At 58.4% G+C, this 57,671-nt stretch carries 39 protein-coding genes and 1 tRNA gene (1 of these 40 cut by a window edge); 24 read left to right on the top strand and 16 right to left on the bottom strand.

All coding sequences use genetic code 11. From position 1 onward, the window contains the following. The 5 genes from M9Q49_RS10635 to M9Q49_RS10650 all read left to right on the top strand — a co-directional run. On the top strand, positions 1 to 3,955 hold the end of the coding sequence (locus M9Q49_RS10635) for an autotransporter-associated beta strand repeat-containing protein (protein ID WP_254508721.1). 21,779 nt of this gene lie to the left of the window's left edge; the window shows 3,955 of its 25,734 coding nt (coding positions 21,780–25,734); its start codon lies off the left edge, out of view; the stop codon is at positions 3,953 to 3,955. A 17-nt stretch (positions 3,956 to 3,972) separates the two neighbouring features. Then, a complete protein-coding gene (locus M9Q49_RS10640; RefSeq protein ID WP_254508722.1) occupies positions 3,973 to 4,791 on the top strand; it encodes a 3-ketoacyl-ACP reductase in 819 nt (272 codons plus the stop codon). A gap of 14 nt (positions 4,792 to 4,805) precedes the next feature. Then, complete coding sequence (locus M9Q49_RS10645; protein ID WP_254508723.1) at positions 4,806 to 6,050, top strand: hypothetical protein; 1,245 nt, start codon at positions 4,806 to 4,808, stop codon at positions 6,048 to 6,050. A 259-nt stretch (positions 6,051 to 6,309) separates the two neighbouring features. Then, positions 6,310 to 6,444: a hypothetical protein gene (locus M9Q49_RS35405; protein ID WP_261365044.1), complete on the top strand. Its 135-nt coding sequence runs from the start codon at positions 6,310 to 6,312 to the stop codon at positions 6,442 to 6,444. Between the two features lie 345 nt (positions 6,445 to 6,789). Then, the gene (locus M9Q49_RS10650) at positions 6,790 to 8,187 is read left to right on the top strand and encodes a trypsin-like peptidase domain-containing protein (protein WP_254508724.1); all 1,398 of its coding nucleotides are present in this window, start codon (positions 6,790 to 6,792) and stop codon (positions 8,185 to 8,187) included. Positions 8,188 to 8,204: 17 nt separating this feature from the next. Here the strand turns inward: M9Q49_RS10650 and M9Q49_RS10655 are convergent, their stop codons facing one another. Next, complete coding sequence (locus M9Q49_RS10655; protein ID WP_254508725.1) at positions 8,205 to 9,251, bottom strand: polysaccharide deacetylase family protein; 1,047 nt, start codon at positions 9,249 to 9,251, stop codon at positions 8,205 to 8,207. A gap of 164 nt (positions 9,252 to 9,415) precedes the next feature. Between M9Q49_RS10655 and M9Q49_RS10660 the strand changes: the two genes are divergently transcribed. The 5 genes from M9Q49_RS10660 (at position 9,416) to M9Q49_RS10680 (ending at position 12,779) form a co-directional block, all read left to right on the top strand. Further along, entirely contained in the window at positions 9,416 to 9,733 is a 318-nt protein-coding gene (locus tag M9Q49_RS10660; protein WP_254508726.1) for a hypothetical protein, read from the top strand. Between the two features lie 105 nt (positions 9,734 to 9,838). Further along, positions 9,839 to 10,441, top strand: a complete 603-nt coding sequence (locus M9Q49_RS10665; protein WP_254508727.1) for a hypothetical protein — start codon at positions 9,839 to 9,841, stop codon at positions 10,439 to 10,441. A 28-nt stretch (positions 10,442 to 10,469) separates the two neighbouring features. Then, complete coding sequence (locus M9Q49_RS10670; protein WP_254508728.1) at positions 10,470 to 11,339, top strand: hypothetical protein; 870 nt, start codon at positions 10,470 to 10,472, stop codon at positions 11,337 to 11,339. A 38-nt stretch (positions 11,340 to 11,377) separates the two neighbouring features. Beyond that, positions 11,378 to 12,043: a PspA/IM30 family protein gene (locus M9Q49_RS10675; protein WP_254508729.1), complete on the top strand. Its 666-nt coding sequence runs from the start codon at positions 11,378 to 11,380 to the stop codon at positions 12,041 to 12,043. A gap of 25 nt (positions 12,044 to 12,068) precedes the next feature. Further along, positions 12,069 to 12,779, top strand: coding sequence for a hypothetical protein (locus M9Q49_RS10680; RefSeq protein ID WP_254508730.1), 711 nt, complete (start codon positions 12,069 to 12,071; stop codon positions 12,777 to 12,779). Between the two features lie 118 nt (positions 12,780 to 12,897). Here the strand turns inward: M9Q49_RS10680 and M9Q49_RS10685 are convergent, their stop codons facing one another. Further along, positions 12,898 to 13,620 (bottom strand): SGNH/GDSL hydrolase family protein, encoded by a 723-nt coding sequence (locus tag M9Q49_RS10685; protein ID WP_254508731.1) that lies wholly within the window; start codon positions 13,618 to 13,620, stop codon positions 12,898 to 12,900. Between the two features lie 124 nt (positions 13,621 to 13,744). On the opposite strand from M9Q49_RS10685, the gene M9Q49_RS10690 reads away from it, so the two are divergent. Together M9Q49_RS10690 and M9Q49_RS10695 are read left to right on the top strand one after the other, a co-directional pair. After that, complete coding sequence (locus M9Q49_RS10690; RefSeq protein WP_254508732.1) at positions 13,745 to 14,047, top strand: hypothetical protein; 303 nt, start codon at positions 13,745 to 13,747, stop codon at positions 14,045 to 14,047. A 186-nt stretch (positions 14,048 to 14,233) separates the two neighbouring features. Further along, positions 14,234 to 17,170, top strand: a complete 2,937-nt coding sequence (locus M9Q49_RS10695; RefSeq protein WP_254508733.1) for a hybrid sensor histidine kinase/response regulator — start codon at positions 14,234 to 14,236, stop codon at positions 17,168 to 17,170. Positions 17,171 to 17,204: 34 nt separating this feature from the next. On the opposite strand, the gene M9Q49_RS10700 is transcribed toward M9Q49_RS10695, so the two are convergent. The 10 genes from M9Q49_RS10700 to M9Q49_RS10745 form a co-directional block, all read right to left on the bottom strand. After that, on the bottom strand, positions 17,205 to 17,630 hold the full coding sequence (locus M9Q49_RS10700; protein ID WP_254508734.1) for a chemotaxis protein CheX: 426 nt from the start codon (positions 17,628 to 17,630) through the stop codon (positions 17,205 to 17,207). 27 nt (positions 17,631 to 17,657) lie between these two features. Then, entirely contained in the window at positions 17,658 to 18,482 is an 825-nt protein-coding gene (locus M9Q49_RS10705) for a CheR family methyltransferase (protein WP_254508735.1), read from the bottom strand. Then, on the bottom strand, positions 18,479 to 19,558 hold the full coding sequence (locus tag M9Q49_RS10710) for a protein-glutamate methylesterase/protein-glutamine glutaminase (RefSeq protein ID WP_254508736.1): 1,080 nt from the start codon (positions 19,556 to 19,558) through the stop codon (positions 18,479 to 18,481). The genes M9Q49_RS10705 and M9Q49_RS10710 overlap by 4 nt, the downstream gene beginning before the upstream one ends. A 1-nt stretch (position 19,559) precedes the next feature. Then, entirely contained in the window at positions 19,560 to 19,949 is a 390-nt protein-coding gene (locus M9Q49_RS10715) for a response regulator (protein WP_254508737.1), read from the bottom strand. Positions 19,950 to 20,028: 79 nt separating this feature from the next. Next, entirely contained in the window at positions 20,029 to 21,738 is a 1,710-nt protein-coding gene (locus M9Q49_RS10720; RefSeq protein WP_254508738.1) for a methyl-accepting chemotaxis protein, read from the bottom strand. A gap of 60 nt (positions 21,739 to 21,798) precedes the next feature. Then, entirely contained in the window at positions 21,799 to 22,266 is a 468-nt protein-coding gene (locus M9Q49_RS10725) for a chemotaxis protein CheW (protein WP_254508739.1), read from the bottom strand. A gap of 9 nt (positions 22,267 to 22,275) precedes the next feature. After that, entirely contained in the window at positions 22,276 to 24,897 is a 2,622-nt protein-coding gene (locus tag M9Q49_RS10730; protein ID WP_254508740.1) for a chemotaxis protein CheA, read from the bottom strand. 28 nt (positions 24,898 to 24,925) lie between these two features. After that, on the bottom strand, positions 24,926 to 25,363 hold the full coding sequence (locus tag M9Q49_RS10735; protein ID WP_254508741.1) for a hypothetical protein: 438 nt from the start codon (positions 25,361 to 25,363) through the stop codon (positions 24,926 to 24,928). 151 nt (positions 25,364 to 25,514) lie between these two features. After that, the gene (locus M9Q49_RS35725) at positions 25,515 to 25,724 is read right to left on the bottom strand and encodes an ATP-binding protein (RefSeq protein ID WP_254511835.1); all 210 of its coding nucleotides are present in this window, start codon (positions 25,722 to 25,724) and stop codon (positions 25,515 to 25,517) included. Continuing rightward, positions 25,628 to 28,459 carry a PAS domain-containing protein gene (locus M9Q49_RS10745; RefSeq protein ID WP_254508742.1) on the bottom strand — a complete coding sequence of 944 codons (2,832 nt, stop codon included), beginning with the start codon at positions 28,457 to 28,459 and terminating at the stop codon, positions 25,628 to 25,630. The genes M9Q49_RS35725 and M9Q49_RS10745 overlap by 97 nt, the downstream gene beginning before the upstream one ends. A 272-nt stretch (positions 28,460 to 28,731) precedes the next feature. On the opposite strand from M9Q49_RS10745, the gene M9Q49_RS10750 reads away from it, so the two are divergent. The 8 genes from M9Q49_RS10750 to M9Q49_RS10785 all read left to right on the top strand — a co-directional run bounded on the left by M9Q49_RS10750 (position 28,732) and on the right by M9Q49_RS10785 (position 50,449). Further along, a complete protein-coding gene (locus M9Q49_RS10750; RefSeq protein WP_254508743.1) occupies positions 28,732 to 29,427 on the top strand; it encodes a response regulator transcription factor in 696 nt (231 codons plus the stop codon). A 420-nt stretch (positions 29,428 to 29,847) separates the two neighbouring features. Beyond that, positions 29,848 to 41,634 (top strand): autotransporter-associated beta strand repeat-containing protein, encoded by an 11,787-nt coding sequence (locus tag M9Q49_RS10755; RefSeq protein ID WP_254508744.1) that lies wholly within the window; start codon positions 29,848 to 29,850, stop codon positions 41,632 to 41,634. A gap of 197 nt (positions 41,635 to 41,831) precedes the next feature. Next, positions 41,832 to 44,474: a hypothetical protein gene (locus M9Q49_RS10760; RefSeq protein ID WP_254508745.1), complete on the top strand. Its 2,643-nt coding sequence runs from the start codon at positions 41,832 to 41,834 to the stop codon at positions 44,472 to 44,474. A gap of 85 nt (positions 44,475 to 44,559) precedes the next feature. Further along, the gene (locus M9Q49_RS10765) at positions 44,560 to 46,248 is read left to right on the top strand and encodes a serine/threonine-protein kinase (RefSeq protein WP_254508746.1); all 1,689 of its coding nucleotides are present in this window, start codon (positions 44,560 to 44,562) and stop codon (positions 46,246 to 46,248) included. Between the two features lie 143 nt (positions 46,249 to 46,391). Next, entirely contained in the window at positions 46,392 to 47,537 is a 1,146-nt protein-coding gene (locus M9Q49_RS10770) for a serine/threonine-protein kinase (RefSeq protein WP_254508747.1), read from the top strand. A gap of 18 nt (positions 47,538 to 47,555) precedes the next feature. Further along, a complete protein-coding gene (locus tag M9Q49_RS10775) occupies positions 47,556 to 48,776 on the top strand; it encodes a protein-L-isoaspartate(D-aspartate) O-methyltransferase (protein ID WP_254508748.1) in 1,221 nt (406 codons plus the stop codon). A gap of 205 nt (positions 48,777 to 48,981) precedes the next feature. Then, the gene (locus tag M9Q49_RS10780; RefSeq protein ID WP_254508749.1) at positions 48,982 to 50,085 is read left to right on the top strand and encodes an HD domain-containing protein; all 1,104 of its coding nucleotides are present in this window, start codon (positions 48,982 to 48,984) and stop codon (positions 50,083 to 50,085) included. A gap of 61 nt (positions 50,086 to 50,146) precedes the next feature. Continuing rightward, complete coding sequence (locus tag M9Q49_RS10785) at positions 50,147 to 50,449, top strand: carboxymuconolactone decarboxylase family protein (RefSeq protein WP_254508750.1); 303 nt, start codon at positions 50,147 to 50,149, stop codon at positions 50,447 to 50,449. A 22-nt stretch (positions 50,450 to 50,471) separates the two neighbouring features. Here the strand turns inward: M9Q49_RS10785 and M9Q49_RS10790 are convergent, their stop codons facing one another. Both M9Q49_RS10790 and M9Q49_RS10795 read right to left on the bottom strand, forming a co-directional pair. After that, on the bottom strand, positions 50,472 to 51,605 hold the full coding sequence (locus M9Q49_RS10790) for a hypothetical protein (RefSeq protein WP_254508751.1): 1,134 nt from the start codon (positions 51,603 to 51,605) through the stop codon (positions 50,472 to 50,474). Positions 51,606 to 52,218: 613 nt separating this feature from the next. Next, on the bottom strand, positions 52,219 to 53,142 hold the full coding sequence (locus M9Q49_RS10795) for a hypothetical protein (RefSeq protein WP_254508752.1): 924 nt from the start codon (positions 53,140 to 53,142) through the stop codon (positions 52,219 to 52,221). Between the two features lie 205 nt (positions 53,143 to 53,347). Between M9Q49_RS10795 and M9Q49_RS10800 the strand changes: the two genes are divergently transcribed. The 3 genes from M9Q49_RS10800 (at position 53,348) to M9Q49_RS10810 (ending at position 54,705) form a co-directional block, all read left to right on the top strand. Further along, complete coding sequence (locus M9Q49_RS10800; RefSeq protein WP_254508753.1) at positions 53,348 to 53,776, top strand: hypothetical protein; 429 nt, start codon at positions 53,348 to 53,350, stop codon at positions 53,774 to 53,776. Between the two features lie 344 nt (positions 53,777 to 54,120). After that, positions 54,121 to 54,193 (top strand) — tRNA-Ala (locus M9Q49_RS10805). Between the two features lie 209 nt (positions 54,194 to 54,402). Then, complete coding sequence (locus M9Q49_RS10810) at positions 54,403 to 54,705, top strand: hypothetical protein (RefSeq protein ID WP_254508754.1); 303 nt, start codon at positions 54,403 to 54,405, stop codon at positions 54,703 to 54,705. A gap of 189 nt (positions 54,706 to 54,894) precedes the next feature. Here M9Q49_RS10810 and M9Q49_RS10815 read toward each other — a convergent pair whose 3' ends face one another. Further along, a complete protein-coding gene (locus M9Q49_RS10815) occupies positions 54,895 to 55,509 on the bottom strand; it encodes an HK97 family phage prohead protease (RefSeq protein ID WP_254508755.1) in 615 nt (204 codons plus the stop codon). Then, entirely contained in the window at positions 55,473 to 56,090 is a 618-nt protein-coding gene (locus M9Q49_RS10820; protein ID WP_254508756.1) for a hypothetical protein, read from the bottom strand. The genes M9Q49_RS10815 and M9Q49_RS10820 overlap by 37 nt, the downstream gene beginning before the upstream one ends. Positions 56,091 to 56,603: 513 nt before the next feature. Here M9Q49_RS10820 and M9Q49_RS10825 point away from each other — a divergent pair. Beyond that, complete coding sequence (locus M9Q49_RS10825; protein WP_254508757.1) at positions 56,604 to 57,617, top strand: hypothetical protein; 1,014 nt, start codon at positions 56,604 to 56,606, stop codon at positions 57,615 to 57,617. The last annotated feature ends 54 nt before the right edge of the window (positions 57,618 to 57,671 follow it).

The raw sequence follows: 57,671 nt of genomic DNA on the forward strand, positions 1-57,671 counted from the left end.
GATCGACTCGACACGAGCGGGCACGACGCCAGCCGGCGCCAATATCACGCTGACTGCGACGACGGACTTCATTAGCCTGGGCGATGCGATCAACGCAGGTACTGCCGGCAACGTGACGCTGAGCGCTGTGACGAGCAATATCACCGACACCAACATCAACGGCAGCACGCGAGTTTCCGCCAACGGCCTGACCGCCACAGCAGCCACGGGGATCCTCCTCGAAACGGCCGTGACGACGGCGACGTCGGTTAATGTTACCGGCGCTGGCAATGTCGATCTGCGTGAGCTGGACGCGATCACACTCGCTAATGTGACTGCCGCGAATGGCAATGTCTCGGCTACCGCGGGTGGCGCGGTTGTTCTCGCTACGGTGACGGCTGCGAATGGCAACATCATCGTGAATACAACCGGAGCCGTGACGAATACCGCTGCCGCCGTTGTTTCTGCGAGCGGCAATGGCAGCTTTACTGGCAGCAGCGTCACGCTGGGTAATCAGGCCGGTGATGCGATCAACCTGGGAACGCTGACGTTCAACAGCGCGGGCGCGGTGAACATTGCGGAAGATAGCAGCACGCAACTCGGCGGAACCAGCACGGCGAACAGCCTGGTGCTGACTTCAACTGGGGCAATCAACAACGCGGCCGCTGCGAGCGTCACCGTGACCAACAACGCCAGCTTCAGCAGCCCGAGTTTGAATCTGGGAACTGCCGCTGGCGATCTGGTGAACTTCGGCTCGCTGACGTTTGTGGCCTCGGCAGGGAGCGCGATTGTTCAAGAAAACTCGGCGCTCGATCTGCTCGGCGCCAGCACCGCGACCGGTGCGATCGACCTGACCAGTGTTGATCTCGCTTCCGCCGGGCAGAACATTACGCTGCCGGTGGGCGCTTCGCTGGTTTCGAGTGGCAGCAGCGTCACGCTCAATGCCGGTGATAACGCCACGATTAACGGCAATATCACGAGCGCGCTCAGCACGACAATCAACGTCGACGCGGGCGATGCGGAGAGCAACGGCGTGATTGAACTCGTGACGGGCTCTGGCGGTTTGCTGGTGATCACCGGTGTGATTACGACGCCCGCAGTGGGCAGCGGCGGTGGCGCGTTCATCAACGGCAACGATGATGTGGACACGTTCACGTTTGCCCCGCAGATCACAACCGAGTTCCGCGTCAACGGTTTTGCTCCGGCATCTTCTGATTTGCCAACGAACTTCGACACGCTGGCTCTGGACCTGAGTGGCACGACGAATCCGAATCTGACCGTGCCGGGGACGATCGCTCCGTACAACGGCAGCGGCTCGGGCAGGTTCAACTTCACCAGCGCACATCAGCAGGTGCTCTTCACCAACATTGAAGACACCGCGCCGATCGGCTCGTTCCACTTGACTTACGACAATAGCGTCAATCCCGTCGGCAACCTGTTTGTTGTGCGCGATTCGACGATGACCAAGGTGCAGCTGCGTGACGGCGCGAACAACGGCCCGCTGGTGTACCAAGGCAACCTGTCGACGATTCTGTCGCTGCGAATTCTGGGCAGCGCCGGCAACGACATTGTCACGGTCGACGACATTTACACGTTGCCCGATTTCAGCGGCACAGTGCCGGGTGTGACGAACAACCCGAACATTCCGCTCGCTGGCGAGTTCCTGTTCGATGGCTTGGGTGGCACCGATTCGTTGGTGTTCCATATCGCGGCGACGCCGGCTTCGCAGATTTATGCGATTGGCAATGGCACGGGCACGGCTGGAAACGAAGGTGAAATCCAGAGTGACGCGGCGGGTGTATCGCTCTTGAGTTACTTCCAGAACGTCGAATCGACGCTGCGAACCGGCGGTACCGCCGGCAGCTTGTCGGTGCTCGGTGATCTCAGTGCGAATACGATGAGCGTCGCCCCGAATGGCGCGCTCACGCGAATTGCCGCGGCCGGCGGTTACACGCCGTTCGACTTCAGCGGCAATAACTTCAGTGATATCTCGGTGAGCGGCGGCCTGGGGACCGATGATCTGCAACTGTTCGGCTACGGCACGGGTCAGACCAATCCGCTCGCGACCGCGCTCAACGGCGATGCCAATGCCGACACGCTGCGAGTGCATAGCACCACCGGCAACACGGGCACGGTCACGCTCAATGGTGGCGCGGGCAGCGACACCTTCCTGCTGGCGAACACGCTCAACACGGTGAACGCCATCGTGGGTCAGGTGGTGGTTGACGGCACGGATGGCAATCTCGGCGGCAACACCGACACATTAACCATCATCGACACCGGCGATGTCGGGCCGAACAGTGTCTTTATCAACACTGTGAATCCAGCCGTGACGGCCGACTACCGCATCGAAGGTATCACGACGACCAGCGGCGACGATGTGATCTTCCGCAATGTTGACGTGCTGAATTACACCGGTACGCAGGGGAACGACACGATCGACGCGCGGTTTGAAAATACGGTCCCGCCGCACGATTTGAACATCGTTTCTCTCAGCGGTTGGACCGGCAGCGACCAGTTCCTGCTGTTTACATCGGATCAGCTCGGCGGCACGGGCATTGGCGTAACTCCTTCGGGCATGGCGAGCGGCGTCAACACGATCAATCTGTATGGCGATGCTCCGGGCAATCCGAATGCTGGGGATCTCGCAGACTTCTTCGGTCAAACGCCGCCAGGATTGACCGGCACCGGAAGCAATCAGGTTGGCATGGCCGTGGCCAGCACGGTCCGCATGATTCGGCCGAGTGTGAGCACCGCGATCTCGATCGACGGCGGCGAGCCGAGCGGTCCGGCGTTGCCGCTGGGCGATGGCCCGGGCGACGTTCTCAACTTGGATGTGACTGGCATGCCAACGAGCGGTTCGCTGGTGATCTCGGCGGTCTCGCCAGGATCGTTGAATGCAACGGGCATTCAACCGCTGGCCTGGACGCAAATTGAAGACATCAATCTGGTCAACAACGGCATCCTCACCAACGTGCAAATGGGCGACTTGTTTGCTCGGACCACGGCTGGCAGCGACCTGGTGCAGTTCAGCCTCAACAACACGCCGACCAATCCGAACCAGGTTCGTCTGCGCATCGGCACCGCGATCACCAATCACACGGTTACCGGCAAAACCGTGGTGTATGGCGGCGGCGGCGCCGATACGATCACGCAGGCAAATCTCACCATTCCGGCCGAGTTCTACGGTGAAGATGGCGACGATTATCTCACTGGCGCGATGGCCAACGACTGGCTCGTCGGCGGCACGGGGGCCGATCGGATCAACGGCAGCGGCGGCGACAATGTGATCTGGGGCGACAACTCGGCGACGACGCCTGCCGATCCAACGCCGCAGGACGGCAATGTCGGCGGCAACGATATTTTGAGTGCCCTGGGCGGCAATGACGTGTTTTATGGTGGTGCAGGCGATGACCAGATCACCGCTGGCGCCGGCAACGACTATGTCTCTGGCGGCCAGGGGAACGATATTGTCTCTGGCGACGATGGCGACGATCGGTTGTACGGCGGCACAGGCAACGACACGCTCGGCGGCGGCAATGGCAACGACTTGCTCAGCGGCGAAGCCGGTAACGACACGCTCTTGGGCGGTACGGGTAACGACGTGCTGTTCGGCGGCAACAACAACGACATCATCGACGGCGGCAACGGCAACGACCTGCTCATCACAGGCATGGTCGACAACGAGCACAGCACCTGGACATCGGTAGCCAGCGTCGGTAACTACGGTGCTGCGACCTACACGAATGTCGCTGACAACGACGCAGCTTTGCTGGCTTTGCTCACGCTGTGGGGTAGCTCTAGCAACAACTCGTTGCTCGGCACCATCACGCACGACGGGTTCCGCGACAGCGTGGTGGGAGGTGTGGGAGATGATGATTTCTGCTGGGAAACCGTGGACGTCGCGCCCGGCCTGGCACCGAGCGACTTCAACGCTCTCGGCATGGGCACGGATCAACGCATTCCGCCGACCTAAGTTGGTATAAAGGAGGAATGCCAACTCCTCCTTCCATTTCCAACCCAATATCGAGCGGTACCGCAGGCCGGCCGGTGGCAATCGTCACCGGCGGCAGTCGTGGCATTGGGCGCGGCATTGTCGAACGCCTGGCTGCCGACGGCTGGGCCGTGGCGATTAACTTTCACAGCCGGCGCGATGCTGCCGATGAACTGGCAGCACAGCTGGCCAGCAGCGGCGGCGATTGTTTGGTCGTGCAAGGCGACATCGCCAGTTCGGCCGATCGGCAGCGTGTGGTGGCCGAAACGCTGACTCGCTTTGGTCGAATCGATTTGCTGGTGAACAACGCCGGCATCACTTCGCCGGGTCGTAAGGATCTGCTCGAAGCGACCGAAGAGAGTTGGGATCAGGTGCTAGGCACCAATCTTAAGGGGCCGTTCTTTCTCGCGCAAGCGGCAGCGCGGGAAATGGTTCGACTCGTGGAAGCGGGCACGATCGACCGCGGCACGATCATCAACGTCTCTTCGATTTCGGGTTTTGCGGTCTCGACCAATCGCGGCGACTACTGCATTGCCAAGGCCGCGATGCAGATGATGACCTGGCTGTTTGCCACCCGACTCGCGGATTCGCGAATTCTGGTCTACGAAATTTGCCCCGGCGTTATCGCCAGCGACATGACGGCGCCGGTGCAGGAAAAATACGACAAGCTGATTGCCGATGGCTTGTCGCCGATTCGCCGCTGGGGTCAGCCGGGCGATGTCGCAGCGGCGGTCAGCATGCTCGCCAGCGGTGCGTTGCCGTTCAGCACCGGCGAGCGAATTCATGTCGACGGCGGATTTCACATTCAGCGTTTGTAGAGTGGATGAGTGCGATGCGGTTAGCGCTATTGGGCTGTGATTCCGAGTGGAAGACATTTCTGCGCGATTTGCCGGCGGGGCATGAGGTCGTCGCCGTCTGCGAAGCAGCCGAGCATGAGTTGCCGCTGTGCGCGCTCCTGCCTGCTGTGCAGCGCAGCGAATCCTGGGAATCCTTGCTGATTCGCGACGACATCGATCTGATTTTGGTGGCCAGCCCGCAGCAGTTGCCGGCTCGCGCTGACGGCTTCGATCCGCAGGCCAATCGCGTCGATCAGTTAAAAAAACTCGCGCAGGCGGGACGTTCACTACTGCTTTCCTTTCCCGCGACCGAATTGCTCGATGCCTACGAAATCGAAATGCTGCGGCGCGAGGGCAACGGCTGTCTGGTGCCATGGTTTCCCGGATTGAATCATCCCGCCTGGCAAGAATTGCCGCGATTACCGTCGACGGCGAACGCCAGTGTTGCGCCGTTGCAAATCACGTGGGAGCGGCGCGTCGATCACCGCAGCCGCAATCAAATCCTCGCCGCCCTCGCGCGCGATTTGATTTTGATCGAGCGAACCGTTGGCAAGTTAAAGCGCGTCACCGCCCTCGGCGGGCCCGCCGACAGTCACTCCGCCGATCGCCATTCGCCGCAGGATTGGCATTCATTCACCGTTCAATTGGAAGCCGAAGATCGCTCGCTAGTGCGTTGGTCCCCTGCACGACCGAGCGCGACATTCGCGTGTCGCGCGGTCGTTGAGGAAGGGGCGAATCCTTGGGAGTTGCAAGCGCCGGTCAACACATCCGAGCCGTGGCTGTTGCGCGAGCGCGATTCGAACGAAGACTCCACTGCTGGATCGGGTTGGAGCGACATTGAAGCGACGCTGGCGAATTTCGCCCGGATCCATGCCAGTCCCACTGCCACAGCCAATGCCTGGGTCGACGCCTGCCGCATTTTGGAGATCCGTGCCGCGGTCGAAAAGAGTGTACAACGCTCACGCACCATCGAGCTGTCGCAAGCTGAACAAACCGAGGAATATCAGTTCAAGGGTGTGATGGCATCGACGGGCTGCCTGATGCTGATGCTCGTTCTATTTGCAGTGTTTGTTGTAGCGCTGGTCGAGGGTTTTCAACTGCCGCTGCGAAATTCCGCAGTCTGGCGACTGTGGCCGATCGGGCTGGTCATTTCGCTGGCTATTTTTCTGGGGCTGCAGTTCCTGCAAGCTGTTATTCAGAAACCGCGCAATTCTCAAACCGGACGCGACTTTGCCGGCTAGGCAACCTCTGCGGATTGATTCAACTCTGCGGCCGACAATTGCCGATGCAAGCAAAGGGATTACTGCGCACTTTCTTGGGTCTAGCATGTCGCTCCGCTGGCTAATCATTGCTGCCGTGCTCGCCGTTTCGACGGCTGGGTGCTGCAATCCATGCTGTCAGCCAGCATGCCGAAACTGCGCGCAAGGTTGCGGTCCGGCCATGCAATGTGGACCAGCGCGCTGTGCTCCAGGTTCGCCGTGCGCAGAATTGCGCGGGCACGTGGGCTGGTTTCATTCGCTGTTTCAGCCGCCAAGAGCTGTGGAAATCACGCCGCCACAGCCACGTTTTCATCCGGTTCCCGCGCGGCCTGTGTTCGAAATTCCGCCCGCCGATCCGCTGCCGCAGCAGCCGTAATTTGCCAGCGACGCTGGCAATCGCGTGCCACTGAATCGCTACGGCTTCACTACTCTTCCGATGTGAAGCTGGGACGAGTGTGCGTTGAATGGCAGGCTCCGTGAAGCCATTCGCGTGCCGGGACCGATCACACTTTCGGACAGATGCGATTTGCACATGCCTGGCGCTGTCGTTGTTTTTCGCGACTCGTTTTCGCGGCAACCAACCAGCAGCCGATCGCGTAGTGAAAACGTGTTCGCTCCACGGCCATGTTCTGCCGCCGCGATATCGCGGTTCGTTCCAGAGCTTGCCCACCGGCGTTGATTGACCCGCCCCACGCGCTAGACCCGCAGCGACGAGCCCGCAATGCCCGTATCTCATTCACGCCAGAACCAGCCCGCCACGAGCAGCATCGCTCGCCGCCGCTGGTTGCAAGGTCTCTCCGTTGCCTGCGCCGCCGCTGCTTTTGGCAGTGGTTTGCTCGCGCCTGCCGCAGCCTCGGAAGCTCGCTTCACGCCCATCGTGCGGGCCATCGAAGCGGCTCGCCCCAGCGTCGTCAATATTCACGGCCGCAAAACCGTGCGGGCCGAAAACGCCTCGTTCGGCAGCGAAGGTGGCGTGAAGCAAGTCAACGGCATGGGCACCGGCATCATCTTCGATGCTCGCGGCTACATCATCACCAACTATCACGTGGTTGAGGGTGTCAGCAATATTCAAGTCACGCTGCACAACGACCGCAATGCAGTGGCCAAGCTCGTCGCCCACGATCCCAAGACCGACCTGGCCGTCATCAAGATCGAATCCGACTCGCCTCTCAAGGTGGTGCACTTCGGCACCAGTTGCGACCTGCGAACGGCGGAAGAAGTCGTCGCGATGGGCAACGCCTACGGTTACGAATACACCGTCACTCGCGGCATCGTCAGCGCTCTGCATCGCACGGTGCAAGTCAGCGACGAGCAAAAATATCAAGATTTGATTCAGACCGACGCCAGCATCAACCCGGGTAACTCCGGCGGTCCGCTCTTCAATATCGATGGCGACGTCATCGGCATCAATGTCGCCGTTCGCGTCGGTGCTCAGGGCATCGGCTTTGCGATTCCGATCGACGAAGCTCTGGAAGTTGCCGCGCGACTGATGAGCATCGAACGGCTTGAGCAGCAAAGCCACGGCATTGTCGGCAAGACGAAATGTGATCCCGCCCAGCGAACATTTGTGGTGAGTAGCGTTCGCCGCGAGAGCCCCGGTGAGCGGGCCGAACTGCAAGCCGGCGACATCATCACTGCCATCGGTGGTCGTAAAGTCGAACGGGCCCTTGATGTCGAGCTCGCGCTCCTCGGCCGTCGTCGCACCGAAGATCTCAACGTCGAAGTGATCCGGGCCGGCAGCTCGGTGACAACCAATCTCGTCCTCGCGCCGGCCGCTGGTCGCAGCACTGGCAAGGTTGCGCTCGCCGATCGCGTTTGGGAAAATCTCGGCCTGCGTCTCTCGCCCATGGAAGACCAGGAATTCAAACAACTCAACAGCCGTTATCGCGGCGGCCTGGCCGTGCAAGCGGTTCGGCCCGACAGCCCGGCCTCGGCCCAGGGCATTCGCCGCGGCGATGTGCTCGTCGGCATGCACGTGTGGGAAACGGTCTCGCTTGACAACGTTTCGTACGTGCTCGACCGCGAAGACTCCAGCCGCCAAGAGCCGGTGCTCTTCTACATCCTCCGCGGCAGCGACACGCTCTACGGTCATCTCCGTCTTGCCGAGCGTCCGCGCTAGGCCGTCCGTCGCGAACGCTACTTGTCTTTCGCTTCGCGCAACTCGATCACGCCTCCCCCGGGCAGCGCATCAAATTTGATTGCGCTTTCTTCTACGCGAACGTCACTCGCCTTGTCTCCTTGGCTGACTCGTGCGAGCTTCCACGTCGCTGGCACACGACTGATCAGCGTCAGTGGCAGGTCATAGAACTTCGGATCGGCCTGCGTGGTCAGTTCGAGACGAATCGCCGCTGCATCAGTGCTCAGCACTTTCACGGCAGCCGTGCTACGTTCCGTTTCGTACTGATGCTGCGAAATGTGATCGGTGATCCACAAGTCGCCCTTCTCGCGGCGCTGCTGCAACCCATCGAGCACGTTGAAAAAGATTTCCTGCTTGAGCGGCCAGAAGTCCTGGTAACCCCAATCGGGCTTGATCCGTTCCAAGCCGTGAATGACGAGGTACTCCATTCCCTGGTTTGCGATCGCCTTGTCGGCCAGCTTCAACATCTCTTCCGACGTCTTCCAGTGATACACCGCGCCGTGATCGTTGAACGGCGGACGGTCGATCAGGTTGTGCTTCTTCAGCAGCTCGGCAAGTCCCTCTTTCGATAGATTCCAGGCTCCTTCCTTCACGCCCGGCAGCGCAAAGGAGACGAGGCGATCGGGCTTGCCCGGCGTGATCTTGCGAATGATCCGCGCACACTCGCCGATCTCCCAATCGGCGTCGGCAGCATCCTTCACTCCCTTGTGCGTGAGCGTGTGATTGCCGTAGACCATGCCTTGCTTCCACAGCTTCTCTTCCCATTCCTTGGCGAACTTTTCGTACTCCCCTTTGCCCGGGCAGATATAGAATGTGCCGGTCATCCCGCGCTTCTCGAGCTCGGGCGCCGCCACCTGAAAATGGCTCGGCCAGCTGTCGTCGAACATCAGCAGAAACACTGCCGTGCGATCGTCTTTCCACTTCGCCACGCGCGTGGCGCCCACTTCTGCTTTGTCTTCCGCGTCAGCCGTAGAAAACTGCCCAGCCATGCATAACAAAGCAATGGCGATCACATACAGACAACAGCCACGAGCACGAGTCGGCACTTGTATTCCCCTTGATGATTTTTTGTCGTTCGAGCGCTGCTGGCCGCTCGTTCCGTTCGTCCACTATCATCCGCAGTCAATTGCGGGACAATAAGTGTTCCAGGCATTGCCGGGAGTTAGTTCTTTGACTTGCCCCAACGCGGCCTCCCACGAGGAGTAGGAATTTGTCCGATTTAGAGCGTTATGGCAAGGAGAAGCAACAGTGCGTCGCCGCCCGCAATGAATATTTAGAGCTGGTGCAAAAGCTCGAGATGCAGGTCAAGGCGTTGTTGGTCGTGGATGAAGTCCAGATCACCGACAATCGCATGGTGGGCATGGACTCGCGCTCCGATTCGAAATGCACGATGGAGGCCCGCGAATGGCCCACCATCGACAAGATCATCACTTCCCTTCGCCGGTTCAACGACGCGCGGAAAAAGCAACGCGGCACGTATGAAGCGCTGGAAAAGTCCGTGCGGGCTGGGGCCGAACGTCCCCTTTAGGCGATCGCTGTTTTCCTGACACGATTTGCAATCTGGCCGTTAATCCTTCGCAACAGTCACGGTTGAAGCTCCGGCAATCAACTCATACTTGTTGCGGAGGAACTCATGTTCAGCGCACATTTGCGATCGGGCATCGCGCACGTAGGTTTGGCGTTGCAGACGCCAGAAGAATTTGCGGTGGCTTGGAACGATCAAACGGCCCGCTATCGTTGGTGGGTCTGGGCCTCACTACTCGCCACGGCCATTCTCGGCACGACAACCTACGGCATGACGATGGGTCTGCTCGGCGGCACGCAAGACGTGCTCTACAAAGGGCTGGCCTGCACGCTCGCGGCAGGTTCGGCGTGGGGCATATCGCTCCCCGCTCTCTACATACTGAATAGCCTGTCGGGTTCGCGATTGCCGGCCAGCAGCACGCTGCTCGCCGCGCTCGTGACAACCAGTTGGGGCGGCCTCGCCATGCTGGCCTCGATTCCCATCAATTGGTTTTTCTCGGTCGCTGTTCCGCATCCGACCTTTGTACTCGCGGTCAACCTCGTGGTCTTCGCTGGCGTGGGCGTCGCGATGATGGATGTCTTTCGCCGCGTGATGAGCAGCCTCGAGCCATCGCGGCCTCTCGCGCCGATCTGGTGGCTGCTACTCGTCGGCGTGATCGGCGCTGAACTGTTTTACTTCTTCCAGTTGTTCAACTTCCACACGGTTTCGTAGCGGCATCATGCCGCGGGAGCGCACAGCCATGATGACCGTTGATGAAGGAATCGATTTCGTGAACTACGCCGCCAAAGTCGACGCGGCCGGCGAGATGCCCATCACCGAATACATTGTTGCCGAGGAAGTGCCCGACACGATGCCAATCAATACCAACCTACTGGGCCTGGTCGAACTGATTCTCAAGCGGCCCGATCGTCTGGAACGTGTGATTCGCGAACCGGCCCGCAAAGCCGATTTGTTGCCGCGATTCCTGGCTATTGCACTCACTGGATTTGTCTTCTTCGGCGTCGCGTTGTCGCTGATCTTTACCTCAGCTGGACAATGGCCGAAGCTGACGCCCATTCGCGATCTCGTCGCTGGTGAAACAACAACGGTGATCGCGTTTCAATCGCAAACCGCCGGGCAATCGGCAGCAACGCGCTGGCTCGATGGTTCGGCGCTGCGGCTTATCGCTGCGTATGCGATTGGCCTGGTCGCGGCGAGCGGCATCTGTCTTCCCAGCCTTTATTTCTACGGCCTGTTATCGGGAATTCGCATGTCGATGCTCGACGTGGTGATTCAAACGCTCAAGGCCAAAGCCACAGCAGCCGTCGCGCTGGTCGGCATCTTGCCTATCTATGCCGCGCTCGGCCTGGGCATTTTGATCTTCGACGCGCCGCAACTGGTTCGCGAGGTGATGTTTTGGCTGGGACTCGTGTTGCCATTCATCGCGGGGCTATTTGGCACTTACTCGCTTTATCGCGGCCTGGGCACATTTGCCGATACGCTGCTGCCCGAACGACGCGGTCTGCGAGAGAGCTTCCTGCAGCAACTCGTCCTCTCGTGGTCGGCCTGCTACACAGCCGTCACGCCGATCATGATTCACACGCTGTGGGTCGCGCTGGCGAAGGTTTGATACTTGAAACAACGACTCGAAATCCAAGGAGAACCGTCATGGGCCTGTTCCGTCGCTTAACCGACATCTTGTCAGCCAACGTCAACGAACTACTCGAACAGTACGAAGATCCCGAGCTTCTGCTCAAGCAAGCGATTCGCGAAATGGAAGCCGCCGTCGGCACGGCCCGCGAAAACGCAGTGAAAGTTGTTGCCGAAGAAAAGCTACTCGCGCGGCAACTCTCCGCAGAGGAAGCGGCGGTTGCCCTCTGGCGCGAGCGAGCAACGACCGCGGTCAAACGGGGCGATGACGAAGTGGCACGTAGCGCGCTCGTTCGCAAACGCGAACACGAAGCCGTCAGCACTGCCCTGGCGAAGCAACTCGAAGAAGCGGCAACGCTTGGTCAAACGCTACGGCGGCAAATCGAATCTCTCCGTTTGCGGACGGAAGATGCTCGCCGCAAGTTGGTGTTGCTCACCGCTCGCCAGCAGGCAGCCGTGGCCCGTCAGCGACTGCTCGTCGAATTCAGCGCCGCGCCGATCGGCGAACATGCGTTTCAAAAGTTCGAGCGACTCTGTCGCAAAGTCGAACGAACCGAAGCCGAGACCGAGGCGTTAGCGGAACTCAGCGGCGACCTCGCCAGTCACGACTTCACTGCCGAACAAGATGCGCGTGAAGAGATCGAAGGTGAATTGTCGGTACTCAAGGCCCAATTGAACGCCTGAGGCCGCAGATTGTCGGAGGCATGCCGTGAACCTTCCTACTACCTTGCTGTTTTACTTGCTTATTGGCGTGGCTGTTGCCGTCGCCGTGCATCTGGCCTGGCAAGAGACGGATCGCCGCAACCGCTGGTTCTGCACCTGCACGGCCATTCCATTTTGGCCGTTGTATCTGCCGGTGTTGCTGCAACGGACTTCGAAACCGAACGCAGAAAATCGCGAGGCTGCCGCCGCAGCGCCACCCATCCGCGATGAGTTATCGACCGCCATTCAGCAAGTCCAAGCGGAATTGGAATTAGCTCTGCGCAGTCTCGACGGCTGGTCCGATGCCGCCCTCGCTCGCGAGCAGGGGCGCTTCGTCGAACTGCGCAAAGCCTGGAACGCACAAGCGGATAAAATCCGTGAACTCGACCAACTGCTGCAACAACCGTCCTTCGCCGTGACTGAAAACGAAGAGCTCTTGACGCAACCGGATCTGCCCGCCGCCAACAGCGATCGCGGTCGCCGGGCCAACATCGCCCGCCTGGCCGCCGTCCGTCGCCGTTTGCACGACGACCTGACCAACACGCTGGCTTGGGTGCGCGAACTCGTCACCATGATCCACCTCGCCAAGTACACCGGCGCCCCGGCCTCGCGCGCCGAGGAACTGGTCATGCAAATCGCAACCAGCGTCGAAGGCCTATCGGAAGTCGCGTCCTGGCGTGGAGAGGAGGCGACAGCCACCGACACGAGGGGGTTATAAAAGGTTATACGTCGCGCTATGCTATTTCCTTTAAACCACTGGCGTTAAATCAGTTACGGAAATTTCAAAATGCAATAACCTGTTATAATATGCCATCCCTAGATGGGGGCATTGGAGGCTATTTGCTGGCCCCCTTCTTCTCGATCGCCACCCATAGGGCGTCGGCGATGGCTTGCATTCCTCGGTCGCCAGGATGGGCGGCAACTCCGGCATGCTCGATCTTGCGCTCAGCGCGGGCGTAGTTGGCCTCGTCGGCGCCGAGCTTGCGGTTGTCGACAAAAATGCCGCCGGCATCCTCGCAAACCGACTGCAGAATCTCGTCTTTGGCGGGATTAGCCCAGAACGAACTGCGAACGAAAATCGTCGGGCTGCCGTCCTTTTTTAACTCTTGCAACAAGTCTGCAAACGCGGCTTTGAATTTTGCCTTGGCTTCATCCGTGTTCAGCGCAGCCACGTTTTCACCAATCGCAATGACGATCAAATCGGGCTGCAGACTGAGTTCGTCCTTTAATCCTGCGCGGACATCGTACGTGCTGTACTGACGTTCGAAATCGGCAATGTTTCTGATCTTCACTTCCGGCTGCCCACCGGCCGCCGTGGCGATTTTGCTGGAGAGCAGATGCACAAAGTCCTTTTCCTGAGCAGTGGCTGCCATGCCCCAGTTTCCCTCCCAGCCGATCTTTGGCGCTGGACCATGCAGGGTGATGCTGTTGCCGAGAAACAAAACTTTCCCGACTTTCAACTTGCCGATTTTCAGCTCTTCTCCGCAGCCGACCGAAAGCGAAGACATCACCACCACCGCGGCGAGCAAACCAGAGATCACCTGAGAACGCTGAAGCATCGAAGTCTTCCTAGTCTAAAAGAGCGTTTAACGCAGTTCCGTTCACAACGCCCCATCTTACATCCCGGTTCACGCGCGGCGGATCAAACCAACTACAATGCACTTTTTTCGCTGAAAGCATTTCATGGAAAAGCGGACGCAGATTCGGTTCGTGTACGTGCCTGATCTGAATGCTGAAATTGGTCCGTATGATCCCACCGATCACAATCAATATCTGGTGCGGACAGACTACCTACCTCGCGAAGGCGAGCAAGTGATTCTCTCGGAGGACTCGGAAAATCTCGTCGTCGGAGACGTGTTTCACCGCATCGCAAAGCTGAAAGACGCGGAAGGTTATGCCGTTATTGAAGAGATCATCGTGCTGGTCATGCCGCTCGACGTCTACGAAAGCCTGCCCGACGACGAGGAAGACGAAGATGATGAATAGCCGCGTTCGGATCCTGAAAGTGCCCGTGATTTAACCGCCTACCAGAAGTACAATCGCTGTTCCGGACATGCCGCGCGCTGCCACTCTGCGGTCTGCAATTTCGGTAATTAGGTGAGGAAAGCACCCAGTAATCCCGGGCGTTTCCCCCTAAATATTACAGAGCCGAATGTTTCAGAATGACACGAGATGACGACGGCAACCAAATTGTGGCTAGGATTCGGCGCTCTGTTCGCCATTCTTGCTTTTTCCAGCCTGGCGATTTATCTGCGAGTTCGGTCGATTGAAAAAGAAGTCGCCGAACTTGGAAGTTCGGCCCGTACTCGGGGCATTGCGACGCGGCAATTGAAGTCGCGAACGTTGAGTTTCTACTTAGCGGTTCAAGCCCATCTCCAAGGGCTAAGCCAGAAAGCTGTCGCCGATGCAGAGGAAGATGCAGCCCAACTAGAACGAAGCCTTGACGACTACGAACGGACCGCCGAGACGCCCCTGCAGCGAGAAATGGGGCAGCGATTTGCCACCGAATGGCTGGAATTGAAAAGTCTGGGCGATGAATTGCTGGCGCTAAAAGACCGGCCAGCAACCCCGGAGCAAGTTTCCAGATTTTACGCTTCACGCGTTGAAATCGAGAGGCTCTTAGACAACGAGTTGCAAGCAGACGCCAGTGCCAATTTCACCGCCCATCTGAACGCAGCGCTGCAAGACTCCCGCTCGATCCGAAGCTTCACTATCGTCCTGTTGCTCAGCGGAACGATTGTCGCGCTAGCGAGCAGCGTTGTTGCCAGCCGTAGCATTCTTCGTAACGAGCGTGATCTCGATGAGCAGCGAGAACGTTTACGCACAACGCTGGCCAGCATTGGCGATGCCGTCATCAGTACGGATGTCGACGGCAACGTTGTTTATCTGAATTCAGTCGCTGAGCGATTAACAGGATGGTCGAACCAAGACGCCTTTGGCCGGCCGCTTGAATACGTGTTCAAGATCGTGAATGAGACCACGCGAGAAAAGGTGGAGAATCCCGCAGTTCGCGCGCTTCGCGACGGAGTCATTGTGGGCCTGGCCAACCACACGATTCTAGTGGCCAAACACGGTTCAGAAACGCCCATCGATGACAGTGCTGCTCCCATTCAACGAGCGGACGGAAAAATCGTAGGTTGCGTTCTGGTTTTTCGCGATGTCACCGAGCGCCGCAAGTCTGAAGCGGCCTTGCACGCGGCAAAACTAAGACGCGACATGATGCTGGTCGCTGGTGAAATAGGCACCTGGGAGTTTGACATTGTCGAGAACCTGGTACGCGCCGACCACAATCTGGCGGGAATGTTCGGCGTAACCACCGCGGAGGCGTTGGGAGGCCCGCTGGCTGCTTACACGAAGGCGATTCACCCGGATGACCTTCCCCGAGTGCTGGAGATGATCGGCAGGGCTCTCGACTCTCAGGATAAATTCGAAGCTGAGTATCGGATTCTGAAGAGTAACGGCAACATCATTTCGGTTATCGCGAGAGGCGCCATCGAACGTGATGCCGATGGCAAAGCACTGCGAATGCCTGGAGTGATTGTCGATATCACCAAGCAACGGATGGCAGAAGAAAGGCTGCGGGCGAGTGAGCTACAGCGTCAGCTTGCGTTGGAATCAGGTGAACTTGGAACGTGGAACATCGATCCAGCAAATAGAGCATTGAAATCCGATGAGCGCTTTCGAGTGATTTATTCGGGACGGTCGAACGATCTGACCTACGAGCAGGCCTTTGCTTGTATTCACGACGATGATCGTGAAAAAGTTCGTGAGGCGGTTGCCGCGGCGATAGACATCGATAATCCGGCGCCCTACTCCAGCGAATATCGAGTTGTGCATGTCGACGGCAGCGTGCGCTGGGTTGGCGCCAAGGGACGAGCTAATTTCGGAATAAGGGACGGCCACAAGACGTTGCTGAGTTTCGATGGCGTCGTCGTCGATATTACCAGCGAACGACAAATGGCCGATGAGTTGCGCGAATTGGCCGCGAATCTTTCGGAAGTCGACCGCCGCAAGAACGAGTTCCTGGCGATGTTAGCGCACGAACTTCGCAATCCACTCGCACCGATGCGCAACGCTTTGCAGCTGGTCAAAGTGTCGGATGGTCACCAACTACAGGTCGCAACGGACATGATGGATCGGCAAATCAACCAGATGGTTCGCCTGGTTGATGACCTGCTCGATGTCAGCCGAATCAGCATGGGCAAGATTGAACTGCGCCGCGATCGAGTCTTGCTTGCTCCAATCATTCAGCAAGCAATTGAATCGTGTCGCCCGTTAATCGACAGTGCGAAGCACCAATTGTCTGTTCACCTGCCGACGCAGCCGATCTATCTAAATGCTGACGCGGTGCGTTTGACGCAGGTATTCACCAATATTCTGAGCAATGCCTGCAAGTATACCAACGCGGGAGGAGAGATCGCAGTTTTCGTCACCTTGGGCGAAGCGGAGGTGGCGGTTGCGGTGAAGGACAGCGGTGTTGGAATCTCCGCGGACATGCTGGAACGTGTGTTTCAAATGTTTACGCAGGTCGACGAGTCGTTGGAGAAGTCTCAAGGCGGACTCGGGATCGGACTGTCGCTGGTGAAGACGCTAGTCGAAATGCACGCCGGTTCTGTCATTGGAAAAAGTGAAGGGCCCGGAAAAGGAAGTGAGTTTATCGTTCGACTGCCGATTCTTTCTGGAACATTCGGCTCCAGCGAGAAGGCCGCGCCACCTGCTGCATCTCATGCCAAGGCCTTGCGAATCTTGATTGTCGACGACAACCGTGATGCTGCCTCATCGCTCGCGATGCTGCTGAAGATTACCGGCAATACATTACAACTGGCCCACGATGGTGAAGAGGCGGTTCAAGTAGCCGAGGCCTTTCGTCCTCAGTTGATACTACTCGACATCGGACTTCCCAAAATGAACGGTTACGAAGTGGCCCGCATCATTCGCAAGCAACCGTGGGGACGCGATATCAAGCTCGTCGCGTTAACTGGCTGGGGACAAGAGGAAGACCGCCTGAAGTCAGCGGAGGCGGGATTTGACGTTCATTTGGTAAAGCCAGCTGACTACGAAGTCTTGAAAAAGTTGCTCGCGGAAACGGCCGAAGCGAAAGTAACTTGACCGCCTCGCTATCGTTTTTCTACGGCGTGCGGATTCAATTCGCACCATTCGTAGCAATACAAACTCCCAGGCTCCCTTCGAAACCGCTGAGCGACGCGATTTGCGAGTATTCGCTGCCTGAAGCATTCTGCAAACTGACGACAGGCAGCGAAAGTTGCGATGGGCTGGGGAGCAGGCTCTTGAGATTGCCGCCAATCATGTTCGCGAGTTCGGCAGCGACTTCCAACTCGTCGGCGTCTGTGACCTCGTCTGGCGATAGTTTCAGCATCCGGCAAGCGGCGTTGCGCGCGAGCTCGGCAGAAAATACTAACGCGACGCTGCCGCTCCAGGCGCCGTCGATGCGAATCGTCGCCCACAGGCCGTCACTCGTCACGGTGTTTTCACCGCGCACCAGCTCGATTTCGAGCATGATCTGAAAAACGCCCTGCGCAATCTGGTCAATGATTTCGTCGTCGATCATGGGGTTGTACTGCCTATTTCAACGGAGCTATTTCAATTTGTAAAAGACTTGGTTATCGACCTGCACGCGCACAAACGACGAATCGAGATTCATCGTGGTCTCGGCCGCACCGAGAAACAGCACCGCGTGAGGGGCCATCACCGCGCGGACCTTTTCGAGAATCTGCCGTTTGGTCGCCGGGGAAAAATAAATGAGTACGTTGCGAAGAAACACCACATCCATCGTCGGCAGCGGCGGCCAGTGCTCGATGAAGTTCAGCTTGTTGAACGAGACGAGTTCGCGCAGATTGGACGTTATTTCCCATTGCAGGCCCTTACGCTGGAAATAGCGGGCCAGCAAGTTCGCGGGCAAACCACGGTTCATTTCGATCTGCGAGAAAGCCCCGGCCCTGGCTCGGGCCAATACTTCATCGGCAATGTCAGTTCCGAGAATCTGCACCTTCCCAGCGCACAGATCGGGGAAATTTTCCCGCAGCAGCATCGCTACAGAGTAGGCTTCCTGCCCCGTCGAGCAGGCGGCCGACCAGATGTTGAGCTTGCGGTTAAGCGATAGCTTTTGCAGTGCCGGCAGGATTTGTTGCCGCAGCGCTTCGAACGGATGGATGTCGCGAAAGAAGCTCGTTTCGTTGGTGGTCATCGCTTCCACCAACTGCTGCTGAATCGTTTGATTCGGCTTGGCGCGAAGGTTCGTCACCATCTCGGCTGCCGAGGTAAAACCATTCTTCTTGGCAACTGGGCCCAGGCGGGCTTCGATCAAATAGGCCTTGGCATCGTCGAGTTCAATCGCCGAGCGCTGCCGCACCAACGTGCAGACAAATTGCAAGGCATCGGGTGCTAAACAAGCTGTTGTCATCGTGCTGCTCCTGCTGTCGCGCGAACTACTCGACCGCGAAATGCTGCTTCTTCAAGTGCGCCGCTGATTTCATCCAGCGGCAGCACTTTATTGGCCAGGCCCGCTTCGACCACGGCTCGCGGCATGCCCCACACGACGCATGTATCCTCGTTTTGCGCGAGGACATTGCCACCGTGATCCACAATCTCTCGCGCACCGCGGAGGCCATCTTGCCCCATGCCGGTGAGCACGACTCCCAAGCAATTTCCGCCGTACACTTCCGCTGCCGAGCGGAAGAGCACGTCGACCGCCGGCCGGCAGGAATTCTCCGGCGACTCTTGCTGCGTCACGACGCGCACTTGCGTGCCGACTCGCTGCAGTTGCACGTGATAGTTGCCGGGAGCGATCAACACCAAGCCGGGTTGAACCAGGTCGCCGTTGCGGGCTTCGCGCACTTCCAGCGAACCCTCTTGGTTCAAACGGTTGGCCAGGTGATTGGTAAAGACCGGCGGCATGTGTTGCACAACGACGATCGGAACCGGCAAGTTCTGCGGCAACGAACACAAGACATTGGCGAGCGCCTGCGGACCGCCTGTAGACGAGCCGATCACGATCGCATCGGTCCGTTGTAGACCTTTGCTCGCAGGGCGACAGGTGATCTTCGGCGCAGCCGCCTTGCTTGCCACAGGAGGCGCGCAAAGGGCTTTGATTTTGGGAATCAGCTGATCTTTGACGCTTTGAATGCCAGCCGCAACGCTGCCGACGTTCGCCGGCTTGGTCACGTAGTCGGTCGCACCTCGCGCGAGCGAATCGAGCGTGGCAATGGCCCCGCGCGCCGTGAGCGTGCTGAACATGATGACGGGCAATTTAGGAAAGTTCTTCCGCAGTTCAGGAAGCGTTCCCAACCCGTCCAGGTCTGGCATTTCAATATCGAGCGTCACCAGGTCGGGATTGAGCTGCGGCAGTTTGGCGAGGGCAATCCGCCCGTTCGGCGCAGTGCCGGCAAGCTCAATTTCCGGATCGCTGCTGAGTGCTTCCGTGAGTAGTCGACGAATCACGATGGAGTCGTCGACTACCAATACGCGAATCTTGCGCATGTCAGTTAACCACTCCCAGCAGACGCAGCTTGTCGATCAGGCCGTCCTTCTGAAAGGGTTTCATCAAGTATTCGTCAGCGCCGGCGCTCAAAGCCCGCAGCATCTGATCGGTTTCGATCTCGGTCGTCACCATCAGCATGACGATGCTTTTGAACCTCGCTTCGCCGCGAACTGCCTTGATGAACTCGAGGCCGTTCATTTCCGGCATGTTCCAATCGACGAGAATCACCTGCGGCAATTCGCCTTCCTGTAACCGGTCGAGAGCTTGCCGGCCGTTGCCAGCCTCGACGGTTTCGAACCCGAGTTCTCTGAGGATGTCGCCTTCGATCCGACGGATCGGGCGCGAATCGTCAACCACCATGGCTTTCATCTGCTGCTCACCTTTACGCATATAAAAAACAAGTGCAGAACCGGCCGGGGGGCGGACTTTGCCGGCTCTGCACCTGTTGTGTTCTCGAATTCGGAGTGGCTTAAGCATGCGACGTGCTATGAACCAATTCCGATGTGTTTGCACGCGACTTGCCGTTACGCGACAGGCTCACTTTTTCAGCCGCTTCGGTTCCGCTCGTTTCACCGGCGCCCAACTGTTGCAACTCGGCGGCCATGCGAGCGAGTTCGCTGGCGGCTTGTTGGCAATTGGTTGCACCTTGCGTGGTGTTCTGCGCGGCTTGAGCAACCGAGGTGATGTTCTGCGCGATCTCGGCAGTCCCCTTCGCAGCTTCGGCGACGTTGCGGCTCATTTCGGTGGCCGTGGCAGTTTGCTCTTCGACGGCACTCGCGATGGTGTTCGAAATGTCGTTGATCTGGGCGATCACTTCGCCGATCTTGCGAATCGATTCCACCGCGCCACGGGTGTCGCCCTGAATGGCTTCGATCTTGTGGCTGATATCTTCGGTGGCCTTGGCGGTTTCCTTGGCTAACTCCTTCACTTCATTCGCAACCACAGCAAACCCCTTGCCTGCTTCGCCAGCGCGGGCGGCTTCGATGGTGGCATTGAGGGCGAGCAAGTTCGTTTGCTCGGCAATCGAAGTGATCACCTTGATGACCTTGCCGATTTCGGCGCTGCTGTCGCCGAGCTTCGAGATCGTCGTGTTGGCGGTGGCTGCCGTGGTCACGGCTTGTTGAGCAACGCGGGCCGAGTCGGTGGCGTTCTTGGCGATTTCGCGAATCGCCGCGTTCATCTCTTCCACACCGGTCGAAACGGTCTGCACGTTCTTGCTAACTTGTTCCGAAGCAGCCGAAACCACATTGGCTTGGGCCGAAGTCTCTTCCGCGTTCGACGCCATCTGCGTGCTGACGGCGGTCAGTTCTTCAGCCGAAGAACCGAGCGTGCCGGCGCTCGAGTTGACTTGGTCGAGAATGCGGATCATTTCTTGCCGAGCTTTCACGGCCGCGGTGACTTCCGTGGCGTATTTCACCACTTTCACGAGCTTGCCGTTGGTGTCTGGAATCGGGTTGTACGAAGCTTGAATCCAAACTTCGCGACCACCCTTGCCGAAGCGTTGATATTCGCCGGGCAGGTTTTCGCCGCGGTTCAGGCGAGTCCAGAATTCGCGATATTCGGCCGAGTTCTTCAGCGAGTCAGAAGCAAACAGGCTGTGATGGCGGCCTTTGATTTCTGCGAGCGAGTATCCCATCGTATTGCAAAAGTTGTCGTTGGCATCGACGATCGTTCCATCCATGGTGAACTCGATCACGGCTTGAGCCTTGCCGATGGCAGTCAGTTTGGCGGCCTGATCGGCATTGGCGAGAGCGCTGGCGGTGATGTCGGTCGCAAACTTCACCACCTTGACCAGGCGACCCTGAGCATCGGCGATCGGGTTGTAGGAAGCTTGAATGACGATCAGCTTGCCGCCCTTGCCGACGCGGCGGAACTCGCCGACGAGGCTTTCGCCACGATTCAGCCGAGCCCAGAACTCGCGGTAGTCAGGCGAGTTCTTCAATGTTTCTTCGGCGAACATGCTGTGGTGCCGGCCTTGAATCTCGTCGAGCGAATAGCCGAGCGTTTTGCAGAAGTTTTCATTGGCCGTGATGATCGTCCCGGTCATTTCAAACTCGATCACGGCTTGCGCCTTGCTTATGGCCGAAATCAGGTTGGTGAGTTCGGTCAACTTCGCCGTCGAAGTTGACTTGGTTTTGGTTGTGGTCTTCGTCTTGGCTTTCGACTTAGCGGCAGGCATTTGAGCGATCCTTGAAAAAAGTGGAGCGATTCAGATTGGGCACTATTGAGTACGAGAAAATTAGCGAGCGAAGCGCGAGTCACCGGCGACGCACAGGTCGGATTCCGCCAGAGCTCGGCTGCAATCGAGCACGAGCAGGAGTTGATCGGGCAATTTGTAAGCGCCGGTGATCAGATCGCGCAAACTGGCACTCGCGGTGGCGGGCGGCAATTCGAACGCATCGGAGGTGACCTGGATCACATCACCGATTTCATCCACCAGGAAGCTCACGACTTCATCGCCGTCGCGGACGACGACATTCATCGGGTTCCGCTCCGGCCCGCGCGGCGGCAGGCCGAGTTGCTCCCGCAGGTCGATCGCAGTGACGATCTGGCCGCGTAAGTTGATCAAGCCGCTGATCACCTTGTTGGCGAGCGGCACGCGAGTCATCGCCTGATACCGGATCACTTCTTGCACTTGCTGCACCTCGACGCCGAGCAACAAGCGATCGACGCGGAAGGTGCAATACTGACGGGCGGTTTCGTTCATGGCAGCTTCCTAAATTGAGGTTTGCAGAGAAGGAGTTCGCAGTTGCCGACCTATTTCTTGCATGTCGATGACATCGGTTACGCGCTGCTGAATCACACAAGTGCCGAGCAAGTGCGGCGTCGGCTGTTCGGCGGCATTCGCTTGCTGCGCGACTTCGCAGGTATCGAGAATCCGCCGCACCACGAGGCCGAAGGAATGTCCCTGCTGGTCGTAGACCACTACCTGCAGTTCGTCGGATTGATTCTCCGTCGCAGCCCGGCCCACGATTTCATCAAGCCGCAAGAGCGGCAGAATCTTGCCGCGGTATTGAATCACTTCGCGACCATTGGCCAGTTCGACCAGCGAATTGGAGATTTTTTCAAGCCTTGAAACCATCGAGATCGGCAAGGCAAAGCGGCGGGCATCGCCCACGTCGACAAGCAGTACGGATTGAAAGGACTGGCGGTGGCGTTGCGTTTCGAGGTTCTCTTCTGCCCCAGAGCGAGACCTCAATTCACCACTCAGCCCCGACGCCACCGCCAGACCTTTAACGTCGAGAATCAAAGCGACGCCGCCGTCGCCCATGATCGTCGCACCGGCATATTCGCCGATCTTCTTCAGTTGTTTGCCGAGCGGCTTGACCACGATTTCTTCGGTGTCGTTCACCTTGTCGACGATCAAGCCGAACTGCCGATCGTCGGCTCGCAACACTACGATGTTGTACGCAGCGTCCACTTGCTGCTGACGCGAACGGATCTGATCGCCCGAGACCAAGCCAAGTCGTTCCGAAAGATAAACCAGCGGCAGCAGTTTGCCACGCAACCGGTAGACCGGCGCGCCGTGCATGTATTCAATACTGCGCTGAGCATCGGTCCCCTCGAGTCGCACAAGTTCCAGCAAGTTGATTTGCGGAATGGCGTAGCGATCTCCTTCGGTGGTGACGATGAGTGCCGGAATGATCGCCAGCGTGAGAGGAATCTTGATTTTGACCGTTGTTCCTTCGCCCGGTGCGCTTTGCAATTCGATGATGCCGCCGATGCGCTCGATGTTGGTCTTCACCACATCCATTCCCACGCCGCGGCCTGACACGCTCGTCACTTGCTCCGCAGTGGAAAAACCTGCCGCAAAGATCATTTGCGAAAGTTCGCGATCGCTCATGCGGGCGGTTTGATCGGCAGAGAGCAAGCCGCGCTCGATCGACCGTTTGCGAATCCGCTCCAGGTTCAGCCCCGCGCCGTCGTCCGAAATCTCGATATTGACCTGACCACCTTCATGGTAAGCCCGCAGCACCAGGCGGCCCTCGGTCGGCTTGCCGGCTGCTTGCCGCACACTCGGCGATTCGATGCCATGGTCGACAGAGTTGCGGATTAAGTGGGTGAGTGGATCCTTGATCGCTTCGACAATGGTTTTGTCGAGCTCGGTGTCCTTACCTTCCATTTCGATCCGCACTTCCTTGTGCAATTGTCCGGCCAGATCGCGTACAACGCGGGGAAACTTGGCCCACACATTACCGATTGGCTGCATCCGCGTTTTCATCACGCTTTCTTGCAACTCGGTGGTGATCAAGTTCAGCCGCTGAGCCGTGCTGTGAAAGGTGGCATCTTCCAGTCGACCGGTGTATTGCACGATCTGATTGCGGGCCAGCACAAGTTCGCCGACGCGGGTCATCAACTTATCGAGCAGACCGACGTCGACGCGAATTGTGGTGTCGCTGCCGCTGCTCGACGACTTTTCGCTGACGGGATGTTCTTGTACGGCGGTTTTCGTTTTCTGTTCCGGCTGTTGTTCGCAAACGCTGGCAACCGGCCGTGATGATTCCGCCGCGATCGGCGTCTTCTTCCCTTGCGACAACCGCTCCACAACCGCGGCCACGGCAATAGTCGCTTCGCAGTCGCCATTTTCAACCGCAGTCACAATGTCACGACATTTGTCGACGGCAGACATGAGGGCAGAGATGGCGTCGGTCGACACAGGGTTAGCTTCATCGCGCAGCTGGGTCAGCAACCGTTCGGTCGCTTGAGCAATGCTTTCCAGGTTCCGCAACGAAAGTAAGCCGGCGCCAACGGTGACCGTATGCATCGAGCGAAACAGGATTCGCACAATCTGCGGCGAATCGGGGGCTTGCTCGAGACAAAGGAGTTCCTGGTCCATGCTGTCGAGTTGTTCGCAACATTCGCTCAGGAACTCACGCACCGACGGACTAAGCTCGATTTTGTGAGCGACTGTCGCTTCTACCGGCGCGGGCTGTTGGCTCGCTGCTGCTTGTTGGTGCGGCAGATATTGCTGCAGTTCGGCAACGTAGTCAGTAATGTCGGCTTCATTCGAAGTATCAATGGCCTCAATCAGGCCTTTCATGAAATCCGAAGCACGTAGGATGGATGTTACGAGCTCAGAGCTTGTGGCAATTTCGCGATTTCGCATGTTGTCGAGGACTTCTTCTAGCCCATGCGCCAAAGCGCCGATGCGATCGAGTCCCAGGAAGCCGGCGGAACCCTTGATGGTATGCATCGTGCGAAACACGCCATTGACGAGTTCCACATCCTGCGCGGCGCCGGCAGATTCAATGGCCAGCAACTGCTGTTCGATATTCGCCAGTCCTTCTTGCGACTCGACGACGAACTCGGCGATCAAATCGGAATCAAAGTCGCTCATGGTTTGTCCGCCAAAAGGTATGCGAGGATTAGGAGCAAGCGATTGCGCTGCACTGCGGAGCCGCCTTCGGCTCCTGAGCATTGCGAATGATGCTTGTCAGGATGTGTTGCAAATCGGCGAGGCCCCGTTCGGCCACTCCCTGGTCTTGGATCAGGCACTCGCTCAGCGAACGACGTTGCCAGTAGGCGAGCAGCGTCAACTCAGCGATTTGCGGCAACGTGAGCAGATCCAACTGATTGGCGCAGGCTCCAAAGGTCTCGCCGGTCGAAGCCTGCAGTTGCAAAACCGCCGAGGCTTCGCGAACAGACAGCATCCGACTCGAAAGCGAGACTGCGCCCATCCATTGCGGACCGCGCCACCGTGCTTGCCAGGCCTCTGCCACGGTCGCGGCAGGCAAGCAACCCGATTCGACGAGAAAGTGTTCAAACACCTCGTCGAATTCGCAAACCAGCCCCACGCGTGTCATATTCGCTCTCACTGCCCGCAGCACGAATGAAAAACTTACCCAGACATACATGCCTTACCGAAACGGAAAAGCCAGTGCCTCCCCATGCGGATGGTTCGTAGGTAAATTCCTTAGCTGTGCGCCGCAGCAGCGCGCAAAGTCCACCAAATGCTCAACGCGGCGGTGGTGAGAGTGGCAGCAGAATCGAGAACTGTGTGCCGCCGCCAACAGCGGGTTTGCAGTCGATTTCGCCGCGATGCGCGCGGACGATTGTCGCGCTGATCTTCAATCCCATTCCGAGGCCGTTGGCCTTGGTGGTGAAGAAAGGAGTGAAGAGTTGAGAGACTTCGGCGGGTGAAATTCCCGCCCCGTAGTCACGGATCGAAACGCAGCAATGAGTCGGCGAAATTGCCGCCGCGGTAATCTCCACAAGCCGCCCACTTGAGCGACCGTGGCCTCGAGAGCATTGCGCAGGATATTGATGAACACCTGCTGCAGTTCGATCGTATCGGCAAACAACCACAGCGGGTCTTCCGGCATCGCGACGCGGCATTGAACGCCGGCGTTTCGGTATTCGTGACGCAGCAGTTCCAGCGAAGCGGCCAGAATGTCACGCAGGTCCTGCGTTGAGCGGCGGCTTTCTCGCTTGGTCGCAAAGGCCCGCAAGCGGCGAATGATCTCGCCGCAGCGATTGGCGAGTTCGCCGATCTGACTAAATTTTTCGATCAAATCCGGTTGCGACAGCGCGCCGGCGTTCGCCGCGGCGGCACATCCTTCGGCATACAGGCTGATCGCTGCGAGCGGCTGATTGAGTTCGTGGGCAATGCCCGCGGCCATTTCGCCCATCGTCGCAATCCGTCCCGCATGCGCCGCTTGATTGCGCAGAGACTGAACTTCCTCTTCCGCCTGCACATCCTTGGAGACATCTTCGGTGAAGAACACCAGGCCACCGATGTTTCCTTCCGCGTCGCGCCAGGGCTGAATTTCCCAGCGCAACCAGGTTGCGGTACCGTCAGCGCGTTTGAACATATCACGTTCGCAGCGTTCGACGGCGCCTTGTAAACAACGGTTGTGAATTTCGCGCCAGCGCGGCGTAATTTCAGGAAAGACTTCGTAATGCGAGCGACCGAGCAGATCCTGCCCCTCAAGTCGGTAATCAACGAGCCAGCGCAGGCTGCAAGCGATGTACTTCAAATCGCGATCGAACATCGCGACGCCGGCAGGCGCGTATTTGAGCAATAGTTGCAATCGCTCGCTGCTTTCGCGCAGCCTGGCCTGGGCTTGAGTCTGTTCCGTCATGTCGACAGCCAGACCCGTCATTCCGATCACTTTGCCGTCAATGTCATGAATGGGCTCATAGTGCGAATCAAAAAAGACTCCCTGACCTTCGGCCAAAAAATTGACCGATTCCCCAGACAAGGCACGTTCGATGGCGCGCAAAGATGGCGTCGCCGCAGGATAAACCTCCGCAATCGTCTTGCCGACGAGTTGACCAGGACGCAATCCCACGCGGGCGAGACCGCGCCCCTCTGACGCAGTCACGCAGCCATCGCGATCGAGTGAGAACAAAATGAGCGGCGCCTTGTTGATGATCATCATCAACCGATCGTGCGCAATCTGCCGTTCTTGTTCGGCTTCTCGCCAGTTCGAGATCTCACTAAAGAGAACCGCGAATTGCAGCGGTTGCGTACGATACGCCAACACAATCCATTGCCGCTGCGTCTTCGGATGGACGTATTCGCTGCGCAACGGCTGACCCGTGAGCGCGACCTGTCCGTAGGTTTTGACCCAGAATTCGCGATCATCGCTAGGAAACTCAGAATGCAGCTTGCCGATGACATCGGCGCGGCGCACATTCATCAACGTTTCGAAGGCGGGGTTAACGTCGAGATAGCGGTAATCGATTGGCTCTCCCTGGTCGTTCACGATCAGCTCGTGCAGCGAGAATCCTTCGGTCATCGTTTCGAACAGTTGACGATAATGCTGTTCGCTGGCCTGTAACGCCTCCTGAATCTGCAAACGCTCCCGCATGTGCCGTTTGCGCTCGGTGATGTCGATCGTCGAAGCCATCAGCGATTGCGGTTGGCCATCTTGATCGCGAAGCAAGGTCGCAGAGACAAGCAACACAATCAGGTTGCGATCCTTGCGAACAAAGTTCAACTCGCCGACCCAGGCATCGTTGGCCAGCACGGTCTCCATCACGCGTGCGCCGGCAGCTGGATCCTCACATAAATCTAAGGCAAACATTCCCAACATTTCTGTCGGCGAATCATAGCCCAGCATTTGCTGGAACGATTCATTGACAAAGGTCAGCCGGGCTTGCATGTCGGAGATCACAATGCCGTTGATCGATTGCTCGAGCGCGCGCTGCTTCAGCCGCGAAGCTTGCTCGGCATTTTCACGCTCGGTGACATCCAAGCCCACGCCGACCATCCAGCCCGAGTTGTTGCCAGGTTGAAAAGCCGAACATCCGTTCCACTCCAGGATGCGAATCTCACCGGTAGCGGAACGAATGCGGGTCTGCACCGTTTCCATCCCTTTGGCCAGATAAGAGTTGGCCATGGCCGTCTGAATGCGCGCCTGTTCGCTCGGCTCCAGAAACTCCGTGACCCAATCCTTCTCCTGGAGTTCTTTCAGAGACCATCCCAAGAACTCTGCCGTGCGCCGGTTGACGTAATGCAAATCACCGGCGTGGTTCAGAATCACAATGAAGAGCGGAATGGAATCAACCAGGTCGTTCGTCATGAACTTCCGCAGTTCCTCCTCCGAAGAAGGTTCCGCTGGCTTTGATTCACAACGGCAAGACGCTACCACTCGACCCGCTTGCCCCGACGGCAGAACGCCTCCCTGCAGACGAATTCTCCAGACCGCGCTGGCGGTGCCGTTCAGTTCGAATTCTTCCGCCAACGGCGCACGAGATTCGACCGCCAGGCGCGCGGCCGCCAGCAAACGACTGCAATCGGCGGCGCTGAGCACACTTAGCAGCGAAATCGGCTTTTTCTCGCCGCGAACAACCGGGACTGCTTGCAGAAATTCCTGCAGCGCAACATCTACCCAATCCCGTTCCGACGCGGGGTCACATTCCCATATTCCAATGAAGCCAGCCTCTTCGAACATGGCAGGTATCCGAAGTCAATCATCGCAAATTCCAGAGACCTCGTAGGCTACCCAGTATGACGGCATCGCGAAAGGCCTTGGTGGGTATGGCTTTTCGGCGTTCTTGCCGTGCTGCGACCGAATCGGGATTTTCCTTAGTCGATTTTGTATGTCATTTTTTGACAGTAAATGCCGATGTTCGCCTTACGATCATCACTCGTTTGGGGGCAAACGAGGGGTGATTTGCTTCCATTTTCACCGTTGAAACTGCAACTTCGATTGAGGCCGCCCCCATGAATTCGCTTGCGGATGATTCGGTTCTTCTTCGGGACGACCTGGGATTTCGCCGGAACCAACCAATTCATGTTCACGTAATCGACGACGACGCCGATGTGCGAGCCTCGCTCGAGTGGACGCTGCGATCCGTCGGTTATCCCGTTCAGACCCACGCCAGTGTGGCCGAGTTTAGCGACTGCAAATCTGTGCAAACGCCCTGCTGCGTGATCGTCGACCTGATCATGCCAGGCATGACCGGCTTGAAATTCTGCCGTGAACTCGCATCTCGCTCAGGTTGCAACTTCGTCATGCTCACGGGTCACGGCGACATCGCAACAGCCGTCGAAGCCATGAAGCTGGGCGCGACCGACTTTCTCGAAAAGCCTTGTCCACGGCAGAAGCTACTGAGCGCCGTGCAAAGAGCACAGCAATCACTGCTGGCGGAACTTGTGGAGCTCAAAGAAGAAGAACTCACGCGACAACAGATCGAGCAACTGACGACGCGCGAGAAAGAAGTCCTGGAGCAAATGGCCCAAGGCCGAGTCACCAAGGAAATCGCATCTCAACTCGGCATCAGCGCAAAAACAGTCGACGTTCACCGCTCACGCATCTCTCAAAAGCTGCGTTTCGACTCTCCCACCCAACTCGGCAGGTTTGTCGCCGTTGAATATCGCCGCCAACAACGCCTCATCCGGCAGCAACCGCAAGATTAAAGACTGCAATCGATCCTGCTGAGCGTTAGCATCTCATCGGGGTGCTTACTTACGGCGCCAGCGACTTCAAAAAAGCTCGTCGACGAGCTTTTTCTTGGAATGACAATCGTGGTAAGTCCTTGCGCAGAATGGTACTCCAAGAGAGCCTGAACCTCCAACCTTCACTTCCGCAGGACTTTTTAAATACCTGCCGAAAAGCTTCTTTCCCCCGGGCTTTCCGCCTCTGGGGCCGGTTCCCCCGCACAGGCATAAAAAGCTATCTCAGTATTGGCTTTTCGGCCCGTCCGTCGGTATATTCCGATCTATCGCTCCAGATTCCGTAGCTAGCCTTACTGCTACTGCGGGCGCTTGGAGGTGGCCTCTCTCGACCCCTCTCTCACTCTGTTTTGGTACCTCTCCATGCTGAGCCGTACTCGGGCAATGTTTCGTCGTTTCTTGACGCAGCGCAACAAACGGTCGTCACAAGCTCCTTCTGCCAGGCGGCGCGCGTTTCTCGAAGCTCTCGAATCACGCGTGGTGTTGCACGGCGACGACGGGCCGCAATGGTTCGACAATCCCACTGCGGAAGTCAACGGCTTGGGCCTAGTCATCAATGCGGCGAGCAGCCCGATCTACAACAACAAGTTGTCGATCACCAACGACCTCGAAGGCAACGTGATCATCACCGATGAGCTCGTGCCGTTCACCAGCACGAACATTCCCGGCGCGGAGCTGAGCGACGACAACCATCAGCTGAAGGTGCCGCAGGCGGTCATCTTTGCCAACGCCATCTATGTGATCGGCGGCAACGGCGACGATACCCTGACGGTCGACTTTTCGCAGGGCAATCCGATTCTCCCTGGCGGTCTGTTCTTTCAGGGCGGATTGCAGAACAGCACTAATCCAGGCGATCAGATCGTGCTGCAAAACGGCACGGTCGATAGCGTCGACTACACGTTCGTCAACGAAAACGATGGCGCGATTGCGGTCGACGGTCGAAATATCAACTACACGGGCCTCGAGCCGGTCGTCGACAATCTCTCCGCGGCCACACGCAGCTTCACTTTTACCGGCGCTGCCGAAACCGTCACCATCAGCGACAACATCGCTGGCGATGGCATGACTCGCATCGACAGTACGCTGGGCGAATCGGTCGATTTCACGGCGCCGACGACATCGCTGACGGTGATCACCAACGGCGGTGACACGGTCAATGTGAACAGCTTCGATGCCGCCTTCAACACGCCGCTCATTTCGCTCGAAGGAACGACCAGCACCAATACGTATAACCTCGGCACAGGCAACGTCATTCCCGATGCGACCAATTTGAATCTAGCCGGCAATGCTGCGCTCGTCCTCAACGCCGCGAACGGCGAAACGATCGGCGCGCTCTCCTCGACGAATACGACGCCCACTATCGCGCTGACCACCGCTGGCCAAGCGTTGACGCTGGGCAATGCTACGAGCACGGCTTTCACTGGCGTGATTTCGGGTGCGGGTAACATCATTAAACAAGGCGCAGGTACGCAAACGCTCTCGGGTGTGAACACCTTTACCGGCAACACCACCATCAACGCCGGGGCCATTGCCGTGGCCGCCGATGCTGGGCTCGGCGCTGCGCCAGGCGCAGTCGTGGCCAATGCGATTGTGCTCAACGGCGGCACACTGACAACGACGGCCGGCTTCACGCTGAATGCCAACCGCGGCATCACTCTTTCCGGAACCGGTGGCACGGCGAACGTGACGGGTGGCTTGACCTACAACGGCACGATCACGGGCGCATTTCCCTTCACGAAAACGGGGGCCGGCGATCTCATCTTCTCGACCGCAGCCATCGTCCATGGTTTTAGCACCCTGACGATCAATAACGGCCGGCTGTTTTATGTCAGTCAAAACAACGTGGGCAGCGCCGCCATTCCAATCTTGATTCAGAACGGCGGCATTCTCGATCTGCAGACCAACGCCTCGACCATCGGCAATCCGATCACCGTGCAATCGGGTGGCGGCATCAACGGGCGCGCGGCGCTGACTCTCACGGGTGTGGTCACGCTGCCGACGACGGGCACTGTTATTTTCAATCGTGACGACGGCGCGACGACGACGATCGTTATGAACAACGCCGCCAATGCCGTGGCGATGACCGGCGCGCTGACGATTCAGGTCGGCAACATCAACGCGACCGTCGGCACGGTGACGATGAACCACTTGATCAGCGGCGGTTTCGGGCTCAACAAGACCGGCACCGCCGCGGTGCTTTTGAGCAACGCCAACACCTACACGGGTGTGACCAGCATCCAGGCCGGCACGATCATCGCGGGCAATGCGACGGCGCTGGGAACGACGGCTGGCAATACGGTGATCACCGCCGATGCCTCGCTCGATGTGCGTGCCAACATCGGCACGGAAGGGATTTCGATCATCGGTGCCGGTGTCGGCCGCACGGGCGCTCTTGTGACTGGTGCGGGTAGCACAGGAACCGTTGGCGGGACCGTCGCGATGACCGGCCCAACTTCGATCGGTGGTGCTGGCACATTAAATATCGACGGCGTGATCTCGGGCGGTTTTGGCGTTACGAGGGTCGGCGCTGGCAATACTGTTTTGACCGCCACGAACACCTACACCGGCGTAACGAATGTCAAAGCCGGTACGCTGACGCTTTCGGGCGCAGCAGCCACGCTAGGCACGGCGGCTGCGGGGACGATCGTCGACAACGGCGCAGCACTCGCTTTGCAGGGCGGAGTGACGGTCGCTGGCGAAAGCTTGTCGTTAACTGGAACGGGCCCCGGCCCGGGTGCGTTGCAAGGCGCGCTGATTAATGTCAGCGGCAATAATTCGATTGCGGCTTCGAGCCCGATCACTGCCGATGACGTGAGCCTGGGGGAACTCCGTTTCTACTCGCAAGCCAATACGTTGACGGTCGATGCTCCGATCAATCTGCGCTACTCCAAGCTGACCGTAGCCGGTCCGGGCAATACGACGATCAACGGCGTTATCAGTGGCGTGGGAACATCGGGAACTGGCGTGCCAGTCGAAAATGCAGCCACCAATACGCAGTTGTTCAATCTCGTTCCCGAAGCGAGCAGTTACTCGCTGATCTACGAACTACCGATCTCGAACGCACTCGATTACGACGTCAGCCTCCCTTATTCGATCAACAACAACGTCGCCTTCACGGCGCCGTTCGATCGCATCGGTTATTACCTGGAGTTGTATAGCGGCGGCACGGGCCCCTCGTATGTCTTCGTGACGATGGACGCATTCACCACCAACGACGCCCAGATTGGCGTGCCCAACGGTGGTTGGATGTTCCAGCTTCCGGTGGCCAACATGAACGTCACGTCGAACGTGGCGGGTGTGGTCAATGGCACCAACATCGCGACCGGCAATATTGAATTCTGGCCTAGCAATTTTGGGGCGGCGCTCAACACGACCGTTACGCCGCCGAACCAGGCCGCCAGTCCGACGAATGCCAGCGCCACGCTGTATGACTTTGGCGACAGCGGCGCATCGACGGCAGCCAACGGTCACGGCTCGATGCAGATCCATAACTACGATCTCGACGGCGCAGGTCCGTTGACGGCCGGTCAGACCATTATGTCGGTCACGCACTTCAATACGGGAACTGCGGGCCAAGGAAGCATCGGCATTGGCAACAACCCGACTGGCAACCCGGATTACACGTTCACGGAAAACGTTTCCAGTTACACGATCAAAAACCTCGTCGTACTCGCCCGGCAGACAACTCCCACGGTCTTCAACGCCGATAACAGCGTCATCAAACAAGGAAGCGGCACGCTGACCCTGGCCGGGGCCAATACCTACAACGGCAGCACGACGGTGAAGGGCGGCGTGATGCTGTTAAGCGGCGCTACGGCGGCGCTGGGCGACGGCACGGCGGGAACTTTTGTGGAGTCCGACAGCACTCTCGCACTTGCGGGCGGCGTGAACATTGCCAACGAAGCCCTGCGCCTCGACGGCGTGGGAGCACTCGGCCAATCGGGTGCGCTCGTCAATGTGAGCGGCAACAACACGATTGCCGCCACGAGCCCGATTACGGCCCGGCCGATCAATCTTGGTCAAGTTCGGCTGGCTTCGCTGGCTGGCACGTTGACGGTCGACGCGGCGATTAATCTCAACTCTTCCAAGCTCAGCGCTGATGGCGCTGGCAACATCGTTCTGAACGGTGTGATCTCTGGCGCTGGCGCGAATGTCGGCACGGCTTTACCGGCAGGCGTTTCGGGCGTTTACGCCAATGTGCCGGAAGCCAGCGCGTACTCGCTGGAGTATGAATTGGATATTCCCGCCACGGCGAACTTCAACACCGTCGCGCCGACCTACACGGTCGACAATTCCGCCGCCATCACGTCGAGCTACGACCGGATGGGCTACTACGTCGAATTGCAAACCGCCACCGGCGCGCTGCAATACGTGTTTGTGTCGATGGACACCTTCCAAGCCGACGACACGCTGATCAACATTCCGAACTCCGCGGCCAAGATTGCCCAGCTGTTCGTCAACAACATGAACGTCGTCTCGAACGTCTCAGGCGTTTACAACGGCGTGGGGCTTGCGACGGGCAATGTCGAATTCTGGCCCAACGACTATGGCGCTGCCAATGCGAACAGCGTTCCCAATGCGAACGCCGGCAACCTGGATTTCGGCGATACGCGCTCGGCCGGCGGCAACCACGGCTCGATGCAGATTCACAACTTCGATGTCGATGGCGTGGGGACGGGAACTGCTGGCCAAACGATCTTTGCCTACAACAATTGGGGCGCTGGTGGCACGGGCGGCGCGCTCGGCATCGGTAATGACCCCAATACTGGTCGTGGCAACTACAACCCGGACTGGACTTTTGCGGCCAATGTCGGAACGTACACGATCAAGCGGATGGCCGTACTGGTGAAGGAGACGACACCGACCTTCCGCCAGACCGACAATAGCTTCGTCAAATTGGGAACCGGCACCGTCACGTTCGGCGGCGCGAATACCTACAACGGAACGACCACGGTCAACAGCGGTACGCTGTTGCTCAGCGGAGCCACGGCTGCGCTCGGATCGAATGCCGCGGGCACGTTCGTGGAAAATGGCGCCACGCTGGCCGTGCAAGGCGGCGTGAATATCAACGGCGAAACGTTGCGACTCGACGGCGTCGGCGCTGCGGGTCAGCTTGGCGCACTCGTCAACGTCAGTGGCAACAACACGCTCACCGCGACCAGCCCGATCACTGCTCGCCCTGTCAGCCTGGGCGAACTGCGCCTCGCTTCGTTGGCCGGCACGCTCACGGTCGGCGGCACGATCAATCTCAATTCGTCGCGCTTGTCAGCCGATGGCGCTGGCAACATCGTTTTGAACGGTGTGATCTCGGGTACTGGGGCCGATGTTGGTGTAGCGCCGACAGCGGGTGTCAGCTCGATTTTCTCCGACGTTCCCGAAGCCAGCCGTTATACGCTCGCGCTCGAGAGTGGTAACTTGCCGTCGAGTGTGAATGGCGCCGTAGCGTTTCCCTACACGCTGAATAACACGGCCTCGATTGGTGCGTTCGATCGCATCGGCTACTACTTGGAACTGCAAGGCGGAACGTTTGCGCCGACGCGGCAGTATGTGTTTGTGACGATGGATGCCTTCACCAGCAACCTCGGCCTGATCGGCATTCCGAACGGCCCGTCGCTATGGATGTTCCAGCAGTACGTCAGCAACATGAACGTTACTTCCAACGTAGCGGGCGTGGTAAATGGCACGAGCATCAACACCGGCAACATCGAGTTCTGGCCCAGCAGCTACAGCCAAGGAAACACGCTCGGCGTTCCCAATGCCAGCAGCGCGGCGACCGAACAGGCCTTCGATTTCGGCGATGGCGGATCAAACACGACTCTTGGTTACGGCTCGTTCCAGATTCACAACTATGATCTCGACGGCGCCGGGCCGCTGACTGCCGGTCAAACCATTCTCGCTTACAACGACTGGCGCAACGCGACGCCCGATGCGGGCATCGGCAACAACCCGAGCACTCGCGGCACGGACTACACCTTCCAAGCCAATCTCGCGTCATACACCACGATCAAGCGTTTGGCCGTGCTCGTGCGCGAGACCAATGGCCCGAGCTACCGGCAAACGAATAACGCCCTGACGAAGCTCGGCAGCGGTTCGCTTACGCTTGGTGCAACTAACACCTACAACGGCGCGACGACCGTAACCGGCGGCACGCTGGTGGTGAATGGCTCGATTGTCACGAGCCCCTCGGTGACCGTGCAAACCGGCGCGACCATTTCGGGTTCGGGCACCACCAGTCCGCTGACTGTGAATGCCGGCGGTACCGAAGCTCCGGGCACGCCGATCGGCAAGCTAACGACGACGGGCAACTATGTCGAGAACGGCGCGCTGGCGATTCAGATTGGTTCGCCCTCGGGTAGCGTGGCTGGCACCGATTACGACCAGGTGGCCATTCTCGGCAACGGCAGCGTGACGATCGGCGCGGCGGCGACGTTGGCCGTGACTTACACCGGCGCAGCGGGAACGTTCGCGCCGACGCCAGGTCAGGTTTATGTGATCATCAATAACGACGGCAATGTTGCTGGCGACACGACCGGGACGTTTGTGGGACTCGCCGAGGGCGCCACCGTCATGGTCGACGGCAAAGCTATGACGCTGCAATATCACGGCGGCGATGGCAATGATGTGGTCCTTGTCGCGCCGGCAGCTTCGGCCCTGTATGTGAATAATCAATTCACGGGGAGCGGCACCGTCGATGGCGACGCCGAAACCCCTGGCATGCAAGCAGCCGTGATCGGCACGAGCGCCTTCGCGAGCATTCAGGCAGCCCTCACTGCCAATCCCGGCTACAGCGGCGTGATCATCGTGAACGGTGGCGATTACTCGGCGACCACGGCTTCGCTGGCCGGTGGTGGCGATGTCGAATTGCGTCTGGTGCAGGATCTGGCCAACAACGAACTCAACGTGACGCTGGGCGCGCTGACCGGCAGTGCGGGTGATCAGATTGTGACGCGGTTCTTTAACTCGGCAAATGCGAACCTGATTGTCACGAGTGGTTCGTTCCCGGGGGTGATCAGCGGCACGGGGAATGTGGTGAAGAGCGGCACCGGCGCGGTGACGCTCAGCGGCACGAATACGTTCAGCGGTTTGACCGACGTGCAGGCCGGGACGCTGCAGATTTCGAATGCGAGCGCGCTCGGTACGACGGCGGGGGCGACGCAGGTGGCGAGTAATGCGCAGTTGCAACTCAATGCCGTGACGGTGACGGGCGAGACGATCACGATCAATGGTACGGGTGGCACGAACAGTCAGGGCGCGCTGCACGGCTTTGCGGGCTCGAGCACTTGGGCTGGCCCGGTGATCGTCGGCAACGCGGCGACCAACAATCGCGTGGGCGCGGCGAACACCGCGACGCTGACGTTGAGTGGTGCGATCAGCGGTGGACAAGCCGGCGCGATGGGTGGTCTGACGGTGCGCAGCGACACGACGGGTGTCGTCGTGGTCAGCGGCGGCGCGAACACGTATCTCGGCGATACGACGGTGGTGGTTGGTACGCTGCGACTTGCCGGTGGCGCCGATCGGTTGCCGGTGGGAACGAAGCTGGCCCTTGGCAACAACGCGAGTGTTTCGCCGGCGATTGTCGATCTCAACGGTCAGAATCAAACGGTGGCCGGGTTGTACTCGGTGACGGGTGCGAACGTGACGATGCAGGTTACGAGCACGCTGGCGGCGACGCTGACGGTGAACCTGGCGAGCGGCACCGACATCTACACGGGCGTGATCAGCGGCGCGGTGAGCTTGACGAAGAGTGGCGCGGGAACGCTGTCGCTGGCTGGCGCCACGGCGAACACGCAGACGGGCACCACGACGGTTTCGGCCGGCGTGCTGAATCTGAACAAGACGGCGGGCGTGAATGCGATTCCGGGTCAGCTCGATATCAACGGCGGCGCGGTGACGTTTAGTGCGAACAATCAGATCGCCGATACGGCGAGTGTGAATGTGAGTGGCGCGGCGAGCGTGTTCAACGGCACGTCGTTCAACACCGGCACGCTGCCGAATATTCAAGAGACGTTTGCCAACCTGACGATGACCGGCGGTTCGTTCTCGACCGGCGCGAATTCGAATTGGAACATCACCGGCACCGGCACGTTCACCGGCGGCGCGGGGAACACGATCTTCCTCGCCAACAGCAGCACGACGATTGCGTTCGGCAACCTGGTGCTGACGAACATGAACGCTTCGCCCGGTTCGACGCCGCAGGCGAACAACAGCTTTGCGATCTACGGCGCGAGCCCGACGATCGGCACCGCTACTGTTGGTTCGCTCACGCTGAACGACAGCGTGCTCAACCTGCGAAAGAGCCTCACGGCGGGCGATGCTGGTTCGCGACTCGTGCTCAACGGCAACGTGACGTCGACCGGTACGTCGTCAATCATTGTCGAAACGGTCAGCGGTACGATCGGCGCGAGCAACGTCGAACTGAGCGGCACTGCCGGCGCGGCGAATCGTTCGTTCAATGTCACGGGGACACTGACCGTGAGCGCGCCGATTGTGAATGGGGCGGCGACTCCGGGTTCGCTGACGAAGACCGGCGCGGGAACGCTGGTGCTGAGCGGCGTGAATACTTATACCGGGACGACGAATGCCAATGGTGGTGTGTTGCAACTCAGCGGTGGCGCGGCGGTGCTCGATACTGCCGGTGTGGTGAATGTTGGGCTCGGCGGCACGGTGCAACTGCTCGCGAATGAAACGGTGTCGAGCTTTGCGGGTGCGGGTGATAACGTTGGCACGAATGATTCGACGCTGGCGCTTGGGGCGTTCACGCTGACGACGACGGCCGGCGCGGCCATTGCCAATGTGACTACGAGTGGTGGTTCGATTGTAGCCGGCACGAGCATCACGGATGCGGATGATGATAATAATGTGACGGGCACGAGCATCGTGCTGCAAGCTGCAACCGGTGTGGGCACGAGCGCGGATCCGATTGAGACGACGCTGGCGAATCTTGAAGCGAGCGGCGGCAGCGGTGGGGTATTTTTGGCGAACACTGGCAACTTGATCATCGGTGGCGTGAGCGCGCTGGTGGGTGTGAGCGCGACGGCCAGCGATGTGAACGTGAGTGCGACCGGCAGTCTGACCGTGAATGAAACGGTGAGCACCACGACGAGCGGCAATGTGACGCTCTCGACCATCGATGCGGCGGGTGTGGGGCAAGACATTGTGCTGACGGCAGCCGTGAATGTGAATTCGGCTGGCGCGATCACGCTGAATGCGGGTGATAATGCGACGCTGAATGGCAATCTCGTGAGCGGCACGACTACGACGGTGAACATCGACGTCGGTGTTGCGGACGCCGGAGTCGGCGGTGTGTTCGCGCTGACGGGGACCATCACCGCGCCGAGTGGAGCCGTGCTCAACGGCAACGGCGACAACGATACGTTTAATCTCGCGCCGCAAGCGAACGCTGCGGTGACGGTCAATGGTCTCGCGCCGCACATGACGCTGACCGGCGACGTGCTCAATCTCGATCTGACGGCGACGACGAGCCGACAGCTGACGCTCGGCAGCATCGGCAGCGGCGTGTGGACTCTCAACAGTCCGCTGAAGAGTGTGACGTACACGAGCATCGAAGAGATGAACGCCAACGCGCCGTTCCATCTGTCGCTCGATGCGAATCTCTCGGCTTTCGGCAACACGGGCGTGCCCGACTTGATCACGCTGCGGCGCAGCGGTGCGAATCTGGTGGTCGAACGGACCGGTTCGGCAGCAGTGCCGGACAACGACGACGTCGGTGTGATCTTCCAAGGAGCCAGCGCGCAGATTCAGTCGTTTACTTATCTCGGCTCGAGCGACGATGACACGCTGACGATCAGCGACGTCGGCGGTTTGCCGACGTTCGCCGGCAGCGCGCCGAGCATTCCTGATAACTTGAATCTCGCCGGGGTCGGCTCGGTGTTGCTCGATGGCAACGGCGGTGCTGATAAGTTGCTCTTCAACTTGACCGGCGCGAATGCGGCTCTGTCGTACGCGATCGGCAACGGCACCGGCGCTGCCGGCAACGAAGGCGAAGTGCTGGTTGCTTCCGGCGCGGCTTCGCTGCAGGCCTACTTCGTGCGGACGGAATCTGCCGAGCGGACCGGCACCGGCGCGACTCCCGGCGCGCTGCAGATCATCGGCGATTCGGCCGCGAATGTGTTCGGCATCAACGGCAGCGGCGCGAACACGATCGTGAGCGCCACCGGCTACACGCCGCTCACGTTCAGCGGCAATAACTTCGGTTCGATTGCGATCGATGCCCTCGCGAATGCCGACACGATTGACCTCGCGAGCTTCGGCAGCGGTCAGACGAACAACCCGAGTGTGACTCTCATCGGCAACACGGGCAACGATACGATTCGCGTCTTCAGCACGAGCGGCAACACGGGCACGGTCACGCTGCTCGGCGGCACGGGCAACGATTCGTTCGTGCTGCAGAGCGCCGCGGGCGGACCGGATGACGACATCGTCGGGCCGGTCATCGTCGATGGCACCGATGGATCGCTCGCCGCGAACAACGACACGCTGACGATCATCGATACTGCCGACGCGACGGGCGACACGGTGTTCATCAACGCGGTGAATCCAACCGCATCGGCTGATTATCGCGTCGAAGGTGTGAACGCAGCCGCTGGCGACGATGTGATCTTCCGCAACATCGACACGCTGAATTACACGGGCACGACCGGCAACGACACGATCGACGCCCAGTTCGTGAACACTTCGCCCGCGCACGATCTGTCGATCGTGTCGCTCAGCGGTTGGCTTGGCGCCGATCAGTTCCTGCTGTTCACTTCCGATCAACAAGGTGGCACCGGCCCCGCGCCGACCGCGACGGCGAGCAGCGTTTCGACGATCGCGCTCTACGGCGACGCGCCGGGGAATCCGAACCCGGGCGACGGCAACGATGTGTTCGGTGCGACCGCGCCGGGCATCGTCGGCACCGGCTCTGGCAACGCGGGACTCACGGTTGCCGACAGCGTGCGCGGCATTCGTCCGAGCGCGAGCACGGCGATCACGATCGACGGCGGTCAACCGACCGCGCCGATCGGCACCATCGGCGACAGCGTCGGCGACGTGCTCAATCTCGATCTCAGCGGCGTGCCGCTCGGTTCGTCGTTCGTGCTCGCAACCCTCTCGGGCGTGATCGCGAGCCCCGGTCTCCAGCCGCTGAATTACACGCAGATCGAAGATCTCAACTTCATCACCAATCATCAGCTGCTCAACCTGCAACTCGGCGATACGCTGGTCCGCGGCTCGAGTGGGCCCGACACGATTATCTTCTCGCTGAACCCGTCGCCGACGCAGCCGAACGGCGTGCGCGTCCGTTTGAACACGACGTTCGTCGACTTCCCGATGAACGGCAAAACGCTGACGTACGCCGGCGATGCGAACGACTATGTGACGCACTCGAACGTCACCTTCCCGATGGAAATCCACGGCGAAAATGGCGACGATTACATCTCGGGCGGCATGGGGAACGACTTCATCGTCGGCGGCCTCGGTAACGATCAGATCAACGCCAGCGGCGGCGACAACATCGTCATCGGCGATGAAGAACTCACCGGCACGTTGCCCCTCGCGCAAGATTCCGCAATCGGCGGCAACGACATTCTCAGCGCGCTCGGCGGCAACGATGTCTTCTACGGTGGCGGCGGCAACGACCAGGTGAGCGCCGGCGGCGGCAACGATTATGTCTACGGCGGCGAGGGTGACGACACTGTCGACGGCAGCACCGGCGACGACCGCCTCTACGGCGGTGGCGGCAACGACATACTGAGCGGCGCGGTCGGCAACGACTTGCTCAGCGGCGGCGAAGGGAACGACCTGCTGCTCGGCGGCGACGGCAACGACGTGCTGATCGGCGGCGGCGGCGCCGACAACATGAACGGCAACGCCGGCGACGACCTCTTGATCAGCGGCCGCCTCGCCAACGAATCGAGCAGCTGGACCAGCCAAGCCGTGAACGCAACCTTCGGCGCCGCGCTCTACAGCCGTTCCACCGACAACGACGCCGCGCTGCTGATCCTGCTCAATCAGTGGTCATCGACCAACGACCGCAGCTCACTCGCCGCGATCACCAGCGACGCGATCTTCGACCAGGTCTGGGGCTACACCGGCAACGACGACTTCAGCGTCTCGGCAGGAGAAGCCCAAGACTTCAACGCCAACGGCATGGGCAGCGATGAGTTGTTTTAAGCGATCGGTCGCTCTGAACCGCAAAGGCTGTTAGTAATTCAGCCCCTCTCCCCAACCCTCTCCCCGGAGTACCGAGGAGAGGGAGTTAGGAAATCGAATATTTTCAAAATTTCCGCGCAAAACTTCTCCTGAAAGAGGCTCCAGATCCCCAGGTGGCTGCATGAACGCGGCTGCCGCACCATCAATGGGGATGCCTCATGTCCGATCTACATTGTCCCTGCGGCACGAATATGCCGCTTCCCCGGCATACGCCGCCGGCGTTGGCGCGGTGCCTGAACTGCGGCCGAGATTTGTCCGCGCAGGCCACGGCCGAGCTAAAACGCCAAGAGCAAGAGCGTCTGGCCGAAGAGCCAATCATGGCCGAAGCCGTGCCGCATTGGTCGCAGCGGATGTTGAGTGCGCTGCTCGACCCTCGGAGCATTCAATGGATGTTGCTCCTTGGTGGCGGTTTGATGGTGCTGGGCCTGGTCGTGTGGCTCGTCAGCTCAACGCTATTCGAAAACAAACTCGTGGTAGCGGCAACGCTGACGACGGGGAGTTTGCTGGTGCACTTTGCCGGCTGCGGCGTGGCTTTGAAGACGCGTTTCAAAACAGCTGGCCGATCGCTGGCCTTCCTCGGCTGTTTGTTGTTGCCATTGAACCTGTGGTTCTACAACGCTCACGATTTACTGACGCTCGAAGGACAACTCTGGATCGGCGGCGTGGTCTGCTCGGCGCTTTACATCGCGACGGTATTGCTCTTGAAGGATCCGCTGTTTGTGTATGCCGTTGAGGGGGGCATTACGCTCACGGCGGTGCTGCTGCTTGGTCAGCAAGGTGTGGTGGCCGACGCGACCTGGCTCAGCGTGATCTTTATGGTCCTCGCGCTGGTGTCGATCCACGGCGAACGAGTCTTTCCGCCCGCCGAAGAGACATTCAGTCGCAAGCGGTTCGGCTTGCCGATGTTCTGGTCGGGGCAGGTGCAACTGGCCGCGGCAGTTGTGTCGCTGCTCGGCAGTCAGCTGTTTGCAATCATTCTCGCGCCCGATCAAAAATGGTTCGCCACGCCGTGGCTCGGCAATTACCTGACACAGCACGATTGGCTCGCGGGTGGCCTCTGGCTGGCGGCCGCGTACGCTTACGTCTACAGCGATCTCGCGGTGCGGCGGCTCGGTTGGTATTTGTATGCCGCGGTCGGCTGCTTGATCGGCGCCGAATTGACGATCATTGGCCATCACTTGGATGCCGAGTGGATGATTGCGATGCCCGCGCTCACGGCGGTGATCATTACGCTGCTGGCGAATCAGACGGGGAAAGATGCTGCCGATCAAGGGATTGCTCGGCGGTTGCCGCCGCTGGCGATGATTCTTGCGGGAATCGCCGTGCTCGCGGGTCTCTGTCAGCATGTGCTGGCGACCAGTTTGCTCGCTGCCGATTTGAATTGGGATCGGCCGACCGGCTGGGCGTTTCTCGGCACGATGATTTTCGTTGCTGTTTGTAATCGAATTATGAGTGTGTTGTTGCAGCCGCAATCGCAACGGGCTGCCGGAACGCATGTGTTCTTCTCGGCGGCGAGCGTGCTGATCGCTGCGGCCAGTCTGGCTCGGTGTCTGCACATCACTTCGTGGACACAGCAAGCGCCGTTAGTGATGCTCGTGCCCATGGCATATCTCGCTGCGGCCCGCTTGTGGAAAGGTAGGAACTGGGAACATCCCGTGGCGATCTCGGCCCAGGTCGGCGCGGCAGTAATTCTCTGGCACGTGTTGTTCAATACGGTTCTCTTTCGAGTCGGTCAAAACACGAACCTCTTCGTCGAACCAGTATTTAACTCGCTGGACAACCTTTGGCTGGGCTTGGTCTTTGGCGAAGCAGCCATCTTCTATGTCCTCTACGCCGTATTCTTTCGGCAGAGTGTCAATATCTATCTTGCCACGGCTGCATCCTGTGCGGCGGTGTGGCAGCTGGCGAATTTCTACGGCGTGCCAGATGCCTGGTACACCATGGCCTATGCCAGCCTGGGTTTGATCGTGCTGGCCGTGGCGCGAGCGATTCAACCGCGGGATACGTTTCCTGTTGCGGGCGAAGCACCGCAGAGCAAGGAGTTCACGACCGCCACCGCGGCATTGCACAGTGCGAATGGTCTGCTCTCGCTGGCCTTTATCTCGGCGATTCTGCAAGCCTTGTCGCGGCTCGTAACACAGCAGGCCGGCTGGCAGTTGCTCAGTGCGATGGCGCTGACGACTCTGGCCGGATTGGTTGCTGTGGCTCTCGCACCGAGCGCGGCCTGGCGGCGTATTTATGCGACGTGCACTATCGTGCTCGCCGGACTGGCCTTCATTCTGCTGAACGTGTTGATCACGCTCACCGCATGGGAAAAGGCCGAGTTATTTGCGGTCGTCGTCGGTTTGGTGCTCCTGGTCGCCAGCTACATCGGGCGATTTGTAGAACGGGAAAAAGAAGAGACCGATCACATCACGCTTGGACTGTGGTTCGGCAGCGTGTTGCCGGTGATCGCGCTGTTCAGTGCCGCAATGTATTACCGGTTTGAAGTGCACCGGGTCTCGCTGCACGATGAGATGGGCTTGCTGACTGTTGCGGTGTTGATGCTCGTCACGGGCTACGCCTGGCAGCTGAAGTCGCCGGTGATCGTCGGCGGTGGGGCGCTCGGTTTATACCTGCTCGTGCTGATCGGCATGCTGGCCTACTTCCCCAATGTGGCCATCGGTTTCTACCTTGCCATTGGCGGCGGTTTGCTCTTCGCCTGTGGTGTGGCGCTGAGTGTATTCCGAGAACGACTGAGCGATCTACCAAGGAAAATCAGCGAAAGGGAAGGAGTGTTTCAAGTGCTGAACTGGCGATAGATGGTACATTTTCTCATATTCATCGTTTGCAGAGCGAACGATGAATATGAGGTAAAGCAATCGCTCGGCGACAATAGGAAAACTGATGACTACATCTCCGCCTGACGAACTACTGGAACTCGCGCTCGCCGAGTTCCTGCAGGCAGAGGAGAGCGGTCAGCCGATTACGCTGAGCGAATTGCTGGCGAAGTATCCGACAGTCGCCGGGGAACTCGCGGAGTTTTGCAACGCTCACGAATTGCTCCGCTCAACTGCGGAACCGCTACGGCAATCGGTGCAATATCTGGTGCAGCGGTGGGACCACGGCGGCAACGACATCGATCAATCCACGCTCGATGTTCCGCGAATTTCAGTGCTCGGTGAGTTACGCGAACCTGCGCAGTTCGGCGATTATGAATTGCTTGAGGAACTTGGCCGTGGCGGCATGGGGGTCGTCTACAAAGCACGGCACAGGCGACTCAATCGCACGGTCGCCTTGAAAATGATCCTGGCCGGTCGCTTTGCCGACGAAAGTGATCTCTCGCGATTTCGCGCCGAGGCGCAAACAGCGGCGGCGCTCGATCATCCCGGCATCGTGCCGATTCACGAAGCGGGCGAAGTCGACGGCATGCCCTATTTTTCGATGAGCTATGTCGAAGGGACCAGCCTCGCCGATCTGACGCGCAAGGAACCCTTGCCGGCAGCTGATGCTGCACGATTGATTCGCCGCATCGCCGCCGCCGTGGCGTATGCTCACGAGCAGGGCGTCGTTCACCGCGATCTGAAACCGGCGAATATTTTGCTCGCCCGCGATGCGAGTGGGCGGTTCGATCCCAAGATCACCGATTTCGGCCTTGCGCGGCGAATGGATGTCGACAGCCGATTGACGACCACTGGCCAAGTCCTCGGCACGCCGAGCTACATGTCGCCCGAACAGGCCTCGGGCCGGCCGCACGATGCCGACGCTGCGGCAGACATTTATTCGCTCGGGGCGATTTTGTATGCGGTGGTCGCTGGTCGGCCACCGTTTGTTGCCGACTCGCCGATGGACGTGTTGCTGCAGGTTCTCGAGAGCGAACCGCCTCCCTTGCGTTCGCTGAATGCGACGGTGCCGCGCGAGCTCGAATGGATTTGTTTGAAGTGCCTCGAAAAGCGCCCCGCCGACCGCTACACAACCGCCGCTGATCTAGCCGAAGATCTTGACCGCTTCCTGCGACAAGAACCGCCCGAAGCCCGTGGCGGCGCGCTCATTCATCAGCTTCGCCGTTGGGGCCGCAGAGAACCAGTCTTCGCTGCGCACATCATCGGCTTGTCGTTGATTCTTCTGCTGACGCAATTCATTTTTATCGGCCATCCCGACCGCGACCTCGATTATCACTGGCCGATCTGTCTACTCATTCTTTGCTGGCTCGGTGCGAGCGGAGTGCTGCAGCTCATTGCCCGACGGCAACTGGCCAGCGAAGTGACTGCCGTGCTCTGGAGCGCCGTGGATGTCGCGTTTCTTTCTGGCTTGCTCGGTCTTGTCGTCGCGCCGCGCGGCTTGCTCTTTGGCGGCTATCACGTGTTAGTTTGCGCCGCCAGCTTGTATTTTCACACGCGCGTGGTGATTGCCACCACGCTCCTCGCGATGGCAGCGAGCACGCTGTTATTAATTTTCCGCAACGACGCTGGTCCGTGGCATTACGGTGTGTTTCTCGAAGCTACGCTCGCGCTAACCGGCTTCTTCGTCAGTTATCACGTCTGGCGACTCGGTATCTTGCGCGATTATTACGAAGAGCGCCGGCCACGCTGGTAGTTGGATTTCCCACCTACGCCGCCCAAGCCGGCTATCCAACGAACAGCACTGCACTGGCGAATTACGACATTGCAACCTAAACTGAAAGTAGTACGCCGCAATGGCATGCGGCAGGTCTCATCATCGAGCGAAGCGGAGCGCCCATGCTGACCACGACCGAGCAGGAAGTCTCACCCACGATCACGCAGGGTGGGGACATTACCCCCAAAGAACCGAACGAACTGATCAGTCGGTATCAAGAGATCGTGAGCGAGCAGCGGCTCAACTGGACTTCGCACCTGCATCTCAACAAGCGACTCGGCGCCGGCGGACAGGGTGTGGTGTATCTCACGCAACTGCGCGGCACCGACGAATTTACGCTCCCTGCCGCGCTGAAGATTTTTTCGCCCGAACGTTTCGATGATGCCGCTGCTTACGACGATGCGATGACCCGCGTCGCACGGTCATCGGCCCAGATCGCACAGATTCAGCACGACAATCTTCTCTACGTCTATAACTTTGTCGATCGCCGCCGCATCCGCATGCTGGTGATGGAATGGATCGACGGCTACGACCTGCAAGACCTGCTCACGATGCGAATGTGGGAGCGGATGCGCGATCGCAGCAGCCAACGCCGCTGGGAATACATCAACCGAGTGATCTTCACCGCCGGCCCGACGCAGCCGCGGCTGAAGCCCGGCATGGCAGTCGCAGTGATTCGCGACTGTCTTAGTGGTCTCGCGGCGCTCCATCGCCACGGCATCGTCCATGGCGACATCAAGCCGTCGAACATCATGCTCAAGCGCACGGGCATCGCGAAGATCATCGATATCGGTTCCGCCTTCGAATACAACGCGCCACCGAAGTATCGCCCCTGCACGCCGGCTTATGCGGCCCCCGAAGTTCTCGAAAATCGCGAGTGCACGCCGCGGAGCGACTTGTGTTCGCTCGGTTATGTACTGATCGAAATGCTTGCCGGTTGCTCGCCGGTCGCCGGGGTGAATGATCTTCGGCAACTCCTCGAAGTTCGCCGAAATCTGCCGGCCCGCTTGCCGGAAATTCTGCCCGAAGAAGTGGTCCGCTGCGAACTGCTGCTGAGTTTCATTCGCGGCATGATCGCGCCCGATCCCATTCGTCGTTTCCCCAGCGCCGAAGCGGCTGATCTGCTCAAGGAAGGCGCCGCTGCCTTTCAACGGCAACTGGTCATCGGCGATCTCGCGGCCGAATATCCGAACGAGATTCGTGAGTGGCTTGATGAACTCAAGGGCATGGAAGCGCACGACGTCGCCCAAAATCTTTCCAGCTGGTAATCGCCGGAGCCTGCCGTTATGCAACGCTTGTCAATCTTCGCCGCTGCTGCCGTTCTGTTCTTGAGCCAAGCCGTTGCCTCTGCGCAAACGCGGGTCCAGTTCGAAAAAATGCGCCAGCAGATGGTCGACAAAGTGCTGGTTGCCGGCGGCATCAAGGACCAGCGGGTGCTCGATGTCTTCCGGCAAATTCCGCGGCATGAGTTCGTCGCGGTCGAGCACCGCCAGAAGGCCTATTTCGATATGGCCATTCCAATCGGCGATCAGCAGACGATTTCGTCGCCGTTCATCGTGGCCTACATGACGCAGTCACTCGATCCCAAACCGACCGACAAAGTGCTGGAGATCGGCACCGGTAGCGGCTTTCAAGCTGCCGTGCTCAGTCCGCTCGTTAAAGAAGTTTATTCGATCGAGATCGTCGAGCCGCTGGCGAAATCTGCCAAGCGCACGCTGGAGCGGCTGGGCTACAAGAATGTCATCACCAAGGCCGGCGATGGTTACCTCGGCTGGAGCGAACACGCGCCGTTCGACAAGGTGATTGTCACTTGCTCGCCCGAGGAAGTGCCGCAGCCGCTCGTCGATCAACTCCGCGAGGGTGGACTGATTGTGGTCCCCGTCGGTGAACGCTTTCGCCAGACGCTCTACTTGATGCGGAAGAAAGACGGCAAACTCGAGCGCGAAGCGCTGCTGCCGACGCTCTTCGTGCCAATGACGGGCAAAGCCGAAGACACTCGTCAGGTGAAACCCGACCCAGCCAATCCGCAGGTCGACAACGGCAGCTTTGAGGAGAAAGCCTTCGAATCGGGCGGTCAGCCCGGCTGGTATTACGAGAAGCAAGTCACCTGGCAAGAGATGTCGAACGCTCCCGATGGGAAGCACGCCATCACGATGCAGAACACGACGCCGGGCCTGTCTGCTCACATTTTGCAAGGCTTTGGCATCGACGGTCGGCAGGTGAAGAATCTCGAGGTGTCAGCCTGGATCACGACGAAGGACATCGTGCCGGATCTGAAAAAAGACGAAGCCCCGCTGATTGCGGTGACCCTTTACGATTCGCAGCGCCGCGAACTGGGCCATCAACTGATCGGGCCTGTGGTTGGCGACACGGCCTGGCATGAAATCAAAAAGGTGATCAAAGTGCCGGAGAACGCCCGCGAAGGGATTCTTCGCGTCGGCATGTTTGGGGCTACCGGGACGACCTCGTTCGACAAGATTCAGTTCAAGAAGGTGGATCCGAAGTAAGCAGGCCTTCGAGGTCCTTTTTTCGCTAAGCCGCTCACCTCGCCAGCACGCAGTTGCCACTATTTCGTTCAATCTTCTGAACAAACGAACCTTTCTTGGCCGAGTCGCGTCTAAGATTACAGCAGCGACCTCCGAATTACTCGGATGCGGCCGCGGCTCCTACCTCGCACAACGACCAGGGCCGTCCGAAACGCGGCTCACGCCCATGCAACGCTCCAAGCTGCGAAGGCAAATCACCTTCGAAGCGGCTCGTCTCATGTACTCGCGGGAAGAATCGGAATACTTCCGCGCGAAGCAGAAGGCCGCTCACCGTCTCTGCCAAGGTTGGGTCAAACCCGCCGATCTCCCCAGCAACGCGGAAATCCGCGACGAAGTGCAAGCCCTTGCGCGCTTGCACGAGGGAGATCGGCGCACGGACAATCTCCGCGAAATGCGGATCGAAGCCCTGCGCATGATGCGACTCTTGGCGCGCTTCCGCCCGCGACTGATCGGCAGCGTGCTGACCGGCCACATCCGCGCTGGTAGCGATATCGACCTGCATGTCTTCAGCGACAGCATTGAAAGCGTGTCGCACATTCTCGATGAACAGGGGCTGATCTACGACGTCGAACGGAAGCACGTGCGTAAGGACAATGAAGAGCGGATCTTCACGCACTTCCACGTGCAAGACCGTTTTCCGTTCGAGCTGACGATGTATCCGAGCGACAAGGCCCACTACGTTTTCAAAAGCTCGATCACCGGTTCTGCGATTGAACGGACGAGCATCAACGAACTCGAGCAGTTCCTCGAACGAGAATATCCCGAACTCGACATCAACGAAGCCGTGCAAAGCGCCGCCGATCGGCCCGATCGGTTTCAAGTCTATCAAAGCCTGCTGCTGCCGCTGGAAAATGTAAAGCAGAACTTGAAGTATCACCCCGAAGGCGAAGCCCTCTATCACAGCTTGCAGGTCTTCGACCATATGCGCGACGAACGACCCTACGATGAGGAATGCCTTCTCGCCGCGCTGCTGCACGACATCGGCAAGGGGATTGATCCACACGACCACGTCCGCGCCGGACTGGAAGCGCTCGACGGTTTCATCACACCACGCACGCGGTGGTTAATCGAGCATCACATGGACGCCCAGCAAGCTCTCGACGGCACCCTCGGCCAGCGAGCTCATCGACGCCTGAAAGAATCCGAAGACTACGACGATCTCTTGGTCCTAGCCCAATGCGACCGCGCCGGTCGGCAACCCGGCGCGCAAGCGCCGGAGCTCGAAGAAGCGCTCGACTACATTCGCGAACTCGGCGCGACGTTTGGCTAAGGCAAACAATGCGTACAATGGTGGCTCTCAGTAGCCTTTTATCTTCCTCCGGAGATTCACCATGTACGACAAAGCCAACCTCAAAAAACTGAAGAAGATCGGCCAATTAGCCCCGGAAGCCTGGAAGGGTTTTCTCGCCTTCGACGAAGCAGCGTTCAAAGACGGCGCGATTCCGGCCAAGTACAAAGAGTTGATCGCGGTGGCAGTGGCCGTGACGACGCAATGCCCTTATTGCATTGAAATCCACGGTGATCGCGCCAAGAAGGCCGGCGCTACCGAAGCCGAACTGGCCGAGGCTTCGTTGGTCGCCGCCGCGATTCGCGCTGGCGGCGCTGTTACTCACGCGACGCATTTGTTGGAATAACTAGCGTCGCAAATCGCTGGGCCTAATTGGGAAAGGGGCTCGGCAGCTCTTCTTCAAACGACACGAAGGATTGCGTTCCTTCGATGGCGTCACTGTACTTGCCGTCGTGCCCCGCGCCGCCGTTCCAGAGCGAATAGACGGCGTCGACATCGCGCGCATACAGCGTGTCGTCGCCGCCATTGAGCGCGACGTTGATGAACGCCGACTTGAGCCGCATCGCGTAGACCGTGTCGTCACCCGCGCCCGACGAGATCTGGATTCTGCCGGGCAAGTTCGGCAGCAGGCCCAACAGCGGAAATGCCGCCGTAAGTTCGGGGCTGTTGCCTGTCGAGACCTCGTCGAGAAATACCAGATCCTTGCCGCCATTCGTGTTGATCGACAGATTGGTGGCCACCTGCGTACCAGTCGCCGAAACGTTGTCGTCACCGTCGCCGGCAGTCACTGCGAACGAACCCCATAGGTTCGAGAACGTTGAAAGGCGATTCGCTCCGCCGCCCAGCGAAACATTCCCGATCGCAACCTTATTGACCGACAGGACCATCTCATCGTCATCGGTCATGCCACCGGTTGTGGTATCCGGCCCGGTGTCAATCGTCAGGATCTGCGCTTTCAATCCGCCGATCTGCAGATTGTCGTTGCCAGCGCCGGAACGCACCGTGATCGCCGCAGCCGAGCTGTTGCCGACGACGATGTAGTCATCGAGCGCACCGGCAACATCCGTGGCCGCGGTCGGCGATGTGTCGACCGTGATCGACGCAGCAGGAAGCGATTGCGTACCGTCCCAACCGCCATCGATCGCCACAAGGATTTGATTCGCGCCGGTGCCGCCGTTCACTCGAGTTGAGCCCGGGATATGCGCCTGCGCTCCAGGAAACGGCAGGTTCGTTTGCGCGCCGATGCGCACTTCATCATTACCATCTCCCATGTTTACGGTGAGATTGCGAATGTTCAAATCGGTTGCGGGGCCGGTAATCACTTCGCCATCGTTGGCGATGATGTTGAACAGCCCGTTCGGTTGTTGATAGATCGAGATGTTGTTGCCGGCAGCATCTCCAGTGACCGTTACGTTGCCCCCCGACAACGAAACCGTCACGTTTCCAGCCAACACTTGCCGTTGCTCCAAGTTTTCCACTTGCAAGAATCGAGAACGTCGCATGGAAGAGGCCTTTCTCTGTAAGAACCGAACAATGCAGAAACACTGCATGGCAGGACCAGTAGATTGGCAGGACGAAAGTTCGATCCTAGAACAAGTGGGCAACCGGCTGACAACCGTACGACAACATGTCCATCAATACATCAAAATCCGTGCTGACATGTATTGGTGCAAGACTACTATCAATTCAACACAGCAGCTAACGCTTAAGCTTATGTTTTGCGGTAATCATTCACGCCAGCGATGCTGTTGCGGCGGGCGACGAAATGGCGAGCCTCCTGCGAGCCGTGGTGCAGTGGCCAACAATTTTGGAACAACCTGAACCCCCCTTTCATACCCCCAGAATATAACAGGTGATGCGAAAGGCAATTTCATCCACAAGTCATTTCCAGGCAATATCTTAGGACAAAAATCGGCTGCAATATCGGGGCTCCAATATCACACTTTATCACCATTGAGCGGAGCGGTCGCAACTGAGTTCGAACAGACAACGCCTGCTCGTTTCGCTTCCACTTCCGCGACTAGCGTAAACGTGAACCTATCACCCAGCTCAATATAGACACACCAGCGCGGACAACTTAGGTCCGGCATAATTCTGGGATCTGGAATCTGGAATTTATGTAGAGAGCAGGCTGGGCGGCAGAACCCAAACGCGAGAAGGCTCTTCGCCCCGCCCTTCGAACGTGCAGATATATCGTTTGAGTTTGAGCGAGTCGCTGGCGTACCAATTCAGAAATGCCTGCGCCCGTTCGGAAATTCCTGGAAGTTTTAGCGCAACTTCGGGCAGGTCGACATACTCGCGCTTGATCGCCGTAATCACTTCACAGGTCGCCCCGCACATCAAATCGGGAACTGCCACGAGGTCTTCTTGAAGTAACTGTTCCGCGCCATCTTTCGTCGTGTTGTAGCGCACCTCTCCGATCGGATGAGGCTGAAAGAGGCGAAGCAGCGCGTTGAATAGCCGAGTCGTGTCGCTTTCGATCGAAGCGTTGGCGAAAACGGGGTCTTCATCAGACAACCAGTGAATCGCCTGGCCCGGGTTCGACAATCCCGCGACCAGCAAAGCCGTGCAGGAGGCGACGCGGAACATGTTCTCGAAGGTTTGCGGCTTCCAGTTCGCGGTTAGCCCCAATGTTTCTCGAAAACGAGTTGCTCCTTCGGCTGGCAGTTGGAATGCCGAGTCTCGATGATACGCCAACGTGATGGCCAGGCCGTTGATCTGACTTGCGGCTTCCAAAAAGGGAAAGAACGCAGCTTCGCGTTGTTTGTCGCCGGGGAGTTTTTTCCAACTCATGCTCCGCAGATCACGCAGGTATCGTTGCCGCACCGCATTGCGCTGCTGGTACCAATCGCCCATGCTCGCCGGGTCGGCCAGCAAGAGCCCCACGGTCTGAAAATCCGACTTGGAATTATCAAAGCTGTAGTCGGTCGCAACCCACAGCATGTCGCCAGTGAATGTCGGCAGCGGAACCTGCTGCAGCAAGCTTTCCAACGACGCCATCCAGGGGATAACGACGTTTCGCAGCGGTTTCCAACTCATCGATAGCTCCGTTCATCCCGTTCCTGGCAACGAGCCAGATTCTTTGCTCCATCGTACTCGCAGCCAGCGCCGGGTTGTTCGTCGGCAAACGCAATCCTTGCCAATCGCATTCTGCCTGCGGTACGATCACGCAGATATTCTGCTCCCATCCACAGCCAAAGGCAGCCAGTTGGTACCGGAGCGTTCCAGTCACAGGGGAACGTCAATGGCTCGCACTTTGATCGGCTTGGTCGCTATCTGCACTCTATTTATCGCCGTCTGCACCGCACACGCTGCCGGACCGAAAGCTCCCGAGGGAGAATGGTCCGTGCAACTCAAGCCCGCACCGGGCAACAGCCTCAAGGGGACGACCGAAGCCTATCCGGACACGATCACGATCAAGGACGGAAAACTCAGCACCGAGGTCAACACCAAGTACGGCTTCGATCCGGTCGAGTGTACGGTGAAAGTTCAAAAGGGAAAGACGCTGGTCCTTGCTCTGCTGAACGACGAAAAGCACGGCAAGAGCGAATACCAACTCACCTTCAGTGGCAAAGACGGCAAGGAAGTAGTCGGCCAGATGCGCTGGGGCAAGCAAGGCGAAGACGGCAAGCCGAAGTATGCGGAGTACAGCTTGATGGGGACGAAGAAGTAGCTCTTCGGAATAGTCACGCTTCGGGAATAGTCGCGTCTTTGCCTCTGCAAAGGCGAACCTTTCCCTTCTTCCGTCACTCACTAGCGTGTGCTATAGTTGAGCGCACAACCGTTGGGGCGGTAGCTCAGTTGGGAGAGCGCTGCGTTCGCAATGAAATCTGTACAGATTCCAAAGTGAATTCCACACCGTGAATCATGCGGTGAACTCAACACCGGGGTTGTACAGATTGCCTTTGTACAGATTGCCTTTGTACAGATTGCCTTTGTACAGATTGCCTTTGTACAGATTGCCTTTGTACAGATTGCCTTTGTACAGATTCCAGTACAGAATCAGGAATGAAGTTTGGGCGTGTAGCTCATTTGGGAGAGCATCCGGTTCGCAATCGGAAGGTAGTGGGTTCGACCCCCATCACGTCCACTTTGAAAGCCACGGTAAACACCGTGGCTTTTTTCGTTGGCTTCCCCCGCTAGGGTTGTCCAGAAATCCGGCTGCTTTGGAATCTGCGTGAACATTCCGATGCACCTGCTATTGGCGTTTCCAAGGGATGCGGAAACCATGAAAGGGCGAACTAACGGACACCGGCCAGTGTGGCGTGTTGTTCATCTTCCCGCCCCTGGAGAGTTCGCATGGCCAAGTACGTCTCAGAGAAACCAAAGCACGCAGTCACCATCCACACCTACAAAGAGTTCCGGGAAGACGTTCGCCGGTTCGCCGATGGGAAGTTCAACTTCCTGATTGTCATCGGCACCGCAGGGCTAGGGAAAACGGAAACTGTCAAGGAGCAGGTAGAGGACTACGTGGAATTCTCCGGTGGTTGCCGGGTGGAATGCCACACTAAGATTCAAGTCGCCCGGATCTACCGAACCGCCAAGGAAGGAATCATATCTATCGCCGAGCCTGCTCACCGGAGCAGTCGCCTTGCTGTTTGATTCGCTCATGCCGGGGTCAAGCAATGACAAGACGATGGGCGAACCACCACCAACTGGCACGAATGAGAAAGTAAAACCTAAACCAATTCTGTCTGATACCGACATGTTGCTCCTTATACGTTGTTACGTTTAGTTATGTATGATCGTGACATCCAAACTGCAAACATGACTCCCGCCATCGGGCTGCACTTATTTAGCAATCCGTTGTGATATTTCTTTCCAACGGTCTATCTGTTGTCGAGTTCTTTCCGCTGCGTCTACTTCCGCACGCAGCAACAATTCAGCCGAAGTGCCGGGATAGCATGGCTGAAACACCGGGCCAAGTTCATAGAGTTGTGTGGCTTTGGTCAACGTCCTGATATATTTGTCACCATCCCGCTTTACAATGGAGCGGACCATAGCTTTAAAGCTGGAGCCTTTGAGTTTTCCACGCCGCTGATATTGCACTGCTTTGACATGGTCAACGTAGGTTGGATCAATTGGAATCGAGTAATGGATTCCTTTTGGATCTTTCCTGAGAAAGAGCGTGGCATCCTTAGTTTCGCCGAGTTGCCAATCTTTGTTGTGGTCAACCCATGAAACAACATTATCACCACGCAGAAGACATTCATCGAATGAGTCCGCATTCACCCTTTCATAGCAGTTGCCGCCAAGATGATATTCGGAGCCGGGGTTAGCTTTGTCATAGAACAAGACTGCGTAACCTTCGATGAATTGCTTCTCTCCTTCGGAGCGAAGGATAGGTGTCTCTTCCGTTGTCAACCACTTTAGGGCAGCTGATTCATTATTGATGTCGTATCCCATTTCTCGATTACCTCTTTGCGTTGCTCAGGCAAAACCGCTTTGACTTCCGCTTGCAATGTATTTAGTTGCGTGATGGTTTCTTCTACGTTGAATGTTGGCAATGACTCCCTGATGACTGCTTCGTGTTCTGACAAGTCGGTGTTGCCTGCTTCAATCGCTTTGACAATCCTTCGTTGCAAACGTTGCAACGTCGCTAGCAAGAGTTGCTTGGCTTTGTGATTGGCTTCCTGGAGATCGGCCACCGGAACCGGGTCAGCGCCGTAGAACGTTGGTGATGGTTCTACTGGTTCGCTACGTTGGACATCTTCCGCTTGACTTCCATCCTGGGCAGGATCACTTCCAACCACCGGGGCCGGAGAAGCTGGAGCCGGTTCCGGTTCGTCGGTGGATTCGCCAAGCTTGTAACGCATTTCCAGATAGTTGATGGCCCCTTGCTTCCATTCGTTGATGACGGTCGATCTGAATTCCGGGTTGTTGGTAAACATGCTGCTGCGGTCAAACTCGATTGAGTGCGTGTCAGGATCATCCACCAGCTTGAGCGTGAGTTCGGTTTGCTTCCACAGTCCAGAACGTCGGCTCACCGTTCATTGAAGCAATCTCCGAAAACGAGTGACTGGCAATCACAGGAACAATTGCGCACGGGTTCCCGACTAGGCGAGTGAGGGCAGCAAACCACCAAACCGTATTCAGTCGGTCGAACCACTCGCTCGGCTTGAACTCAACCGGCACGAACAATTCCGCCGCCACGTCGATACTCAACCCGCCGCTGACAGCTTTCCAAGGCGCAGGATGATATCCGCCCGGCGGGGCCGGAGCAAAAGCAGCCATGAAGGGCGCGAAAACATGGCAGTAGGTTCGCCGCAATACGATTCCTTCACCAAAGTCGAATTCGTCCGAGGGCAAGTCGACGCCAGCGATTCCTGCATGAAGCGGTGATTCTAGCGGGTCAATACTCATTCGATTCCCTTGCTATCTATCCAAGAAAGTAACGAACAGCCTAGCAAAGGTTCGCGCCGCAGGTATCTTGGTTGCTCGCGAACTTATTGCCGGACAATCGCGTCGTTGACTTATCAACCCAAGCGAGCAACCTGCCAATGACCGACACGCCTGCCGAATGGAAATACGAACCAGTCCCACCAGCAACCACGCCGCTCTATCGAATGCTGTGGCAGCTGGAAACTTGGTTCCGAACGATGGCCTACGTTGAGTTGAAGGCAGCGCGCATCGATTGGGAAACGCCGATCAAATCAAAGGTCAGCAAGTGGCCGCCCAAGTCGCTTTCAAGCGACAAGACTCTTCACCACATGGCCACGTCGCATCAAGAGGGTATCTCTTATTTGACGTTTGGAGAAATTTGGTCCGTAATGTCCGACCCGGCAAATTGGCCGTTATTCGAGCCATATTTCCCGCCGGAGAAAAATACAGTCGTTCGTATGGAAGAGGTGAAAACGATTCGTAATCGCATTGCACATTTCCGCGAGCCTCACCGGAACGATGTAAAGCGTCTTGCACTCTTCATGGAAGATATGGAGGACGGTATCAAGCGGTTCTGCTGCCGATATTGCGAAGGCAAGCATCCGCGAGACCACGCTGACGAACCTATCTTTGAGAAGTTAAAAGCGGCTTGGCCCAAGATTGGCTATGGCATCGAAATGCTGACTCCGGCGGATTGGCTGTATGAACCCGGACACCTCCGGGACAATCCGCATATGAACGCAACCTTGCAACTACTGACGCACAAGAACTACGCCAAGGGTTCACTGCAGGGGGTGGCCTACAAGCTCACGTTTAGTCCCAACCGAGCGAAGCAGTTTGACGTGGGCCAGTTCATTCTCAGAACGCAAAAGCACCACAAGAACATCATTCACATTTTGTTGGCGGGCAACTCTCACCCGCCAGCTGTAACCATCCCGGCAATACATGGAGTCGATGCGACTGTGGAGCTAATCGGAGAGTTCCTCAGCGCGGCGCTCAATTCGCAGCATGGTGATGGCAGGAGTTTGGACCGGGATTCACTCAACTGGCCCGAATACATTCTGTGGCCCGAGCATATGCTGACATTTTTCAGCGACGAAATACGAGAACCGATCCTGCTGATTGATGGCTAGACCAGGGCCGGCGAATTTACCGGCCGCTTTTATTCAGCAGTTTCTATTTCGCGA

Origin of the sequence: Anatilimnocola floriformis (assembly GCF_024256385.1) — a bacterium.
Classification (GTDB): Bacteria; Planctomycetota; Planctomycetia; order Pirellulales; family Pirellulaceae; genus Anatilimnocola; species Anatilimnocola floriformis.

What these genes read in the sequence shown, in the direction of transcription:
- M9Q49_RS10795 (WP_254508752.1), bottom strand. Translation starts at nt 53,142, where the DNA reads ATGAGTTGGAAACCGCTGCGAAACGTCGTTATCCCCTGGATGGCGTCG.
- M9Q49_RS10700 (WP_254508734.1), bottom strand. Translation starts at nt 17,630, where the DNA reads ATGATCGACGACGAAATCATTGACCAGATTGCGCAGGGCGTTTTTCAG.
- M9Q49_RS10645 (WP_254508723.1), top strand. Translation starts at nt 4,806, where the DNA reads ATGCGGTTAGCGCTATTGGGCTGTGATTCCGAGTGGAAGACATTTCTG.
- M9Q49_RS10775 (WP_254508748.1), top strand. Translation starts at nt 47,556, where the DNA reads ATGCAACGCTTGTCAATCTTCGCCGCTGCTGCCGTTCTGTTCTTGAGC.
- M9Q49_RS10710 (WP_254508736.1), bottom strand. Translation starts at nt 19,558, where the DNA reads ATGCGCAAGATTCGCGTATTGGTAGTCGACGACTCCATCGTGATTCGT.
- M9Q49_RS10770 (WP_254508747.1), top strand. Translation starts at nt 46,392, where the DNA reads ATGCTGACCACGACCGAGCAGGAAGTCTCACCCACGATCACGCAGGGT.
- M9Q49_RS10695 (WP_254508733.1), top strand. Translation starts at nt 14,234, where the DNA reads ATGACGACGGCAACCAAATTGTGGCTAGGATTCGGCGCTCTGTTCGCC.
- M9Q49_RS10790 (WP_254508751.1), bottom strand. Translation starts at nt 51,605, where the DNA reads ATGCGACGTTCTCGATTCTTGCAAGTGGAAAACTTGGAGCAACGGCAA.
- M9Q49_RS10750 (WP_254508743.1), top strand. Translation starts at nt 28,732, where the DNA reads ATGAATTCGCTTGCGGATGATTCGGTTCTTCTTCGGGACGACCTGGGA.
- M9Q49_RS10760 (WP_254508745.1), top strand. Translation starts at nt 41,832, where the DNA reads ATGTCCGATCTACATTGTCCCTGCGGCACGAATATGCCGCTTCCCCGG.
- M9Q49_RS10785 (WP_254508750.1), top strand. Translation starts at nt 50,147, where the DNA reads ATGTACGACAAAGCCAACCTCAAAAAACTGAAGAAGATCGGCCAATTA.
- M9Q49_RS10765 (WP_254508746.1), top strand. Translation starts at nt 44,560, where the DNA reads ATGACTACATCTCCGCCTGACGAACTACTGGAACTCGCGCTCGCCGAG.
- M9Q49_RS10730 (WP_254508740.1), bottom strand. Translation starts at nt 24,897, where the DNA reads ATGAGCGACTTTGATTCCGATTTGATCGCCGAGTTCGTCGTCGAGTCG.
- M9Q49_RS10755 (WP_254508744.1), top strand. Translation starts at nt 29,848, where the DNA reads ATGTTTCGTCGTTTCTTGACGCAGCGCAACAAACGGTCGTCACAAGCT.
- M9Q49_RS10640 (WP_254508722.1), top strand. Translation starts at nt 3,973, where the DNA reads ATGCCAACTCCTCCTTCCATTTCCAACCCAATATCGAGCGGTACCGCA.
- M9Q49_RS10690 (WP_254508732.1), top strand. Translation starts at nt 13,745, where the DNA reads ATGGAAAAGCGGACGCAGATTCGGTTCGTGTACGTGCCTGATCTGAAT.
- M9Q49_RS10670 (WP_254508728.1), top strand. Translation starts at nt 10,470, where the DNA reads ATGATGACCGTTGATGAAGGAATCGATTTCGTGAACTACGCCGCCAAA.
- M9Q49_RS10665 (WP_254508727.1), top strand. Translation starts at nt 9,839, where the DNA reads ATGTTCAGCGCACATTTGCGATCGGGCATCGCGCACGTAGGTTTGGCG.
- M9Q49_RS10675 (WP_254508729.1), top strand. Translation starts at nt 11,378, where the DNA reads ATGGGCCTGTTCCGTCGCTTAACCGACATCTTGTCAGCCAACGTCAAC.
- M9Q49_RS10745 (WP_254508742.1), bottom strand. Translation starts at nt 28,459, where the DNA reads ATGTTCGAAGAGGCTGGCTTCATTGGAATATGGGAATGTGACCCCGCG.
- M9Q49_RS10815 (WP_254508755.1), bottom strand. Translation starts at nt 55,509, where the DNA reads ATGGGATACGACATCAATAATGAATCAGCTGCCCTAAAGTGGTTGACA.
- M9Q49_RS10800 (WP_254508753.1), top strand. Translation starts at nt 53,348, where the DNA reads ATGGCTCGCACTTTGATCGGCTTGGTCGCTATCTGCACTCTATTTATC.
- M9Q49_RS10685 (WP_254508731.1), bottom strand. Translation starts at nt 13,620, where the DNA reads ATGCTTCAGCGTTCTCAGGTGATCTCTGGTTTGCTCGCCGCGGTGGTG.
- M9Q49_RS10810 (WP_254508754.1), top strand. Translation starts at nt 54,403, where the DNA reads ATGGCCAAGTACGTCTCAGAGAAACCAAAGCACGCAGTCACCATCCAC.
- M9Q49_RS10780 (WP_254508749.1), top strand. Translation starts at nt 48,982, where the DNA reads ATGCAACGCTCCAAGCTGCGAAGGCAAATCACCTTCGAAGCGGCTCGT.
- M9Q49_RS10735 (WP_254508741.1), bottom strand. Translation starts at nt 25,363, where the DNA reads ATGACACGCGTGGGGCTGGTTTGCGAATTCGACGAGGTGTTTGAACAC.
- M9Q49_RS10825 (WP_254508757.1), top strand. Translation starts at nt 56,604, where the DNA reads ATGACCGACACGCCTGCCGAATGGAAATACGAACCAGTCCCACCAGCA.
- M9Q49_RS10715 (WP_254508737.1), bottom strand. Translation starts at nt 19,949, where the DNA reads ATGCGTAAAGGTGAGCAGCAGATGAAAGCCATGGTGGTTGACGATTCG.
- M9Q49_RS10720 (WP_254508738.1), bottom strand. Translation starts at nt 21,738, where the DNA reads ATGCCTGCCGCTAAGTCGAAAGCCAAGACGAAGACCACAACCAAAACC.
- M9Q49_RS10705 (WP_254508735.1), bottom strand. Translation starts at nt 18,482, where the DNA reads ATGACAACAGCTTGTTTAGCACCCGATGCCTTGCAATTTGTCTGCACG.
- M9Q49_RS10650 (WP_254508724.1), top strand. Translation starts at nt 6,790, where the DNA reads ATGCCCGTATCTCATTCACGCCAGAACCAGCCCGCCACGAGCAGCATC.
- M9Q49_RS10725 (WP_254508739.1), bottom strand. Translation starts at nt 22,266, where the DNA reads ATGAACGAAACCGCCCGTCAGTATTGCACCTTCCGCGTCGATCGCTTG.